Annotated in this window: 39 protein-coding genes and 18 pseudogenes (2 of these 57 only partly in view); 24 read left to right on the top strand and 33 right to left on the bottom strand. The window is 71.0% G+C overall.

The genetic code is table 11. The annotated features are described in order from the left end of the window. A pseudogene (locus tag MTP03_RS09720) lies at positions 1-774 on the top strand (RNA polymerase sigma factor) (it extends 683 nt beyond the left edge of the window). 61 nt (positions 775-835) lie between these two features. On the opposite strand, the pseudogene MTP03_RS09715 reads toward MTP03_RS09720, so the two are convergent. Beyond that, positions 836-1390, bottom strand: a pseudogene (locus MTP03_RS09715) (hypothetical protein). 107 nt (positions 1391-1497) lie between these two features. On the opposite strand from MTP03_RS09715, the gene MTP03_RS09710 reads away from it, so the two are divergent. The 3 genes and pseudogenes from MTP03_RS09710 (at position 1498) to MTP03_RS09700 (ending at position 3249) form a co-directional block, all read left to right on the top strand. After that, complete coding sequence (locus MTP03_RS09710) at positions 1498-1713, top strand: hypothetical protein (RefSeq protein ID WP_248491752.1); 216 nt, start codon at positions 1498-1500, stop codon at positions 1711-1713. Next, positions 1713-2615 carry a sensor histidine kinase gene (locus MTP03_RS09705; RefSeq protein ID WP_248491751.1) on the top strand — a complete coding sequence of 301 codons (903 nt, stop codon included), beginning with the start codon at positions 1713-1715 and terminating at the stop codon, positions 2613-2615. The genes MTP03_RS09710 and MTP03_RS09705 overlap by 1 nt, the downstream gene beginning before the upstream one ends. Continuing rightward, positions 2612-3249, top strand: a pseudogene (locus MTP03_RS09700) (response regulator). Before MTP03_RS09705 ends, MTP03_RS09700 begins: the two are co-directional and overlap by 4 nt. Before the next feature lie 61 nt (positions 3250-3310). On the opposite strand, the gene MTP03_RS09695 reads toward MTP03_RS09700, so the two are convergent. Beyond that, positions 3311-4477: a cation:proton antiporter gene (locus MTP03_RS09695; protein WP_248491750.1), complete on the bottom strand. Its 1167-nt coding sequence runs from the start codon at positions 4475-4477 to the stop codon at positions 3311-3313. A gap of 11 nt (positions 4478-4488) precedes the next feature. After that, the gene (locus tag MTP03_RS09690) at positions 4489-4971 is read right to left on the bottom strand and encodes a cation:proton antiporter regulatory subunit (RefSeq protein ID WP_248491749.1); all 483 of its coding nucleotides are present in this window, start codon (positions 4969-4971) and stop codon (positions 4489-4491) included. 149 nt (positions 4972-5120) lie between these two features. Here MTP03_RS09690 and MTP03_RS09685 point away from each other — a divergent pair, with 149 nt between their 5' ends. Further along, positions 5121-5549 carry a DUF6069 family protein gene (locus MTP03_RS09685; RefSeq protein WP_248491748.1) on the top strand — a complete coding sequence of 143 codons (429 nt, stop codon included), beginning with the start codon at positions 5121-5123 and terminating at the stop codon, positions 5547-5549. A 29-nt stretch (positions 5550-5578) separates the two neighbouring features. Here the strand turns inward: MTP03_RS09685 and MTP03_RS09680 are convergent, their stop codons facing one another. From MTP03_RS09680 to MTP03_RS09665, 4 genes are read right to left on the bottom strand one after another with little or no spacing between them, the layout of a single operon-like run. After that, on the bottom strand, positions 5579-8755 hold the full coding sequence (locus tag MTP03_RS09680; RefSeq protein ID WP_248491747.1) for a carboxyl transferase domain-containing protein: 3177 nt from the start codon (positions 8753-8755) through the stop codon (positions 5579-5581). Beyond that, the gene (locus MTP03_RS09675) at positions 8752-10470 is read right to left on the bottom strand and encodes an AMP-binding protein (RefSeq protein ID WP_248491746.1); all 1719 of its coding nucleotides are present in this window, start codon (positions 10468-10470) and stop codon (positions 8752-8754) included. Before MTP03_RS09675 ends, MTP03_RS09680 begins: the two co-directional genes overlap by 4 nt. A gap of 21 nt (positions 10471-10491) precedes the next feature. Continuing rightward, a complete protein-coding gene (locus tag MTP03_RS09670; protein WP_248491745.1) occupies positions 10492-11115 on the bottom strand; it encodes a TetR/AcrR family transcriptional regulator in 624 nt (207 codons plus the stop codon). A gap of 52 nt (positions 11116-11167) precedes the next feature. Beyond that, the gene (locus tag MTP03_RS09665; RefSeq protein ID WP_248491744.1) at positions 11168-12547 is read right to left on the bottom strand and encodes an MFS transporter; all 1380 of its coding nucleotides are present in this window, start codon (positions 12545-12547) and stop codon (positions 11168-11170) included. Positions 12548-12811: 264 nt separating this feature from the next. Between MTP03_RS09665 and MTP03_RS09660 the strand changes: the two genes are divergently transcribed. Further along, positions 12812-13654, top strand: coding sequence for an alpha/beta fold hydrolase (locus MTP03_RS09660; protein ID WP_305852791.1), 843 nt, complete (start codon positions 12812-12814; stop codon positions 13652-13654). Here MTP03_RS09660 and MTP03_RS09655 read toward each other — a convergent pair. The 13 genes and pseudogenes from MTP03_RS09655 to MTP03_RS09595 form a co-directional block, all read right to left on the bottom strand. Beyond that, positions 13651-15165 carry a long-chain fatty acid--CoA ligase gene (locus MTP03_RS09655; RefSeq protein ID WP_248491743.1) on the bottom strand — a complete coding sequence of 505 codons (1515 nt, stop codon included), beginning with the start codon at positions 15163-15165 and terminating at the stop codon, positions 13651-13653. The genes MTP03_RS09660 and MTP03_RS09655 overlap by 4 nt on opposite strands. Before the next feature lie 16 nt (positions 15166-15181). Next, positions 15182-16145: pseudogene (locus MTP03_RS09650) on the bottom strand (phosphotriesterase); the annotation flags it as partial. A 22-nt stretch (positions 16146-16167) separates the two neighbouring features. After that, positions 16168-17271, bottom strand: a complete 1104-nt coding sequence (locus MTP03_RS09645) for an acyl-CoA dehydrogenase family protein (RefSeq protein WP_248491742.1) — start codon at positions 17269-17271, stop codon at positions 16168-16170. Continuing rightward, positions 17268-18455 (bottom strand): acyl-CoA dehydrogenase family protein, encoded by a 1188-nt coding sequence (locus MTP03_RS09640; RefSeq protein ID WP_248491741.1) that lies wholly within the window; start codon positions 18453-18455, stop codon positions 17268-17270. The genes MTP03_RS09645 and MTP03_RS09640 overlap by 4 nt, the downstream gene beginning before the upstream one ends. Further along, the gene (locus MTP03_RS09635; RefSeq protein WP_248491740.1) at positions 18452-19681 is read right to left on the bottom strand and encodes an acyl-CoA dehydrogenase family protein; all 1230 of its coding nucleotides are present in this window, start codon (positions 19679-19681) and stop codon (positions 18452-18454) included. Before MTP03_RS09635 ends, MTP03_RS09640 begins: the two co-directional genes overlap by 4 nt. A 1-nt stretch (position 19682) precedes the next feature. Beyond that, positions 19683-20699: a phosphotransferase family protein gene (locus MTP03_RS09630; protein ID WP_248491739.1), complete on the bottom strand. Its 1017-nt coding sequence runs from the start codon at positions 20697-20699 to the stop codon at positions 19683-19685. Next, positions 20699-21151, bottom strand: coding sequence for a MaoC family dehydratase (locus MTP03_RS09625; protein WP_248491738.1), 453 nt, complete (start codon positions 21149-21151; stop codon positions 20699-20701). Before MTP03_RS09625 ends, MTP03_RS09630 begins: the two co-directional genes overlap by 1 nt. Positions 21152-21162: 11 nt before the next feature. Continuing rightward, positions 21163-21914, bottom strand: a pseudogene (locus tag MTP03_RS09620) (SDR family oxidoreductase). 26 nt (positions 21915-21940) lie between these two features. After that, positions 21941-22603 (bottom strand): HAD family phosphatase, encoded by a 663-nt coding sequence (locus MTP03_RS09615; RefSeq protein ID WP_248491737.1) that lies wholly within the window; start codon positions 22601-22603, stop codon positions 21941-21943. Beyond that, complete coding sequence (locus tag MTP03_RS09610) at positions 22600-23589, bottom strand: NADPH:quinone oxidoreductase family protein (RefSeq protein WP_248491736.1); 990 nt, start codon at positions 23587-23589, stop codon at positions 22600-22602. The genes MTP03_RS09615 and MTP03_RS09610 overlap by 4 nt, the downstream gene beginning before the upstream one ends. Next, positions 23586-24392 (bottom strand): SDR family oxidoreductase, encoded by an 807-nt coding sequence (locus MTP03_RS09605; RefSeq protein ID WP_248491735.1) that lies wholly within the window; start codon positions 24390-24392, stop codon positions 23586-23588. The genes MTP03_RS09610 and MTP03_RS09605 overlap by 4 nt, the downstream gene beginning before the upstream one ends. 4 nt (positions 24393-24396) lie before the next feature. Continuing rightward, positions 24397-25152, bottom strand: a complete 756-nt coding sequence (locus MTP03_RS09600) for an SDR family oxidoreductase (protein WP_248491734.1) — start codon at positions 25150-25152, stop codon at positions 24397-24399. Further along, the gene (locus MTP03_RS09595) at positions 25152-26369 is read right to left on the bottom strand and encodes an acetyl-CoA C-acetyltransferase (RefSeq protein ID WP_248491733.1); all 1218 of its coding nucleotides are present in this window, start codon (positions 26367-26369) and stop codon (positions 25152-25154) included. The genes MTP03_RS09600 and MTP03_RS09595 overlap by 1 nt, the downstream gene beginning before the upstream one ends. Before the next feature lie 173 nt (positions 26370-26542). Here MTP03_RS09595 and MTP03_RS09590 point away from each other — a divergent pair, with 173 nt between their 5' ends. Both MTP03_RS09590 and MTP03_RS09585 read left to right on the top strand, forming a co-directional pair. Next, entirely contained in the window at positions 26543-27148 is a 606-nt protein-coding gene (locus MTP03_RS09590; protein WP_248491732.1) for a TetR/AcrR family transcriptional regulator, read from the top strand. Between the two features lie 30 nt (positions 27149-27178). Continuing rightward, positions 27179-28335 (top strand): annotated as a pseudogene (locus tag MTP03_RS09585) (acyl-CoA dehydrogenase family protein). On the opposite strand, the gene MTP03_RS09580 reads toward MTP03_RS09585, so the two are convergent. The 3 genes from MTP03_RS09580 to MTP03_RS23590 are packed head-to-tail and all read right to left on the bottom strand — an operon-like array spanning position 28336 to position 31485. After that, positions 28336-30561: a M13 family metallopeptidase gene (locus tag MTP03_RS09580; RefSeq protein ID WP_248491731.1), complete on the bottom strand. Its 2226-nt coding sequence runs from the start codon at positions 30559-30561 to the stop codon at positions 28336-28338. It lies immediately after the preceding pseudogene. 43 nt (positions 30562-30604) lie between these two features. Next, a complete protein-coding gene (locus MTP03_RS23595; protein WP_371820935.1) occupies positions 30605-30997 on the bottom strand; it encodes an EamA family transporter in 393 nt (130 codons plus the stop codon). Continuing rightward, positions 30901-31485, bottom strand: a complete 585-nt coding sequence (locus MTP03_RS23590; protein WP_371820934.1) for a DMT family transporter — start codon at positions 31483-31485, stop codon at positions 30901-30903. Before MTP03_RS23590 ends, MTP03_RS23595 begins: the two co-directional genes overlap by 97 nt. A 163-nt stretch (positions 31486-31648) precedes the next feature. Here MTP03_RS23590 and MTP03_RS09570 point away from each other — a divergent pair, with 163 nt between their 5' ends. Next, positions 31649-31864, top strand: a complete 216-nt coding sequence (locus tag MTP03_RS09570) for a hypothetical protein (protein ID WP_248491730.1) — start codon at positions 31649-31651, stop codon at positions 31862-31864. Positions 31865-31923: 59 nt separating this feature from the next. On the opposite strand, the pseudogene MTP03_RS09565 reads toward MTP03_RS09570, so the two are convergent. Beyond that, positions 31924-33613: pseudogene (locus tag MTP03_RS09565) on the bottom strand (DEAD/DEAH box helicase). Between the two features lie 299 nt (positions 33614-33912). Between MTP03_RS09565 and MTP03_RS09560 the strand changes: the two are divergent. Then, positions 33913-34976 (top strand): annotated as a pseudogene (locus MTP03_RS09560) (YihY/virulence factor BrkB family protein). 4 nt (positions 34977-34980) lie between these two features. Here MTP03_RS09560 and MTP03_RS09555 read toward each other — a convergent pair. Further along, on the bottom strand, positions 34981-35217 hold the full coding sequence (locus tag MTP03_RS09555) for a DUF3039 domain-containing protein (RefSeq protein ID WP_248491729.1): 237 nt from the start codon (positions 35215-35217) through the stop codon (positions 34981-34983). Between the two features lie 38 nt (positions 35218-35255). On the opposite strand from MTP03_RS09555, the gene MTP03_RS09550 reads away from it, so the two are divergent. The 3 genes and pseudogenes from MTP03_RS09550 (at position 35256) to MTP03_RS09535 (ending at position 38192) form a co-directional block, all read left to right on the top strand. Then, on the top strand, positions 35256-35591 hold the full coding sequence (locus tag MTP03_RS09550) for a DUF3099 domain-containing protein (RefSeq protein WP_248491728.1): 336 nt from the start codon (positions 35256-35258) through the stop codon (positions 35589-35591). Continuing rightward, positions 35592-37080, top strand: a pseudogene (locus MTP03_RS09540) (methyltransferase). Positions 37081-37190: 110 nt separating this feature from the next. Continuing rightward, the gene (locus tag MTP03_RS09535; RefSeq protein ID WP_248491725.1) at positions 37191-38192 is read left to right on the top strand and encodes a sigma-70 family RNA polymerase sigma factor; all 1002 of its coding nucleotides are present in this window, start codon (positions 37191-37193) and stop codon (positions 38190-38192) included. 35 nt (positions 38193-38227) lie between these two features. On the opposite strand, the pseudogene MTP03_RS09530 reads toward MTP03_RS09535, so the two are convergent. Together MTP03_RS09530 and MTP03_RS09525 are read right to left on the bottom strand one after the other, a co-directional pair. Then, positions 38228-40824 (bottom strand): annotated as a pseudogene (locus MTP03_RS09530) (GNAT family N-acetyltransferase). A gap of 108 nt (positions 40825-40932) precedes the next feature. Continuing rightward, a pseudogene (locus MTP03_RS09525) lies at positions 40933-42152 on the bottom strand (acetoin utilization protein AcuC); the annotation flags it as partial. 115 nt (positions 42153-42267) lie between these two features. Between MTP03_RS09525 and MTP03_RS09520 the strand changes: the two are divergent. Next, a pseudogene (locus MTP03_RS09520) lies at positions 42268-42949 on the top strand (iron dependent repressor, metal binding and dimerization domain protein). A 5-nt stretch (positions 42950-42954) separates the two neighbouring features. After that, positions 42955-43940 (top strand): annotated as a pseudogene (gene galE / locus MTP03_RS09515) (UDP-glucose 4-epimerase GalE). A 21-nt stretch (positions 43941-43961) separates the two neighbouring features. Here galE and MTP03_RS09510 read toward each other — a convergent pair. Beyond that, positions 43962-45014, bottom strand: a pseudogene (locus tag MTP03_RS09510) (DUF4192 domain-containing protein). Between the two features lie 226 nt (positions 45015-45240). On the opposite strand from MTP03_RS09510, the gene MTP03_RS09505 reads away from it, so the two are divergent. Next, a complete protein-coding gene (locus MTP03_RS09505; RefSeq protein ID WP_248492112.1) occupies positions 45241-47130 on the top strand; it encodes an amino acid transporter in 1890 nt (629 codons plus the stop codon). A gap of 10 nt (positions 47131-47140) precedes the next feature. Here MTP03_RS09505 and MTP03_RS09500 read toward each other — a convergent pair whose 3' ends face one another. Further along, positions 47141-47455, bottom strand: coding sequence for a hypothetical protein (locus tag MTP03_RS09500; protein ID WP_248491724.1), 315 nt, complete (start codon positions 47453-47455; stop codon positions 47141-47143). A gap of 268 nt (positions 47456-47723) precedes the next feature. Here MTP03_RS09500 and MTP03_RS09495 point away from each other — a divergent pair, with 268 nt between their 5' ends. From MTP03_RS09495 to MTP03_RS09475, 5 genes and pseudogenes are all read left to right on the top strand, one after another. Continuing rightward, on the top strand, positions 47724-48659 hold the full coding sequence (locus MTP03_RS09495) for a proteasome assembly chaperone family protein (protein WP_248491723.1): 936 nt from the start codon (positions 47724-47726) through the stop codon (positions 48657-48659). After that, the gene (locus tag MTP03_RS09490) at positions 48656-49285 is read left to right on the top strand and encodes an alpha/beta fold hydrolase (RefSeq protein WP_248491722.1); all 630 of its coding nucleotides are present in this window, start codon (positions 48656-48658) and stop codon (positions 49283-49285) included. Before MTP03_RS09495 ends, MTP03_RS09490 begins: the two co-directional genes overlap by 4 nt. Continuing rightward, a complete protein-coding gene (locus MTP03_RS09485; RefSeq protein WP_248491721.1) occupies positions 49258-49590 on the top strand; it encodes an alpha/beta fold hydrolase in 333 nt (110 codons plus the stop codon). The genes MTP03_RS09490 and MTP03_RS09485 overlap by 28 nt, the downstream gene beginning before the upstream one ends. A gap of 69 nt (positions 49591-49659) precedes the next feature. Then, entirely contained in the window at positions 49660-50628 is a 969-nt protein-coding gene (locus tag MTP03_RS09480) for an alpha/beta fold hydrolase (RefSeq protein ID WP_248491720.1), read from the top strand. A 33-nt stretch (positions 50629-50661) separates the two neighbouring features. Continuing rightward, positions 50662-53154: pseudogene (locus MTP03_RS09475) on the top strand (DEAD/DEAH box helicase). 1 nt (position 53155) lies between these two features. On the opposite strand, the pseudogene MTP03_RS09470 reads toward MTP03_RS09475, so the two are convergent. Then, a pseudogene (locus MTP03_RS09470) lies at positions 53156-53622 on the bottom strand (SRPBCC family protein). A gap of 112 nt (positions 53623-53734) precedes the next feature. Then, complete coding sequence (locus MTP03_RS09465) at positions 53735-54127, bottom strand: DUF5997 family protein (protein WP_248491719.1); 393 nt, start codon at positions 54125-54127, stop codon at positions 53735-53737. Between the two features lie 29 nt (positions 54128-54156). Between MTP03_RS09465 and MTP03_RS09460 the strand changes: the two are divergent. Continuing rightward, a pseudogene (locus MTP03_RS09460) lies at positions 54157-54884 on the top strand (LysR family transcriptional regulator substrate-binding protein). A 147-nt stretch (positions 54885-55031) separates the two neighbouring features. Here MTP03_RS09460 and MTP03_RS09455 read toward each other — a convergent pair. Further along, positions 55032-55952, bottom strand: a complete 921-nt coding sequence (locus MTP03_RS09455; protein ID WP_248492111.1) for a hydrogen peroxide-inducible genes activator — start codon at positions 55950-55952, stop codon at positions 55032-55034. A 121-nt stretch (positions 55953-56073) separates the two neighbouring features. On the opposite strand from MTP03_RS09455, the gene MTP03_RS09450 reads away from it, so the two are divergent. Together MTP03_RS09450 and MTP03_RS09445 are read left to right on the top strand one after the other, a co-directional pair. Then, complete coding sequence (locus MTP03_RS09450; RefSeq protein WP_248491718.1) at positions 56074-56661, top strand: peroxiredoxin; 588 nt, start codon at positions 56074-56076, stop codon at positions 56659-56661. 3 nt (positions 56662-56664) lie between these two features. After that, positions 56665-57203, top strand: a pseudogene (locus MTP03_RS09445) (carboxymuconolactone decarboxylase family protein). Between the two features lie 63 nt (positions 57204-57266). Here MTP03_RS09445 and MTP03_RS09440 read toward each other — a convergent pair. After that, positions 57267-57671 carry the 3' portion of a carboxymuconolactone decarboxylase family protein gene (locus MTP03_RS09440; protein WP_248491717.1) on the bottom strand. Its footprint extends 54 nt past the window's final position, so 405 of the gene's 459 nt are visible here — the last part of the coding sequence; its start codon lies off the right edge, out of view — the gene reads right to left on this strand; its stop codon occupies positions 57267-57269.

The raw sequence follows: 57671 nt of genomic DNA, 5'->3' as shown, positions 1-57671 counted from the left end.
AGAAGCCCGCCATCGGCATCCGGCGCGACATGAACTGGATCGCCCGCGACGGCAACCGTGCCAAGAACCACCTGCTGGAGGCCAACCTGCGCCTCGTGGTCTCGCTGGCCAAGCGCTACACCGGCCGCGGCATGGCGTTCCTGGACTTGATCCAGGAGGGCAACCTCGGCCTGATCCGCGCGGTCGAGAAGTTCGACTACACCAAGGGCTACAAGTTCTCCACGTACGCCACCTGGTGGATCCGGCAGGCCATCACCCGCGCCATGGCCGACCAGGCCCGCACGATCCGCATCCCGGTGCACATGGTCGAGGTCATCAACAAGCTCGGCCGCATCCAGCGCGAGCTGCTCGAGGACCTGGGCCGCGAGCCCACGCCGGAGGAGCTCGCCAAGGAGATGGACATAACGCCGGAGAAGGTGCTGGAGATCCAGCAGTACGCGCGTGAACCGATCTCCCTCGACCAGACCATCGGTGACGAGGGCGATTCGCAGCTCGGCGACTTCATCGAGGACTCCGAGGCCGTGGTGGCCGTGGACGCGGTGTCGTTCACGCTGCTGCAGGACCAGCTCCAGTCCGTGCTCGACACGCTGTCCGAGCGCGAGGCCGGCGTGGTCCGCCTGCGGTTCGGTCTCACCGACGGTCAGCCGCGCACGCTCGACGAGATCGGCCAGGTCTACGGCGTCACGCGCGAGCGCATCCGCCAGATCGAGTCGAAGACGATGTCCAAGCTGCGCCACCTCGCGCAGCCAGGTCCTCCGCGACTACCTGGACTAGCAACCAGCTCGATGGCCCACGGCGCTCGTGATCGCACGCGATCACGGGAGCGTCGTGGTTGTCATGCGGATTTCTCCTCGCCCCGCCCCGCGACCCACAGCGGGCCGGTGACCAGCCAGATCACGGTGATCACGCCCAGGGTGCCGAACGTGCCCATGAGCGCCTCGCGCTGCGCGTCGTCCGCCACCGTGTAACCGAGCCCGAGCGACACGGCGCCGGCGATCGCGACGGCGCCCAGCCACCGGTAGAAGTCCGACCACTCCTTGCTGGTGCGCTCCGGCCCCAGCTTCGGCACCCGGCGCGGCGCGGGCGCCGGCGAAGCGGTGGGCGAAGCGCTCGTCGGCCCAGGTGATCATCCGGTGCCCGAACATGACGGTGCAGCCCAGGTAGATGCCCGCCAGCCGGTGCGCGAATCCACCTCGCCGCCGCGGAACAGGTCCAGCGCCACGGCGACGATGAGCACCAGGTCGAGCACCGGTACCAGCGCGAGCGCCACCATCCCGGCCCGGCGGGCCCGCAGGACGTAGCGCAGCGTCAGACCGCCCAGCACCAGCACCCAGAATCCGATCTCGCAGCCGGCGATGGTCCACACCACGGGGTTGTTCAGTTCGTCCATGCGGTCCAGCCTGACGGGGCCGGGGCGCACCGTCGTCCCACCAACGGCGCGCCGCGCGTCCCCGTTCGGCGGACCCGCGGCCACCCGGACTGTGTTGGAATGGGCGCATGGATTCGCCCCGGCGCTCGTGGACCTCGGAGTACGCCGCGGTCCCCGCGGTGGGGATCACCGTGGTGGGCGTCCTGCTCTGGATCGCGGACGGCTGGACGATCCGTAGTGAGACCGAGCACTTCTACCCGTGGGAGGTGAAATTCGCCCTGCTCTGCGGGGCGCTGGCGATCCAGTTGCTCGCCGGAACCGGCCCGCGGCGGCCTTCGGCCTGATGCTGGCGCTGGTGGCCTGGGACTTCGCATTCGGCCCGTCGGTGGTGCTGTGGATCGCGTTGTCGGACGTGATCTACCTCGCGGTCGCGACCGGCTCGGACCGGCTGCGGGACGTGGTCGCGTGGTCCGTCGCCGCCCTCACGCTCGTGCTGTGCCTCGGGGCGGCGGTCGTCGGGGGACTCAAGGGCGGGATCTACACGACGCTCGTCCTCACGGCGGTCCTGTGGTCCCCCATCGGGTACGGCCGCGCGGTGCTCGCCTACCGCAAGCTCGCGGAGGCCGAGCGGGCGGAGGGCGAGGCGCGTCGCGCGAACGCCCTCGCCGACGAGCGCCGGCGGCTGGCGCGCGAGCTCCACGACACGGTGGCCGGGCACCTGTCGGCGGTCGCGATCCTCTCCGACGCCGCGCAGCGCGCCCCGGGCGATCCCGCTGTCCTGCAGTCGATCCGGTCGGGCAGCCTCGCGGCGCTCGAGGAGATGCGGGCCACGATCAACCTGCTCACCTCCCCCGGCGACGCCGCGGTGCGCACCACGCTGGAGTCGCTCGAGCCGCTGTTGGAGAGCGCGGAGGCGGCGGGCGGGTCCGTCGCGCTGCGCCTGCCCGACGGGCCGCTGCCCACTGCGGTCGAGGCCGTGCTCACCCGCATCCTGGGCGAGGTGATCGCCAACGCCACCAAGCACGCGCCGGGCGCGCCGCTGGAGGTCGCCGTCGACGTCGATTCCGAGGAGCTCACCATGACGGCCAGTAATCCCCTGCCCGGTGTCCCGTGGACCGAGGGCTCCGGGAACGGATTGAGCAACATCGCCTTCCGCGCGGAGTCGGTCGGCGGGTCGGCGGTGTCCGGTCCGCACGACGGCCTCTGGGTGGTCCGGGCGACGGTGCCGATGCGGGTCGCGCCGTGACGGTCACCGTCGTCCTGGCGGACGACCACGCGGCCATCCGGGCCGGGCTGCGTCTGCTCCTCGAGTCGTCCGGGGAGGTGCGTGTCATCGGGGAGGCGGCCGACGGTGCCGCCGCCCTACGGCAGGCCCGGGCCCTGCGGCCCGACGTGGTGGTCATGGACGTGCGCATGCCGCGAGTGGACGGCCTCGCGGCCACCGCGTCGGTGGTGGCAGAGACCGACAGCGCGGTCCTCGTGCTCACCACGTTCGACCTGGACGAGTACGTGCTCGGCGCGCTCGCGGCGGGGGCCAGCGGGTTCCTCCTGAAGTCGGCGGGGGGCGACGAGCTGATCCGCGCGGTGCGGGCGGTCGCCGAGGGCGACGCGGTGCTCGATCCCAAGGTCACGCGCGCGGTGATCGCCGCGCTCCCCGCGCGGCGGCGCCGTCGACCCCGGACCTGTCGGGTCTCACCGATCGCGAGCGGGACGTGCTGGCGGGGCTCGGCGGCGGCCTGTCGAACCAGCAGATCGCGCGCCGCCTGGACATCGGCGAGGCGACGGTGAAGACCCACGTCTCGCGGGTGCTGATGAAGCTGGGCGTGCAATCGCGGGTCCAGGCCGCGGTGATCGCCGTCCAGGCGGGCCTGGACTCATGATGCCGTCCAGGCGGGCCTGGACACATGAAGCCGTCCAGGCGGGCCTGGAGCAGCCACGCGCTCAGGCGAGGCGAGCCTGGACGAGCCGGACGCTGGGCTCCACTGCGCGGGCGGCGACGGGGCCGATCACTGCCATGAGCAGCACATAGGCGGTGGCGAGTGCGGCCAGTTCGCCCTCGACGGCACCCGAGGCGACGGTCAGCCCGGCGATCACGATGGAGAACTCGCCGCGGGCCACGAGCCCGGCTCCGGCGCGGGCGCGGCCCATCCGCCGGATACCCTCGCGCCGGGCGGCCCACCACCCGGTCGCGACCTTGGTGCCGGTGGTGACCACTGCGAGCACGACCGCCCAGCCGAGGACGGGTGGGATGGAGCGCGGGTCGGTGTTGAGACCGAACACCACGAAGAACATCGCCGCGAACAGGTCCCGCAGAGGCTCGAGCAGTTTCGTGGCGGAGTTCGCGGTGGTCCCGGAGATCGCGATGCCCAGCATGAACGCGCCCACGGCCGCGGACACCTGCAGCGCGGCGGCGATGCCGGCCACCAGCAGCGCGGAGCCCAGCAGCATCAGGAGGAACACTTCGCGGTCCTCGCTGTGCACCACGCCGGACACGATCCGGCCGTGCCGCAGCGCCACCCACAACACCAGGGTGATCACGACGAGCGCGATCACCAGCGCCTGGAGGCCGCCCCAGAACCCGACGCCCGCGAGCAGGGCGGTGAGGATCGGCAGGTAGGCCGCCATCGTCAGGTCCTCGAACACGAGCACCGACAGGATGACCGGGGTCTCCCGGTTGCCGAGCCGCCCCAGGTCGGTGAGCAGTTTCGCGGCGATCCCGGAGGACGAGATGTAGGTGACGCCGGCCAGCGCGAGGGCTCCGACGGGCCCCCACCCGAGCAGTAGCGCCACGATCGCGCCCGGGATCGCGTTGAGCGCGATGTCCATCAGGCCGGCGGGCCACGAGCGGCGCAAGCCGGAGACGAGTTCCGGTGCGGTGTACTCCAATCCCAACAGCAGGAGCAGGAGTACCACGCCGATCTCGCTCGCGATGTGGCTGAATTCGGACGCCTCGCCGAGGTCCACGAAGCCACCGGTGCCGAACGCCAGCCCGCCCAGCAGGTACAGCGGGATCGGCGACATGCCGAACTTGCCCGCTACGCGCCCCAGCACGCCGAGCGCGAAGAAGACGCCGCCGAGCTCGATCAGCGGCAGCGCGGTGCTGTTCACCCCGCGCAGCCTCAGCCGTGGGCGAGGATCTTGGCGGCCTCGTCGAGCCCCTCCGACGTGCCGACCACCACCAGCACGTCGCCGGCGGTGAACGTGAACGAGGGGCCGGGCGACGGGTGGACCTGGCCGGCCCGCATGACAGCGACGATCGAGACCTTGGTGCGGGTGCGCATCTGGGTGGACCCCAGAGTGCGGCCGTCGTACGGCGCGCCCTCATCGATGGGGATCTGCCGGGTGTGCACGCCGGGCACGTCGCGGTGCTCCTCCTGCAGCTGTGCGACCAGTTGCGGCGCCCCCAGCAGGCTGCCCAGGACCGCAGCCTCCTCGTTGCTGAGGAGTACCTGGTCACGACACGCGTCGGGGTCACCCTCCTCCGAGACTATGAGGTCCACGGAGCCGTCCCGCCGGGTGATCACCCCGATCCTGCGGCCGTCCGGCAGCCCGAAGTCCTTCCGGACCCCGATACCCGGCAGAGGAGTCACCTCGACGTTCACGTCCGCCACAGTAGACCTCGGAATCGGTTCCGCGGCCGGGCGTCCGGTATGTCGGTTTCGCGCCGCCCGGTATCAAAGAGGGTTGACCTAGACCTTAGTTCAGGTTGTGTACTGGATCCGTTCCAGAAACCTGAAGGAGAGAAGCAATCATGACCGTCCTCGACACCCCCGCCCGGCGTACGATCGGGCTCTCCCGCACGACTGCGGTGCTCGGCACCGTCGTCCTGGCGCTGGCCGCCAACCTGCTGCTGTGGCTCGTCGGTCTCGCCGCCGGCGGCGGCTTCCTGATGACCGACGCGAACGGCGTCCGCGCCTCCGTCGCCCCCGGCGGCGTCGTCCTCATGACCGTGGTGCCGCTCGCCGTCGGCATGACCGCCGCGGTGCTGCTGTCGAAACCGTGGGCACCGGTCCTGCGGGTGGCCGCCGTGATCGGCGCGGCCGCCTCGCTCGGCACGATCGCCGGCACGCTGGCCGCGGACTTCGACGGTGCCTCGACCGTCACGCTCTCGCTGATGCACGTCGTGATCGCCGTGCTGCTCGTCGCGGCGCTGGAGGCCCTGTACCGCCGCATCCGGTGATCCGGCGGAGGATCCGCGCCCTCGCCCCCTCACCGGGCGAGGTGCGGATCCAGTCTGGTGGACGCCGGATCGATCACGTCGTCCAGCTCGAAGGTGGTGGCCGCGTGCAGGGCCCGCCCGCGCTGGTACGCCAGCGAGAGCAACTGATCGAACAGCACCTGCCGGGCCGCCTCGTCGGGGGCCGCGGCGAGTTCCTTGCTGAACCCGAGCCGCACGGCGCCCTCCAGGCCCATGCCGCCGATCTCACCCGTGGGCCAGGCGACCGTGAACTGGGGCGCGTGGAACGAGCCCCCGGTCATCGCCATCGCCCCGAGTCCGTAGCCCTTGCGCAGCACGATCGCGCCGATCGGCACCGTCAGGCGCGCGCCGAGCACGAACAGCCGGGAGAACCTCCGCACCGTCGCCTGCTCCTCCGCCTCCGGGCCCACCATGAACCCGGGGGTGTCGCACAGCGAGATCACCGGGAGCCCGTGCGCCTGCGCCAGTTCCAGGAAGTCGGCGAGCTTGTCGGCGGCCTCCGCGTCGATCGCGCCACCCAGGTGCCGGGTGCTGTTGGCGATCAGCGCGTACGGCACGCCCTCGATCCGCACCAGCGCGTTCACGACGCCGACGCCGTAGTCGCGGCGCAGCTCCAGGGTCGAATCGACGTCCACGATCGCGGCGATCGCCGCGCGCACGTCGTAGGCCCGCAGCCGGTTCTCCGGGACCACGTGCCGCGCCTCCCGGGGATCGGGCGCCGACCATCCCTCGACGGGGCCGGCAAAGTACCCCAGGCAGGTCCGCGCCAGGCCCACGGCGTGCGCCTCGTCGGTGGCCACCACATGCACCACGCCGTTGCGGCGCTGCACGTCGATCGGGCCGACCGCCTCGGGCGGGAACTCGCCCAGCCCGCCTCCCGAGATCATGGCGGGGCCGCCCATGCCGATGTTGGCGTCCGGTGTCGCGATGATCACGTCGCACACCCCGGCGAGCGCGGCGTTGCCCGCGAAGCAGCGGCCGGAGACGACCGCGATCAGCGGCACCTGCCCGCGCAGCGCACCGAGCGACCGGAACGTCGGCACGTCCAGCCCCGCCACGATGTCGAAGTCGGTGTCGCCGGGGCGGCCGCCGCCGCCCTCGGCGAACAGCACGACGGGCATGCGACGCCGGGTCGCGATGTCGAGCAGCCGGTCGGTCTTGGCGTGGTTGCGCCAGCCCTGCGTCCCCGCCATCACGCTGTAGTCGTACGAGATCACCATGACCTCGACGCCGTCGATCCGGGCCGGACCCCCAATCAGGCCGTCGGCCGGACCGGTCGCGATCAGGTCCTCCTCGGAACGGCGGGCTCGCTGCGCCGGGAGCACGAGCGCCCCGTACTCCGCGAAGCTGCCCTCGTCGACGAGATCGGCGATGTTCTCCCGCGCCGTGCGCCGGCCGATCCGGTGCCGCTTGGCCACGGCCGCCTCGCGCCCCTCGTCCAGGGTCGCGCGGTGCCGCTCCCGCACCTCGTCGAGATCGGCCCTGGGCCGGTCGGGATCGAGGGCCGCGGCCCCGTCATCGCCGACGGCGCCCTCGCCGGACGGCCGATAGGTGAGGAGCGTGGCGCCGGCGGACACCGTCCGACCCGGTCGCACGAGCACCTCCTCGACGACCACGGGCATGGTCAGTGCCTGCTCGTGCTCCATCTTCATCGCCTCGAGCACCACGAGGGCGGTGCCGGGCGCGCAGTCGGCGCCCGGCTCGGCCACGGCGACGACGGTGCCCGTCAGGGTCGCGGTGAGCACGTCACCGTCGAGATCGCCGAGCTCGGGGGCCGGTTCCGGTGCCGCGGCGGCGGGCACCAGGTCCGCGAGCCGGCGCGCGAGGTACCCGGTGTCGACGGGGCCGGACCGGAACTCGGCGTCGGTGAGCACGGCGCGCAGGAGCGCGAGATTGGTGCCCGGGCCGTCGACCACGAACTCGTCCAGCGCCGCGTCGGCCTTGGCGTACGCCCGCGCCGGAGTCGCCGCGCGCACGATCACCTTGGCCAGCAGCGAGTCGTACCGCGCGGAGGTGTTCAGGCCGGGGCGCCCGTAGCCGTCGACGCGCACGCCGGGCCCGGTGGGCGGCGTGTAGCCGGTGAGGGTCCCGGCGGTCGGGACGACGGTGCCGTCGGCGGTTGGGGTCTCGAGGTTCACGCGGGCCTGGATCGCAGTGCCCGTCGCCGCGGCGGGAGCGCCGATGACGACGCCGTCGCGGCACCCGATCGCCGCGGGCAGCCCCAGGTCGTCGAGCGATGCTCCCTCGGCCAGCGCGAGCTGCGCGGCCACCAGGTCAACTCCCGTCACCTCCTCGGTCACGGTGTGCTCCACCTGGATCCGCGGATTCACCTCGAGGAAGACCGCGGCGTCGTCGCGCACCAGGAACTCGACGGTGGCGAGGCCGCGGTAGCCCGCGGCGGCCGCGAGCCGGGCGGCGTCGCCGTGCAGCCGTGCGCGCAGGGCATCGCTCAGAGCCGGCGCCGGGGCGACCTCGATCAGTTTCTGGTTGCGCCGCTGCACGCTGCAGTCACGGTCGCCGAGCGCGAGCGCGGCGGTACCGTCGCCCACGACCTGTACTTCGATGTGGCGGGCCCCGGTCAGCAGCTCCTCCGCGAACACCCGCCCGTCTCCGAACCCCAGTTCGGCCTCGGAAACGCAGGAACGGTATGCGGATTCGAGTTCGGTGTCGAAACCGGGGCCCGGGCGCACGGCGCGCATGCCGCGCCCACCGCCGCCGGCGACCGCCTTGATCATCACGCCGGTCGGATGGTCCGCGGCGAACGCGCGGACGGCGTCGAGGTCCACGCCGCCGGGCGTCGCGGCGGGCACGGGGACGTCCGCGGCAACGGCGGCGGCCCGCGCGGCCGCCTTGTCGCCGAAGGTGCGCAGCGCCGCCGGATCGGGCCCGACGAACGTCAGTCCCGCCGTCGCGCACGCGGTGGCGAAGTCGGCGTTCTCGGCGAGGAACCCGTAGCCCGGGTGCACCGCGTCGGCGCCGGATTCGGCGGCGGCCGCGAGGACGGCGGCCTGGTCGAGGTAGGCGGCGGGGCCGCTTCCGGGCAGCGCCACCGCGGTGTCGGCGGCGCTCACGTGCGGGGTGTCCGCGTCGTCGGCGGCGTACACGGCCACCGTCGGGACACCCGACTCGCGGGCCGTGCGGATGACTCTCAGCGCGATCTCGCCCCGGTTGGCGATGAGCAGTTTCACTTCGTCTCCCCCAGTTCCGCGGCGAGCGCGTTCGCGCGCTCGAACAGATCTCCCTTGCGCACCTTGCCCGTCGCGGTCATCGGCAGGCCGTCCACCACGACGAAGTCCGGGACCTTGTACCCGGCCATGTTGCCCCGCGCCCACGCCGTGAGCTCGGCCGCGGCCACCGGTGCGGCGGCCACGACGAACGCGAGCGGCACCTGACCGCGCCGCGCGTCCGGCCGCGGCACCACCGAGACCTGCGCCACCGCCGGGTGGTGCCGCAGCAGCGCCTCCACTTCGGACGGGAACACCGACATCCCGTTGACCTTGATCATCTCCTTGGTGCGGGCGAGGTAGTGCACGGCGCCCCACTCGTCGATCTTCCCCACGTCGCCCGTGTGCAGCCAGCCGTCGCGGATCGCCTCGGCGGTCGCGTCGGGCCGGCGGTGGTACGCCGTGAGGATCGACTGGCTGCGCACCACGATCTCCCCGCTCTCCCCGATCGGGACCGGCGCACCGTCGGCATCGACGATCAGGATGTCCGTGCCGGGCACGGGAAGCCCGCAGAACACCGGGTCGGCGGTGAGGTCCCGGTCTCCGTCCTGGAAGCCCAGCGTGAAGGTGTCGGCGGTGTGCGTCTCGGTCATGCCGTACGACGCCTCCCGCAGCACGCTGCCCGTCGCGGCGCGCCAGCGCTCCCGCACCTCGGGCGTCAGCTTGAGCACGAACGAGACGGCCAGCGGGTTGACGACGCTGCGCAGCGCGGCACCGTCGAATCCCGGAAGGTCCAGCAGCTCGACGTAGTTGTCCACGGTGGCCACGGTGTCGGTCACCCCGTGCCGAGCGATGAGCGCAGCCGCGCAGGCCGGGTCCCAGCGGGACATGAGCACCACGGTCTGGCCGTTGATGAGCGGCTTGAGGATGCCGAAATCCTCACCGGCGATCCAGAACACGGGGAGGAAGTTCAGGCTGACGGGGCCGGGGTCGCCGATGCGGCTGCCGCCGGCGAGGGTGGCGGTCGCGGCGGTGTACGCCATGTGCCGTTGCGTGTGCTCGCACCCCTTGGGCAGGCCGGTGGTGCCGCCGGTGTAGTTGAGGGCGGCCAGCGCGTCGGGGTCCGCGGCCCGCCCCGGCGCGCGCTCGGCCGCGGCGACGCGGTGCCAGTCGCTGCGCGGGTCGGCCGCGGTGTCGAACGGGACGGGCAGGTCGGTGGGCGCGGTCAGCATGTCGCCGAGGGCCGTGGCGAGGACTGTGTGCACGTCCGTCTCGGCCCGGACCGATTCGACCAGATCGAGCAGATCCGTCTGCGCGAGCAGCACTCCCACGCGGGCGTCCTCCAGCTCGTGCTGCAGTTCGCGCCCCTTGAGCAGCGGATTGACGGGCACGTGGACCGCGCCGAGCTTGAGGATGCCGAGCATGGCGATCGAGAACTGCGGGCAGTTGCCCAGGTACACGCCCACCGCGTCGCCGGGCCGCACGCCGAGGGCGGCGAGGAGACCGGCGAACCGGTCCGCGAGCTCGTCGAACTCCGCGTAGGTGACCTCCCGGCCGTAGAACGCGATGGCGACCGCCCCGGGTCGCTGCTCGGCCCAGTGCCGCAGGTGCGCCGTCATACTCGGCGCGCCCGCCGGATACTCGACGGTGCGCGGCACCTGCGCCGGCCAGTTGGCCTCGCGCAGCGCGCGGACCTCGGCTGCGGCGACATCGAGTGCGGCGGCGGTGCTGGCGGTCATGACGGTGGTCTCCTTCTTCGGTCAGCTGGGTGCGAAGCCGACCAGTCGTTCAGTGATGCGGATCTGATCCGCGATGAAGCGCTCGCGTTCGGCCGCGCTGCCGCGGGCCACGCGCTTCGCGCCGTGGTGGATGGTGTCGTTGAGGATCCGCACCAGTTCCGCGGGGGGCAGGCACAGGTCGACGGTGCCCGGGTCCAGCGCGGCCAGGTAGTTGGTGTACCGGCGGTGCGTGCGCCGCATCGTCCGGTCCCAGATCTCCGCGACGTCCTCGCGGACGGGAGCCATGGCGTCGAACAACGACACCAGGCTCCCGTTCGCGAAGACCGCGTCGGCGTACGCGTGGATGGTCGCGGCGATGACCTCACGCGGATCGCCGGTGTCCATGCCCTCGAGGGACTGCGCCGCTTCGAGCTCGGCCCCCACGCGGTCGACCAGCGCCAGCAGGATCTCGTCCTTCGAGCGGAAGTACGCGTAGAACGTGGGGCGCGAGGTCTGGGCGCGCGCCGCGATGAGTTCCACGGTGGTGGCCGAGTACCCGAGGTCGTCGAAGCATTCGGCCGCCGCCTGCACCAGTTCCTCCCGCCGGGCACCGCCGGCGTCCTTGCGGCTGGCGCGGGCCCGCTCCTGCGATTCGCTGATCGTCACGCTCACGAGTCTGCTCGGCTCCGCTCACACCTTCAAGGACGCCGGCAGCGGGTCACGCGGCGACCGGGACGCCGGGTACTGCCTCCGGATCCTCCCGCACCGCCTTGCCGTTCGTCTCCTTGAGGAAGTAGGCGCTGGCGAAGGTCACGAGGCCCATGGCCGCGAGGTACACCGAGACGAACGTGCTGGACTGGGTCTCGGCGATGATCGCGGTCATGATGAGCGGCGCGACGCCCGAGACCGCGACCGCCGCGAGCTGGTAGGCCATCGAGGCACCCGAGTAGCGGATGCGCGGCTCGAACAGTTCGGCCATGAACGCCGCCAGCGGGCCGTACGTGAGCGACTGACCGATGCTCGAGACGAACATCGCGACCAGCAGGAGCGCCGTGTTGGTGGTCTCCGCGAGCCAGAAGAACGGGAACGCCCAGGCGATCAGGACCACTGCGCCGATCAGGATGAGCGGCCGGCGACCGACGCGGTCGGAGATCCCGCCCGTGGCCATGATGACCAGCGGCATGACGACCGAGGTGGCCAGGACGCACATCAGAATCGTGTTACTGCTCATCCCGAGCCCACCCGCGGAGGGCTTCTTGCTGCCGTAGCTCACGAATCCGGCGATGGACACGTAGAAGGCGGAGTTCGTGCCCGCGAGCAGGCCGGCGCCCAGCACGATCTTGCGCCAGTGTCCGCGGATCGCCTCGGACAGCGGAGCCGCGGCCACGGCCTGCTTCTCGGCGTTGCGGGCGGCGACCTCCTTCTGCAGCGCCAGGAACTCGGGCGAGTCCTCGACCTTGCGGTGGATGTACATCACCACGGGCACCAGCACGGCGCTGGCCCAGAACGGCACGCGCCAGCCCCAGCTGAGGAAGGCCGCGTCGTCCAGGACGCCGTTCATCGCGATCATCATCACGTTGCCCATCAGCAGGCCGAGCGGCACACCCATCTGGCCGAAGGTCCCGGCGAACCCGCGCTTCTTCGGGCCGGCCGACTCGGTGAGCAGCAGGACGACGCCGCCCCACTGGCCGCCGCAGGCGAGGCCCTGCACGAAGCGCAGGCTCACCAGCAGAATCGGCGCCAACGAGCCGATCGCGGAGGCGGTCGGGAGGCAGCCGATCAGGAAGGTGGCGGCCCCCATCGCCGTGAGGCACCAGATGAGCATCGGCTTGCGACCGATCTTGTCGCCGTAGTGGCCCGCCAGGATGCCGCCGAGCGGGCGAGCGACGAAGCCGACGGCGAAGGTGGCGAACGCCATCAGCGTGCCCATGAGCGGCGACAGGTCCGGGAAGAACACCTTGTCGAACACCAGGGCCGCGGCGGTGCCGTAGATGAAGAAGTCGTACCACTCGATCGAGCTGCCGATCAGCCCGGCGGCGAGCAGCTTGCCGTGCTTCGTACGCGTCTCGACCGCACCGGTCGCACTGGTCTGTGTCATGGATAACCCTTCGGCCTCGTCTGTGATCCCCGACACAGAATGCTTGACGTTGACGTTGGTGTCAAGAGATTTCAGAAAATTTCTAAGCGCTTGCTTACGCAGGTGGTCGGGGTTTCCGGCCGGCCCAGCCGGTTCCGCGCCCCGCGCACCGTCGATCCCGTACAAAGAGGACATGGCACTGAACGAACCCGATTTCCCGTCCGCGAACGGCCGCGACACCGTCCACGCCTGGATCTACGCGCCGGTGCGGCCACCCGCGCGATCGTGCAGGTGATCCACGGGCTCGGCGAGCACTCCCGCCGCTACCTCCGCCTGATCACGACCCTGCTCGACGCGGGGTTCGTCGTTGCGGCGCACGACCATGCGGGCCACGGCGCGACCGCGATGAACTCGGGCGTGTGGGGCGACGCGGGCGACGGCGCGGACCGCGTGCTGGTGGCCGACGCCGCCGCGCTGCGCGCCACGGCCCGCGAGATGTATCCGGACCTGCCGTACATGGTCTTCGGGCACTCGATGGGATCGATGATCGCGCGCGGGCTCGTCGCTCAGGAGCCCGAGGGCGTCGACGGCCTGATCATGTGCGGCATCGCCGCCCAGATCTCCGGGATCGACGGCGTGGTGGATCGGACCGCTCTCGCCGCGGAGCCCGACCAGGCCGGGCCGGCGCCGGCGCACTACGTGGTGGACCTGTTCGACGGCTTCGTGTCCCGATTCGGCGCGGACGCCGGCCCGACCGACTGGGTAGCACGCGACGCGGACGTGGTGCGCGACCATGCCGTCGACCCGTTCAACAACTTCGGCGCCCCGATGTCGGTCCGCTTCCTCCGCGGCTTCATCGACCTCTACGACACCGCGAACGGCGAGTCGTTCTACGCCGCACTGCGGCCGCAGACCCCGGTCCTGATTCTCGCGGGCGACCAGGATCCGGTGACCAACTACGGCGAGGGCGCCTACCACGTGGCGAACGCCCTCGTCGCATCCGGCCACCCGGATGTCCGCACGCGCGTCTATCCCGGCGTGCGCCACGAGGTGCACAACGAGCCCGAGACCCGCGACGACGTGGCCGCCGAGGTCGTCGGGTTCGTCGAGCGGGTGCTCGGCGGCTAGCCGCGCAGCTCCCGCTTGAGGATCTTCCCGGTGCCGCCCTTGGGCAGCTCGTCCAGGATGTGGACATCCCGGGGGTACTTGTAGGCGGCGAGCCGGTCCCGGCTGAACGCGATGATCGCCTCGGCGTCCGCGGTCGAGCCCGGGCGCAGCACGACGAACGCCACGACCTCCTCACCGAGCCGCTCGTCGGGGCGGCCCACGACCGCGGCCTCGACGACGTCGGGGTGGGCGTAGAGCACCTCCTCGACCTCGCGCGGGTACACGTTGTAGCCGCCGCGGATGACGAGGTCCTTGAGCCGGTCGACGATGAAGAAGTAGCCGTCCTCGTCGCGGTAGCCGAGGTCGCCCGTGTGCAGCCAGCCGCGGCGCAGGGCTTCGGCGGTCGCCTCGGGCCGCTTGTAGTAGCCCTTCATCACATTGTGCCCGCGGACCACGATCTCGCCGATGTTGTCCTCCCCGGGCGGGAGTTCGGCACCGTCGGGATCGACGGCCCGCATCTGCACGCCCCAGATCGGCTTGCCGATCGAGAGCACCTTGCGCTGCTCGGCGCTGATGTTGAAGGTCGCGGTCGACGCGGTCTCGGAGAGGCCGTAGCCCTCCAGGATCGCCAGGCCGGGGAACTTCTCCTCGAATGCCCGGATCACCTCACCGGGGATCGACGCGCCGCCCGAAACCGCGGCGCGCAGGCTGGAGACGTCGCGGCCGGCGAGCTCGACACCGAGGAGCGCCACGTACATCGTGGGCACGCCGGAGAGAACGGTGACACGCCGGCGCGCGATGACGTCGACGACGGCCTCGGCCTCGAAGCGCGGCACCAGTGCCACGGACCCGCCGTAGCGGACCGCGGCGTTGAGCACGCTCGAGAGCCCGAAGACGTGGAACAGCGGCAGCGCGCCGAGCGCCACGTCGTCGTCCCGCATCCCGAACAGCTGCGGCGCGATGGTGCAGTTCATGTACAGCTCGAAGTGGGTGAGCTCGGCGCCCTTCGGCCGGCCCGTCGTCCCCGAGGTGTACAGCAGGACCGCGGTGTCGTCGGAAGCCGTCGGATGGATCTCGCCGGTGTCCGGCTCGGCGAGCAGGTCGGAGAACGGTGCGGCGCCCTCGGGCGTCGGCGCGCCCAGCGGTACCACCAGCACGTCCCGCACCCCGGCCTCGGACGCACCCGCGAGCGCGGCGGCCGCCGAGAAATCGGAGGCGACGAGCACCTTCGCGTCGCTGTCCTCGAGGTGGTACGCCACCTCCCTCGCGGTGAACAGCGGGTTCAGCGGCACCATCGCCAGTCCCGCCTTGAGGATGCCGAAGTACAGCAGGACGAACTCGGGCAGGTTGGGCAGTTGCACCGCCACCTTGTCGCCCGGCTCCAGCCCGCGCGCGAGCAGTGACGCCGCGACGCGGCCCGACTGCTCGTCGACGTCGCGGTAGGCGATCTCCCGGTCGCCGGCGAACAGCAGCGGCGCCGCGGGGGCGGCCAGCGCCGACTCCCGCAGCATGATCGCGAGATTGAAGGACATGCCTACTCCCCGCCAGGACGCGCCGGGGCACGGAGACCAGCATGGTGTCGATCTGATCCTGAGTGACGCCGCGCTCGAGGACGTACGGGAACACGTCCTCGAAGACGTGCGTGTAGTGCCACTGGAGCATGCCCGCCTTGACGTTCGGGTCGATCCAGTCGATGTAGCACGAGGCGTCCTGCGACAGCACGATCTTCTCCGTGTAGCCGCGGCGCACCATCTCGATGAGCGTCTCGTTGCGCGCCTCGAAGGTGGTCTCCAGGTTGATGCCGAAACGGTCGAAGCCCAGCGTGAAGCCGGCGTCGGCCAGCGCCGAGAGGTGAGCGACATCGGTGGAATCCCCACTGTGCCCCAGCACGATCCGGCTCGGGTCCACCCTCCTCGTCGCACATGACCTGCTTCACCAGCAGACCCGTCTCGGAGCCCGGGTGGGTGTGCACGGTGATCGGCACGCCGGTGGCGTTGTGCGCCTTGGCGACCGCGCGCATCACCCGCTCGACTCCCTCGGTCAGGCCGTGATGGTCGATGGCGCACTTGAGCATGCCGGCCTTCACGCCGGTGTCGGCGATGCCCTGCTCGATGTCGCGAACGAACATGTCCACCATGGGATCCGGGAAGTCGATACCCGTCATGGCGGTGAGCGCGGGGCCGCGGTACATGAAGTACCGCGGCACGTCGCGGTACGTGTAGACGCCCGTCGCCGCGACGATCCGCACCGGCGTGCGCTCGGCGACCCGCTGGATCCGCGGGATGTAGCGGCCGAGGCCCACCACCGTCGGGTCGACGATGGTCCGCACGCCGGCGTCGTAGGCCTTCTGCAGTTGCGCGACGGCGTCGTCCACCCGGGCGTCCTCGTCGCCGAAGTCCTCCGGATAGTTCTGCTGGATGTCCGGGGTGAGCACGAAAACGTGTTCGTGCATGAGGGTGACGCCGAGGTCGGCGGCATCGACGTCTCCGGTGACGGTGTGGACGACTCCCATGATTCCTACTTTCCGACGGTGTCTACTTCTCGGGCGGGCGGTTTCGCTCAGGCGGGAGGTCGATCAGGCCCGCGAGCGCGGCGCGGTGCCGCCCCGCGGTTCCGAGTCCGATCTGGTCCGCCTTGGCGCGCTTGAGGTACAGGTGCACCGGCGCCTCCCAGGTCATGCCGATGCCGCCGTGCAGCTGCACCGCCTCCTCAGCGGCGCGCACGGCCAGGTCGGAGCAGTACGCGGCGGCCACGGCCACGGCGATCGCCGTCTCCGGGTCCTCCGGCCCCAGCTCGGCCAGCGTGACGGTCGCCGACCGCGCCGCCGCGGCAGCCGATTCCGCGTCCGCGTACAGCTCGGCCAGGCGGTGCTTGATGGCCTGGAATCCGCCGACGACACGCCCGAACTGCTTGCGCTGCTTCAGATACTCGACCGTGGCGGCAACGCACCAGCGGGCGACGCCGGCCTGCTCCGCGGCGAGGAGCGCGGCGCCGGTGAGCAGTCCCGCGCGGACGGCGGCGGCACCGTCGGCGGACAGCAGCGTGCCTTCGGCACCGTCGAAGGTCACGTCCGCGACCTGCCGCGTCATGTCCAGCGACGACACCGGCGTGATCCGGACCTGTACGGCGTCGAACGAGTACAGGGCCCCGTCGTCCCCCAGAGCGAGCAGCAGGTCCGCACCGATCGCGCCCGCCACCGATCGAACGGTGGTCGTGCGGCCCGCCACCGGGAACCCCGCGAGCATCCCGTGCGGGTCCACGGAGAACGGGACGAGCAGCGCGGCCGTCCGTTCGCCGGACGCGAGAGTCGCCGCGAGATCGTTCGCGCCGGCGGCCACGACGACAGTCGCCGCGATACCGGCGGAGGTGAGGAACGACGAAGCCGCGCAGGCGGATCCGAGTTCCTCCGCGACCCCGCCCGCAACCGCGGCTCCGGCGTCCGCTCCGCCGTGTTCCTCGGGGACCAGCAGGCCGGCGACGCCCATCTCGGCGAGATCCACGTCGATCCCGGGCGCCCGAGATCCGTCGTACGCCGCGATCAGGTCCAACGGTGCCGTCCGCTTCGCCAGCAGATCGGCGACCGCGGCGCGGAGGTCGTCCTCCACGTCGGTCGGTAGCAGGTGCGGGGTGAAGCTCATTTGGGCACGTCCTTCCACGGCAGGTCCTTGTCGACCCGGTGCTCCGGCGGCAGGCCTAGTACGCGCTCCGCCACGATGTTCTTGAGGATCTCCGAGGTACCGCCCTCGATGGAGTTGCCCTTGGCGCGCAGGTACCGGTACCCGGCGTCGCGGCCGTAGAAGTCGACCCGGTCGGGGCGGACCATCGTCCAATCGCCGTACCGCAGGCCGTCCGCGCCGAGCAGCTCCAGCTCGAGGCCGGAGAGCTTCTGGTTGAGCCGCGCGAAGGAGAGCTTCATCGCCGCGCCCTCGGGACCGGGCTGGCCCGACGCCAGCTTCTGCCCCAGCCGGGTGGCAGTGACGCGAGCGACCTCGCTGTCCACCCACAGGCGCAGCAGGTCGTCGTGCAGGTCCGGCGTGCGCAGCTCGGGCCGCTCGCGCCAGGTCTTCGCGACGACGCCGATCATGCCGTCCTCGCGCTGCGCCGCGCGGCCGCCGATGGCGACGCGCTCGTTGTTGAGCGTGGCGTTCGCGACCTGCCAACCCTGCCCCACCGCACCGAGGCGGTGCGCGTCCGGGATGCGGACACCTTCGAGGAAGACCTCGTTGAACTCCGCCTCGCCGGTGATCTGCCGCAGCGGCCGCACGTCGATGCCCGGGTCGGACATGTCGCACAGGAAGTACGTGAGGCCCTTGTGCTTCGGCTGATCCGGGTCGGTGCGAGCCACCAGGATCGCCCACTGCGCGTTGTGCGCTCCGGACGTCCAGACCTTCTGGCCGGTCACTATCCAGTCGTCACCGTCGCGCACGGCCCGCGTCGCCAGCCCCGCCAGGTCGGAGCCGGCGCCGGGCTCGCTGAACAGCTGGCACCAGATCTCCTCACCCGTCCAGAGCGGACGCAGGAAGCGGTCGATCTGTTCGGTGGTGCCGAAGGAGAGGATCGTCGGCGCGGCCATGCCGAGGCCGATCCCGTTCACGTGGCTGCGGTTGTCCGGCGCACCGGCCGCGGCGAACCGTTCGTCGACGGCCCGCTGCAGCGACCGGGACAGGCCGAGGCCGCCGCGCCCCTCGGGGTAGGCGACCCAGGCCAGGCCCGCGTCGTACCGGGCGCGCAGGAACTCCAGCGGATCTGTTGCGGCCGGCGGGTGGGCGGCGAGGAACTCGTCGACCCGCCGCTCCAGCTCCGCGGCGCCCGGCGCCGTCACCGCGCGTGCCTCGCGGCCTGCTTCTTCAGCTCGGCGCGCGCCAGGCTGTTCTTGTGCACCTCGTCGGGGCCGTCGGCGAAGCGCAGCGTGCGGATGCCCGCGTAGGCCTCGGCGAGCGAGAAGTCCTGCGACAGACCGCCCGCGCCGTGTGACTGGATCGCCTTGTCGAGGATCCACTGCACCGTCTGCGGGGTGGCGATCTTGATCGCCTGGATCTCGGTGTGCGCGCCGCGGTTGCCCACGGTGTCCATCAGCCAGGCGGTCTTGAGCACCAGCAGTCGCAGTTGCTCGATCCGCACTCGGGACTCCGCGATCCAGTCCCGGATCACCCCCTGCTCGGACAGCGGCTTGCCGAACGCCGTGCGGCCGGAGACCCGGTCGCACATCATCTCGACGGCCCGCTCGGCGACGCCGATCGACCGCATGCAGTGGTGGATCCGGCCCGGCCCGAGGCGGGCCTGCGCGATGGCGAAACCGTCGCCCTCCTCGGCGATCAGGTTGCTCGCGGGAACGCGGACGTCGGTGAAGCGGAGCTCGGCGTGGCCGCCGTGACTGTGGTCGTCGTAGCCGAAGACCTCCATGCCGCGCAGCACCTCGAGGCCGGGGGTGTCCCGCGGCACCAGGATCTGCGACTGCTGGCGGTGCCGCTCGGCGTCGGGCGCGGTCTTACCCATGACGATGAAGATCGCGCAGTTCGGGTTCATGGCGCCCGTGATCCACCACTTGCGCCCGTTGATCACGTACTCGTCGCCGTCGCGGACGATCGACAAGCCGATGTTGGTGGCGTCCGAGCTGGCCACGTCGGGCTCGGTCATCGCGAAGGCCGAGCGGATCTCGCCGTTCAGCAGCGGCGTGAGCCACTTCTCCTTCTGCTCCGCGGTGCCGAACTCGTTGAGTACCTCCATGTTCCCTGTGTCCGGGGCGGCGCAGTTGAACACGGCCGGCGCGAGATGCAGGCTGCGGCCCGTGATCTCGGCGAGCGGTGCGTACTGCAGGTTGGTCAGCCCGGCACCGTTCTCCCCGGGCAGGAAGAAGTTCCAGAATCCGCGGCTGCGGGCCTCCGTCCGAAGCTCCTGCAGCACGGGGACACTGTCCCAGGCCCAACGGTCGTCCAGCTCGGTCAGCTGGCGATGGAAGGTCTCCTCCGCCGGGTACACGTGGCTGTCCATGAAGTCGTTGACCTGCCCGATCAACTCCTGTGTCTTGGCGTCGTACGCGAATTCCATGTCAGTTCTCCTTGAGTGCCGAAAGCCCGGCGTCGAGCAGCGGATCCACGGCGGCGCCGGCCTCCGCGAAGCCCTCGCCCACGGTCTGGCCGTTGACGTAGCGGTAGTGGATGCCCTCGACGATGCCGGCGAGCTTGAAGCTGGCGAGGGCGATGTAGAAGCCGAAGTCCCCGAGGTCGCGGCTGGACGCCGCGGCGTAGCGGTCGATGATCTGCTGCTCGCTGAGGAAGCCGGGGGCTTCCGTCACATCGCTCACCGTGGTTGCGGAGAGCTTCGCGAGGCGGCCGTAGACCACCATCAGCGCGAGATCGGTCAGCGAGTCGCCGATGGTCGCGAGCTCCCAGTCGATGACGGCGGCGGGCAGGTCGGCGGGCGACACGAGCACGTTGTCCAGCCGGTAGTCGCCGTGGACGATGCCCGGCGCGGAGTCGGCCGGGACCCGCGCGGAGAGCGCGCGATACAGCTCGTCCACCTTCGGTAGGTCGCGGGTCTTCGCCGCCTGGAACTGCTTGTTCCACCGCCCCACCTGCCGGCCGAGGAAGCCCTCGGGCCTGCCGTAGTCAGCGAGGCCCACGCTCGCCGGATCCACGTGGTGCAGGTCGACGAGGGTGTCGACGAGGCGTTCCGAGATGGCCCGGGTGCGCGCCTCGCCGAGGGCGACGAGCTCGCTCGCACGCCGGTAGGGCACACCGTCGATCTCGCTCATGACGTAGAACGGAGCGCCCAGCACCTCGGGGTCGTCGCAGAACGCGTACATGACCGGCACGGGCACACCCGTGCCGCCGAGGGCCGACATCATGCGGTACTCGCGGCTCATGTCGTGGGCCGTCGCCAGGAGCTTGCCGACCGGCGGGCGGCGCAGGATCCAGGACGAGGCACCGTCGGAGATGCGGTACGTGAGGTTGGACTTGCCGCCCGCCACGAGGACGGCGGAGAGGTCGGACCCCGCGCCCTCGACGTGCTGCGGGAGCCAGCGGCCGAGGACGTCGAGGTCGAGCCCCGGGTGCTGCTCGCTCATCAGAACACCACCACCGAGACGGTCTCGGCGACGCAGGCGGGGCGATCGCCGCCCTCGCGCTCGATCGTCACCCGGGCCACGACCTGCTGCCCGCCGCCACCGGGGGTCACCGAGACCAGCTCGACCCCCGCCCGGACGCGCGAGCCCACCGGCACCGGCGAGGGGAAGCGGATCTTGTTGGCGCCGTAATTCACTCCCATCTTCGTGCCCTCGACGGTGTAGATCTGCCACACCAGCATCGGGATGAGCGAGAGCGTGAGGTAGCCGTGCGCGATGGTCGCGCCGAACGGACCGTCCTTCGCGCGCTCCGGATCGACGTGGATCCATTGGTGATCGCCCGTCGCCTCGGCGAACAGGTCGATCCGCTGCTGGTCGATCTCGAGCCAGTCGCTGTAGCCGAGGTGCTCGCCGACGGCCGCCTGCAGCTCCTCGAGTCCGTTGAGTACCCGCATGTCCGCGCCGCCTACGCCTTGGGCCCGCCGGCCACGTACATGACCTGGCCGGAGACGTAGCCGGCGCCCTCGCTGGCGAAGAAGCTGACGGCGTGGGCGATGTCGGCGGGCGCGCCGACCCGCTGAACGGGGTCTCCTTGGCGACGGCCGCCTTGAAGTCCTCGAAGGTGACGCCCATCCGCTCGGCGGTGGCCTGGGTCATCTCGGTGGCGATGAAGCCCGGTGCCACGGCGTTGGCGGTCACGCCGAACCGGCCGAGCTCGAACGCCAGGGTCTTGGTGAACCCCTGCATGCCGGCCTTGGCGGCGGAGTAGTTGGCCTGGCCGCGGTTGCCGAGCGCCGACGTCGACGACAGGTTGACGATGCGGCCCCAGCCCTCCTTAGTCTGGTGCTTCTGCACCTCGCGGGACATGAGGAAGGCGCCGCGCAGGTGCACGTTCATCACCGAATCCCAGTCCCCCGTGGTCATCTTGAACAGCAGGTTGTCGCGGATGATGCCGGCGTTGTTCACCAGGATGGTCGGCGCACCGAGCTCGTTCGCGACGCGCTCCACGGCGGCGACCACCTTCTCCTCGTCGGCCACGTCGGCGCCGACGCCGATGGCCTTGCCGCCGGTGGCGTTGATCCCGTCCGCGACCTCCCGGCAGGCGGCCTCGTCGAGATCGAGGACCGCGACGGCGTGACCGTCGGAGGCGAGGCGGCGGGCCACCTCGGCGCCGATGCCGCGGGCGGCTCCGGTGACGATGGCGATGCGCTGGGTCATGTGAACTCCTTGTATGTGAATAGGTTTCAGGCGAGCGCGGGGACGAGGTCCCGCAGCGCCGCCCGGGTGGTACCGGGGTCGACGTGGTGCACGCCGTGGATGCCGAGGCGCGCGGCCCCGTCGAGGTTGGGGACGGCGTCGTCGATGAACGCCGCGCGCTCGGGCGACACGCCGATCCGGTCGAGGGCGAGGTGGAAGATCGCGGGATCGGGCTTGCGCAGCCCGACTTCCTCGGAGATCACGACCGCGGCGAACAGGGCCGCGAGACGATCCTTCGGGTACGCCGTGCCGCCGCCCCAGCTGTTGGAGACGAGGGCGACGGTGACGCCCGCCGAACGCAGGTCGGCGGCGAGCTCCCACATGGCCGGGTCGTCCTCGACGCGGGCGAACATCCTGCGCAGCACGCCGTTCGGGTCGACCGGGGCGCCGCTGCGGGTACGCAGCGCCGCCGCGAACGCGGCGTCGAACTCGGCCTCCGGCAGGTCGCCGGTCTCGAGCCGGTGGATCGGGCTGCCCGCCTCGGCGTCGCGGCCGAGCCACGCTTTGAGGGTGGCGGTGAAGAACTCGGGCACGATGTCCTCGTCGGCGATCCAGGCCCTGATGCTGTGCCGCATCGGCACCGTGAGGACGCCTCCGTAGTCGAAGAGCACGGCGTCCACCTCGCGGCCCTCCGCGGGGTTCTCGGTCATGCGTCCGCCTGGTAGACGACGCGACCCACGGTCGTCCCGTCCGCGAGGCGCTGCAGGCCGTCGGGGACGGCGTCGAACGGGAGCCGCTCGGACACCAGCGGATTCACCAGGCCCCGATCGGCGAGAGCGGTGAGCTCGGCGTGACACTGCCGCACGGCCGCCGGGTCGAACCGGTTGTACAGGCCCCAGTGCAGGCCCACGATCGAGTAGTTCTTGATGAGCGCGTGGTTGAGCGCGGCCTCCTGGATGGCGCCGCCGGCGAAGCCGATCACGAGGATCCGGCCCTCGAACGCGATGCACTTGGTGGAGCGCTTGTAGGTGTCGCCGCCCACCGGGTCGTAGATCACGTCGGCGCCACGGCCGCCGGTCTCCGCCTTGACGACCTCGACGAAGTCCTGGGTGTGCCGGTCGATCACCACGTCGGCGCCCAATGCGCGGGCCACCTCGGCCTTCGCCTCGCCGCCGACGACGCCGATGACCTTCGCGCCGGCGGCCTTGCCGAGCTGGATGGCGGCGCTGCCCACACCGCCCGCCGCCGCGTGCACGAGCAGGGTCTCGCCGGCCGCGAGGTTCGCGCGGCGGTGCAGGCCGAACCAGCCGGTCTGGTAGCCGATGAAGAGCGACGAGGCCTGCGCGTCGTCGAGCGAGGCCGGCGCCGCGAACGTCTCGGCGGCGTTCATCACGGCGTACTCCGCGAACCCGCCGAAGGGCAGCGCGGCGCCGCCGAGCACGCGGTCGCCGGGAGCGATGCCGTCGACGCCCTCGCCGACGGTCACCACCTCGCCGCACAGCTCCACGCCCGGCGTGAACGGCAGCTCCGGCTTGACCTGGTACAGGCCGCGGCACATGAGCACGTCGGGGAAGTTCGCGGCGGTCGCCAGCGTGCGGACCACCACCTGGCCGGGGCCCGGTGTGGGCACGTCCGACGCCGCCTCCCCCAGTACCGCGAGCGGCTCACCGAGTTCGGATACCTGCCAGGCCCTCATGCGCTGTGCTCCTTCGCGTCCAGCCGCTGCTGCAGCTTGTTCATGCCGCCGATCCACCGGTCGGTGCCGGTGGCGCGGGCGGCGTAGTAACCCGCGACCTCGGGGTGCGGGAGAATCAGGAAATCGTCTCCGGCCAGGGCGTCGACGGCCTGCTCAGCCACCTGCTCGGCGGTGAGCGCGGTGTCGTGACTGAGCAGGTCCTTGAGCGGGCCGGACTCGTCGAGCATCCGCGTCTGCACGCCCTGCGGGCAGATCGCCTGCACGACGATGCCGCGGTGCCGGTAGGTGACCGACAGCCACTCCGCGAACGCGACGGCCGCGTGCTTGGTCACCGAGTACGCGGGGGCGCCGAGCATCGTCAGCAGCCCCGCGGCCGAGGCGGTGACCACGAACCGGCCACCGCCCGCGGCCGACCACTCGGGCACCAACAGGCGGGCAGCCCGCACGTGCGCCATCACGTTGACCTGCAGGGACAGGTCCCAGTCGGCCTCGGTCGCGTCGAGGCCGCGACCGCGGTCGACCCCCGCGTTCGCGTACCACGCGTCGATCGCGCCGAGCTCGGCGCGCGCCGCGGCGACGAGCGCGGCGACGCCGTCCTCGGACGCGGCGTCGCCGGGGACGGCGAACGCCGTCCCGCCGGCCGCGGTGATCGCGGCGACGGTGCGCGCGGCACCGTCGGCATCGATGTCGGAGACCACGACGCGGGCGCCCCTGGACGCGAGCGCGCGGGCCAGCGCCGCCCCGATTCCGTTGCCGGCGCCGGTGACGACGACGCCCTTGTCGCGAGGGTCGAATGCCGCCATCCGACTAGACCCCGCCGGTGAGCAGGACGCCACCGTCGACGGTGAGCGTCTGGCCGGTCATCCAGGCCGCGTCGTCGGACAGAAGGAACGCGACGACCGAGCCGATGTCGTCCGGAACGCCGAGCCGCTTGAGCGGGTAGGCCGCCGAGACCTGCTCCTCGCGGCCCTCGTACAGGGCCGTGGCGAACCGGGTCTTGACGACCGCCGGGGCGACGGCGTTGATGCGGATGTCCGGGCCGAGCTCGACGGCGAGCTCCTCGGTCAGGTGGATGACGGCGGCCTTGGAGACCCCGTAGAAGGCGATACCGGGCGCGGGACGCAGGCCGGCGACGGAGCCGACGTTGACGATGGCGCCGCCGTGCTCCTTCTGCCACGCCGCGTAGACTTTCTTGGTCCAGGACAGCGTGGAGAGCACGTTGACCTCGAAGATCTTGCGCGCGGCCGCGACGTCGAGATCCATCAGTGGGCCGAAGACCGGGTTGATACCGGTGTTGTTGACGAAGAAGTCGGCGCTGCCGAAACGGTCGATCGCGGTCGCGATCGTCTCGTCCTGGTGGGCCGCGTCGTCACCGGATCCGGCGACCGCGACGGCGACGTCGGGCCCGCCGAGCTCGGCCACCGCGGCGTCGAGCGCGTCCTGCTTCCGGGCGGTGATCACGACCTTGGCGCCGTCCGCGACCAGCCGCCGCGCGATCGCGAGCCCGATGCCCCGGCTGGCGCCGGTGACGATCGCGGTCTTGTTCTCGAACCGGGCGCTCATCAGCTGAGCCGCTCGATGATCATGGCCATGCCCTGACCGCCGCCGACGCACATCGTCTCCAGGCCGAACTGCTTGTCGTGCCAGGCCAGAGAGTTGATCAGCGTGCTGGTGATGCGCGCCCCGGTCATGCCGAACGGGTGGCCGACGGCGATGGCGCCGCCGTTGACGTTGACCTTGTCCTCATCGATCCCGAGGTCGCGCACGGACGGGATGACCTGCGCGGCGAAGGCCTCATTGACCTCCATGAGGTCGATGTCGCCGATGGACATCCCGGCGCGAGCGAGCGCCTGCTTCGACGCCTCGACCGGGCCGAGGCCCATGATCTCGGGCGACAGGCCGGTGACACCGGTGGAGACGATGCGGGCGAGCGGGGTCAGGCCGAGTGCCTTGGCCTTCTCGTCCGACATGATCACCACGGCCGCCGCGCCGTCGTTGAGCGGGCAGCAGTTGCCCGCCGTGACGGTGCCGTCCGGGCGGAAGACGGGCTTGAGCCCGGCGATGCCCTCGTAGGTGACGCCGGCGCGCGGACCGTCGTCCTTGGCGACGACGGTGCCGTCGGCGAGCGTGACCGGGGTGATGTCCTTCTCCCAGAAGCCCGAGGCGATCGCGGCCTCGGCGCGGTTCTGGCTGCGCACGCCCCACTCGTCCTGGTCGCGCCGGCTGACGTTCTTGAACTGCGCGACGTTCTCGGCGGTCTGCCCCATCGCGATGTACACGTCGGGCAGGAGGCCGGACTCGCGCGGGTCGACCCAGGTCCTACCGCCCTGGGCGAACTCCGCGGTGCGCGCCTCGGCGTCGCCGAAGAGCGGGTTCTTGGTGTCCGGCAGACCGTCGGCGTTGCCCTTGACGTAACGGCTCACGGTCTCGACGCCGCCCGAGAGGAACACGTCACCCTCGCCGGCCTTGATCGCGTGGAACGCCATCCGGGTGGTCTGCAGGCTGGAACTGCAGTAGCGGTTGACGGTGACGCCGGGCAGGTGGTCGAGGCCGGCCTCGACGGCGACGGCGCGCGCGATGTTGAAACCCGACTCGCCCGCGGGCTGGCCGCAGCCGAACATGAGATCGTCGATGTCGCGTGGGTCGAGCTGCGGCACCTTGGCGAGCGCCGCGCGCACCATCTGGACCGACAGGTCGTCGGGCCGCACGTCCTTGAGCGAGCCCTTGGCGGCGCGCCCGATCGGGGACCGCGCGGTGGCGACGATGACGGCTTCTGGCATGAGGACCTCCGAGTTCGACTGACTTCCGAGCAACCTGACTAAGCGCTCGCTTAGCGGTGTAGCATCTACTCTGCACCAATGAGAGCCAGTCGTCAATCGACGGACCGGCGTGGCTCACTTCACACTAGGTGAGCGCCACCGCGCCGGTGCGCGAAAGCAGAACAGGAGCGGCGATGCCGGAGCCCGACCCCCAGTCCCGCGCTGACGCCACCCGGGCACGACTTCTGTCGGCTGCCGCGGAGGCCTTCGCCGAGCGCGGCTTCCACGGCACCACGACCCGGGACATCGCCGGTGCCGCCGGCATGAGCCCCGCCGCCGTTTACGTGCACTACAAGTCGAAAGAGCAACTACTGCACCAACTCTCGGTCGTAGGGCATCAGCGGATCCTGGACGTGCTCCGTGAGGTCGACGACGCCGAACGCTCCCCCGCCGAGCGGCTCTCGGCCGCGCTGCGCGCCTTCGCCACCCACCACGCCTCCGCGCACACCAGTGTGCGCGTGGTGAACTACGAGCTCGAAGCACTGACCGAGGAACACCGTGCCGAGGTCGTCGCGCTGCGGCGGGAGATCACGCGGCGCATCCGCACCATCGTCGACGCGGGCGTCGAGGACGGTTCGTTCGACACCCCCGATCCGGGCATGGCGACCATCGCGGTGCTCTCGAGCGGCATCGACATCGGCCGCTGGTACCACGACGGCGGCCCGATCACCCCCGAGCGGATCGGGGACTTCTACGCAGACCTGGCCCTGCGCACCGTCGGTGCGCGCAGACTGGCCTGACACCGGACCGGACAACGAAGGAGAACCACCATGCGCCGTACCGTCTACACCGAGGACCACGAAGCCTTCCGCGACACGCTCCGCTCGTTCATCGAGGCGGAGGTCGTGCCGCACTACGACGAGTGGTACGAGGCGGGGATCGTGCCGAAGGACTTCTACCGCAAGCTCGGCGAACTGGGCGTGTTCGGGATCGAGGTGCCCGAGGAGTACGGCGGCGCCGGCATCGAATCGTTCAAGTATCAGGCCGTGATCAGCGAGGAACTCGCCCGCGCCGGGGTCTCGTTCGGCGGTTCCTCGGTCCACATCGCGCTGTGCCTGCCGTACCTCACCGGCCTCGCGACCGACGAGCAGAAGAAGCGCTGGCTGCCCGGGATGGCCGCGGGTGAGATGATGTTCGCCATCGCCATGACCGAGCCCGGCACCGGTTCCGACCTCGCGGGTATGAAGACCACCGCCAAGCTGTCCGACGACGGCACGCACTACGTGCTCAACGGCGCGAAGACGTTCATCACCGGCGGCGTCAACGCCGACCGGGTGATCGTGTGCGCCCGTACCGCTCCCCGAAGGACGACGACCGCCGCTTCGGCATCTCCCTGTTCGTGGTCGACACCGCTCTGGACGGCTACGCCGTGGGCCGCAAGCTCAGCAAGATCGGACTGAAGACCTCGGACACCGCCGAGCTGTCGTTCACCGACGTCAAGGTCCCCGTGGAGGATCTGCTCGGCGAGGAGAACAAGGGCTTCTCGTACCTCGGCCAGAACCTGCCGCAGGAGCGCCTGTCGATCGCCGTGGGCGCCTACGCCCAGGCGTCCGCCGCCGTCCGCTTCGCGCAGGCCTACACCCAGGACCGCAACATCTTCGGCAAGTCCGTCGCATCGTTCCAGAACACCAAGTTCGAGCTCGCCGCGTGCAAGGCGAAGGTCGACGCGATGGAGTCCAGCGTGGACCGCGGCCTCGAGCTGCACGACGCCGGCGAACTCACCGCGGCCGACGCCGCCTCGCTCAAGCTGTTCTGCACCGAGGCGGCCTCGGACGTGATCGATCGCTGCCTGCAGCTGCACGGCGGATACGGGTACATCAACGAGTACCCGATCGCCCGCCTCTACGCCGACAACCGCGTGAACCGCATCTACGGCGGCACGTCCGAGGTGATGCGCTCGATCATCGCCAAGGACATGGGTTTGTAGTCACCAGACCCGTACGCGGTCCTTCGGGTCCAGCCACTCCCGGTCTCCGGGGCGCACGCCGAAGGTGTCGGCGAAGGCGCCCACGTTCTTGACCACCTGATTGGCGCGGAACTCGTTGGGCGCGTGCGGGTCCGTGGCCAACGATTGGATCGCGGACGCCTCGCGCGCCTTGTTCCGCCAGATCCGGCCCCAGCTCAGGAACAGCGCCGTCAGGTCCGGGCCGGCGGCGGGCGCGGCACTCGCGCTCGCCCCGCCCGACGGTGCCGCGCTCGCCGACGGTGCGCCGCTCGCCCGGGCCGCCCCCTCGGTCCCCGGATCGTGGTTCGCGACCGCGATCCGGTACGCCGCGACGGCGATCGACAGCCCACCGAGGTCCGCGAGGTTCTCGCCCACGGTGAGTCCGCCGTTGACCGTGTTCTCGGGCGGCAGCCCGGCCGGTACCAGCGCGTCGTACTGGGCGATCAGCGCCTTCGTGCGCTTGTCGAACTCGGCCCTGTCGGCCGGCTCCCACCAGTCCTCGAGGTTGCCGTCACCGTCGTACTTCGCACCCTGATCGTCGAACGCGTGGCCGATCTCGTGCCCGATCACGGCGCCGATACCACCGTAGTTCACGGCCGCCTGCGCGTCGGGCGAGAAAAACGGCGGCTGCAGGATCGCCGCGGGGAACACGATCTCGTTCATCCCGGGGTTGTAGTAGGCGTTCACCGTCTGCGGGGTCATCAGCCACTCGCCCCGGTCCACCGGCTTCGTGAGTTTGCCCAGCATATGGGCGTTCTCGAACTCGCCGGACGCGCGGACGTTGGCGACGATCGACTTCCCGTCGGTCTTGAGGTCGCCGTAGTCGCGCCACTGGTCGGGGTAGCCGATCTTGGTGCGGATCTTCTCGAGCTTGGCGGCCGCGGCCCGGCGGGTCGCCGGTGTCATCCAGTCGAGCTCGGCGAAGCTCGCGCGATAGGCGCTCCGCAGGTTGTTGACGAGCTGCTCGGCCTGCTGCTTGGCGTCGGCCGGAAAGTGTCTCTTGACGTACAGCTCGCCCAGGGCCTCGCCGAGCGCCGCCTCGACCGCGCCGACCCCGCGCTTCCAGCGCTCGGTCTGCTTCTCGGTGCCGCGCAACGTCTTCGAGTAGAAGTCGAAGTTCGTGGTGACGAAGGGCTCGGACAGGTACGCCGCGTACGCGCGGACCACCTGGATGCGCGCGTGGTCCTTGAGCGTGTTCAGGTCGGTGTCCGCCCAGAGCTTCGCGGCGGCGGTGAGGAAGCTCGGCTGCGCCACGACCACGGTCTTCGCATCCTCGGTCTTGATCCCCACGGCCCGAGCCCAGCGGTCCCAGTCGTACCCGGGCGCGAGCTTCGTCAGCTCCGCCCACGGGTACGGGTTGTAGGTCGCGGTCGCATCGCGCGAACGCACCCGGTCCCAGTGCCCCTTCGCCACCGACGTTTCGAAGGCCAGCACCCGCGCCGCCACCCCGGGCGCGTCGGCGAGCCCCGCCAGCGCGGCCACCTTCTCCAGGTAGGCGCGGTACTTGTCGCGCGCCTCGGCGTACTTGGCGTCGCGGTAGTACGCCTCGTCCGGCAGGCCGATGCCCGATTGGACGAAGTTGAGCACGTACTTCGACGAGTCCTTCTGATCCGTGTCCACGTAGTACCCCACGAGGCCGGAGACGCCCTGCTTCTGGTGGCCGCCGGCCGCGTCAAGGAGCGCGGCCTTGTCGCCCGCCTGGTCGATCGCGTCGAGGTCGGGTTTGATCGGGTCCGCACCGGCCGCGTCGATCCGCGTGGTGTCCATGAACGAGTCGTAGACGTCGCGGATCTTCGCCTCGTTGCTCCGGGTGCGCGGGTCCTTGATCGACTCGATGATCGCCTTGAGCTGGGCCAGCGCCCGATCCGAGAGGTCGGTGAAGGTGTTGAACGACGCCTTGTCGGCGGGGATCGTGAAGCCGTCGTACCACGCACCGTTCACGTGCCGGAACAGGTCGTCCTGCACCCGCACGCCCGGCGCGGCGCCCGACAGATCGGGTCCGGTCAGCGGCTTCGGCGGCGCACTTGAGGCCGACGGTGCGCCACCGCCCGGCGCGCTGACGCCGCACGCGGCGAGCACGCCGGTCCCGGCCAGGACACCGAAACCCGCGAGGAACCGTCGGCGGTTGAAGCCACCCGTGGGCAACCCGAACGGGTCGCGATCGGGGCGCGGGGGGTGGACGGACGAGTGATCGGCACCGGGGTTCATGGTCGAGAATCTAACCCGATTTCGCGCCGGGAGGTGTGAATGACTAACTACCCGCGTCCGGCTCGTCGCGGCCGCGGGACGCATCGCGCGAGGTCGCGGCGATCGCGATCACCACGAGTGCGATCCCCACCGCCTCGAGCCATCCCGGCCGCTGGCCGAGCATCACGGCACCGACGGCGGTGGCGGTCACCGGAAGCAGCGCGAGCAGCAGAGCGAACCGCGCCCGCCCGACGCGGGTCAGGACCACCTGGTCCAGCGCGTACGGCACCACCGAGCTGAGCAGGCCCAGGCCGAGGCCGAGGACCCACACCTCCCAGCTCGCGAACGCCTCCGGGCGAGTCACGACGTCGAACCCGAGACCGGGTACCGCGAGTACGAGCGCGCCCGCGGCCAGGCCCACGCCGAGGCCCTCGATCCCGCCGCCGGCGTCCGCCACGCGCTTGCCCAGTACGATGTAGCCCGCCCACAGGGCCGCGGCGAGGAGCGCGCGACGCCGAGGGCACCGTCGGCCCCGGAGACGCCGCCGACGTTGACCCCCGCCACGGACACGACCCCGATCAGAGCACCGGCCGCGGCAAGCAGGTCGAGGTGGCGGCGCGAGCCCACCACCGCGACGGCGATGGGCCCGAGGAACTCGATCGCGACGGCCGTGCCGAGGTCGATGTGGGCGATGGCCGTGTAGAAGGCCATGTTCATCAGCACGGTGACGGTGCCGAACAGCGCGGCGGCGCGCAGGCGGGCGGCCGACCAGTTCGCGCGCCGGGGACGCAGCGCGACGAGCAGGATGATGCCGGCCCCGGCGCCGCGCAGCCACGCCACGGCGACGGGCGAGAGATGCTCGAAGAGTCCGACGCCCAAAGACGCGCCCACATACTGGCTGATCGCCCCGATCACGAACATCGCGGGGATCAGGAGTGCGGTCACCCCGACCACCCTAGGCACCGCACCGCACAGGGCGCCCGCCGATATTCGCGGCGGTGTTCACCCTCGGAGAACATGCGGGTCACCTCCCGGGTTCGGTGGAACAAATGGGTACCCTCGAACGTATAAAGAGATGTAAGAACGGTTCGCAAGGAACGGAGGAGTCATGACCAACACAGTCACTTCAGAAGCCCCCGCAGGCGAGGCTTTCGCTCCGCTCACCGCGTCCGACCGTTGCGATCGTTGCTCGGCGGCCGCCCAGGTTCGCGCGGTGCTGCCGTCGGGGTTCGAGCTGTTGTTCTGCAGCCACCACTACACCGAGCACAGCGCGAAGCTGGAGGCGCAGGGCGCCACGATCGTGCAGGCCCCGGCAGCCGTCTGACGGCTGCCTGTTCGACGGCGCGGCGCACCCGCCCTACTTCCGGGTGCGCCGCGCCGTCGTCATTTCCAGGTGCGCAGGGCGGCGATCCGTTCGCGGAGTTGATCGGCGGTGGCCATCGCGGTCACCGGCCCGCCCAGCTTGCTGCGCAGTTCGTTGTGCACCACGCCGTGCGGCTTCCTGTCCGGTGATGGTGCATCGCCACCAGTGAGTTGAGCTCTCGACGCAGGGCCGACAACTGCGCGCCCGCGGTGGCCCGCTCCTCGACCTGCGGCGGCGGAGTCGGCTTCTCCTCGACCGCCGAGCGCGCGCCGACCTGCTCCTTCTGCCGCTGCTGCAGCAGCGCCCGCATCTGCTCCGCGTCGAGCAGCCCGGGCAGTCCGAGGTAGTCCGCCTCCTCCTCGCTCCCCGAGAACGTCGCGGTGCCGTACGAGGAACCGTCGTAGATCAGTTGGTCCAGCTCGGCGTCGGCGTGGAGGGAGACGAACGCCTTCTCCTCCTCGCCGGGCTCGTCCTTCTGTTTGTTGGCGTCGATGAGCAGCGCGTCGTCGAGGCCGTCGGATTCCCGGTGCGGCTTGCCCAACACGTGATCGCGCTGCTCCTCGAGCTTCGAGGCCAGGTCAAGCAGCACGGGGACCGACGGCAGGAATACGCTGGCAGTCTCCCCCGGCACCCGGTTCCGCACGAACCGGCCGATCGCCTGCGCGAAGAACAGCGGCGTCGACGCACTGGTGGCGTAGACACCCACCGCGAGGCGCGGGACGTCCACGCCCTCCGACACCATGCGGACGGCGACCATCCACTTGTCGGTGCTCTCGGAGAACGCGCTGATCCGCTTCGACGCGGTCGGGTCGTCCGACAGCACCACCGTGACCTTCTCGCCGCTGATCTCCTCGAGGAGTTCCGCGTAGTCGCGGGCCGTGGACTGATCGGTGGCGATCACGAGGCCCCCCGCATCGGGCATGGCCCGGCGCAGTTGGTCCAGACGAGTGTTCGCGGCCTGCAGCACCGCGGGGATCCAGTCGCCGTGCGGGTCGAGCGCCGTGCGCCAGGCCCGCGCCGTCTGCTCCTTGCTCAGCGGCTCGCCGAGCCGGGCCGTGAACTCCTCGCCCGCGCTGGTGCGCCAGCTGGCCTGGCCGGAGTAGGCGAGGAACACCACGGGCCGCACCACGCCGTCGGCGAGCGCATCCGAATAGCCGTAGACGTGGTCCGCCTTGGAACGCTGCCCTCCGCCGGCCTCCGGCTCGTAGGTGACGAACGGGATCGGATTGTCGTCGCTGCGGAACGGGGTACCCGTGAGCGCGAGCCGCCGGGTGGCGCCCTCGAAGGCCTCCCGGACGCCCTCGCCCCAACTCTTCGCGTCGCCCGCGTGGTGGATCTCATCCAGGATCACCAGCGTCTTGTAGGCGGTGGTGCGCGCATGGTGCTTGTACGGGTGCATGCCGACCTGTGCGTACGTGATCACGACGCCGTCGAAGTCCGACGAGGTGGCCCCCGACGAGTTGCTGAAGTTGGGATCGAGGTTGATGCCGTTGCGCGCCGCCGATTCCGCCCACTGGTACTTCAGGTGCTCGGTCGGCGCGACCACGGTCACCCGCTCGACGGTGCGGTCCGCCAGCAGCTCAGCGGCGACGCGCAGCGCGAACGTGGTCTTGCCGGCCCCGGCGTGGCCACAGCGAGGAAGTCCTGGGGCTTGGCTGTCAGGTACTTCGTGAGCGCACGGCGCTGCCAGACACGAAGTGAAGCCGCCATCAGAAAAGCACCCCTAAACGCGAAGAGAAGCCCGCCCGGCGCGGTGTACCTCGGCGCGAGCAGGTCGATCGTGAACCCTGGAGGAGTCTACTCGCAACACGCGGCGGTCCCGGTCCCGGCGCGATCGGCGCTGGTGGGGAAGACTGGACCTCGATGGACGACGCGCACCCGACGCCGGGCAGCCGGCGCCCCGGCCCCGAGGGGCTCCGGGACCGGACGATCCAGGGCCGCACACCCGCGACCTGGATCGACCTCGGCGCGCCCCGCTCCCGGCCCGCGTGTGGGCGGTGGTCCGGGGAATGCCGCACGTCCTGTGGCGCACGATCGTCAAGTCCTGGGACGACTCGATCGTCGGTCAGAGCGCCCAGGCCGCGTTCTGGCAGACCCTCTCTCCCCGCCGCTGCTGCTGGGCCTGCTGGGCCTCACCGGCTACGTCGCCGGCTGGTTCGGCCCGGACACGATCGACGTCATCCACGACAAGATCCTCGCGGGCAGTTCGTCGGTGTTCACGCCGAGCGTCGTCGAGGAGATCATCAAGCCCACGGTCGAGGGCGTGCTGCAGCAGGGCCGCGGCGACGTGGTGTCGGTGGGCTTCATCATCGCGCTGTGGGCGGGCTCCTCGGCGTTGTCGTCGTTCGTGGACTCGATCTCCAAGGCGCACGACCAGCACACCGTGCGCAATCCCGTGCACCAGCGACTTTTCGCCCTGCTCCTGTACGTGGAGTTCCTGATCATCGCCGTGTTCACGCTCCCGCTCGTGGCGCTCGGCCCCACGCTGATCGTCAAGTACATCCCGGCCTCCTGGCACCCCGCCGTGGGCCGGCTGATCGACCTCGGGTACCTGCCGTTCGTCGTGCTCATGTTGGTCGGCGGGCTCGCCCTGCTGTACCGGCAGTCGCTGCCCCGGCCGCTGCCCTGGTACCGGCACGTGCCCGGCGCCGCGCTCGCCGCGCTGATCTTCCTCGTCGCATCGACGGGGCTGCGCGTGTACCTGTCCTGGATCTCGACGGGCCGCGGCTACTCCTACGGCGCGCTCGCCACCCCGATCGCGTTCCTGCTGTTCACGTTCTTCCTGGGGTTCGCGGTGATGGTGGGGGCCGAGTTCAACGCGGCGATGCAGACCCGCTGGCCCGCGCGGGAGATCCGCACCGATCAACTGCGCGGCTGGGTCGTCGAGCAGATGAAGGAGGCCGGGATCGACAATCCCGGCCAGTTGGCCGCGGAGGGACTGCGCCGCGCCACCGACCCCATCCGCCGGCGGCAGCGCTCCGAACAGGACGAGCCGGGCACCGTCGAACCCGCGGTACCGCGGCCCGCGCCGACCCCGCGCGCCGCACCGCCGCGCGGGGTGGAACAGCGGTGAGCCGCTACTTCTTCATCCGGTCGTAGATCTTCTTGCAGTCCGGGCACACGGGCGAGCCGGGCTTCGCCGACTTGGTGACGGGGAAGGTCTCGCCGCAGAGGGCGACGACGTAATTGCCCATCACCGCGGACTCGGCGATCTTGTTCTTCCGCACGTAGTGGAAGAACTTGGGACTGTCGTCGTCATTGCCTATGTCGGCGTCGGAATCGACGTCCGGCTTCTCCAAGGTCTTCGTGCTCATGACTTTCATTCTGCCAGGCGCGGTGGGACGATCGAAGAGTGGGAAACGATCAGGACGGCACGTACGTCATCACAGATGCGGAGGAGTCGTACGAGGAGCAGTACCGGCGCCGCGTGCGCCGCTACCTGATGATCATGGCCATCCGGATTCCCGCTCTCGTCATCTCGGCCTGGATCTATTCGGCCACCGGCAATTGGGTGATCGCGCTGGCGGTGCTCGGCGGGTCGATCCCGATCCCGTGGATCGCGGTGATCCGCGCCAACGACCGGCCGAAGAAGCGGCGTGGTGCCCCCGATCGGTTCACCCAGCGCAAGATGGACCGCCTCGCCCTGCAGGGCCACCCGATCACCACCGTCCCGGGGCACGGCGAGTAGGTGCTCCTCTCCCCCGCTCTGGTCCCGTTGTGTCGCAGGCTGGGGCCGGCGCTCGCCGCCGCCCGGTTCTTCGAGTCCGCCGTCGCCGACCGCACGGGCGACGCCTACGGCTGCCTGTCGCGCGGTGAGCCCGGCCCCGTCGAGGCGGCGGCCGCCGGGCCGGCGCCGCTCGACGTGTTGATCCGCTTGTTCCTCGCCGCCGCGCCCGTCGCGCGCCCAGGCCGACGGTGCGCTCGCCCCGGTCACCGTCGACGAGGCGATCGCGGCGGGGCTGCTCGAACCCGACCCCGACGCCCCTGAGCAGGTGCGGGCCGCGTTGAGCCTGCGGCCGCTGGACCTCCCGGGCGCACCGGGCGCGGGCACGCAGTGGTTCCTCTCCGACCTCGACGGGCTGATGCGCCCGCATTCGCAGCACCGCGAGCACGTGCTCGGCGTGGGCCACGCGTCCCAGTCGCTGCTGCGCGCCACGCCGCGCGAACGCGTGGGCACCGTGCTCGACCTGGGCACCGGCTGCGGCGTCCACGCGTGCGCCGCGACCCGCTTCGCGGACGCGGTGACGGCCACCGACGTCAGCGTGCGCGCCGCCGGATTCGCCGCAGCCTCCGCCGCACTCAACGGCGCCGGCGTCGAAGTGCTGACCGGGGACTGGTTCGCTCCGGTGGCGGGGCGCCGGTTCGACCTCGTGCTGGCGAACCCGCCGTTCGTGGTCGGCGAAGGCCGGGTCGAGCACACCTATCGCGACTCGGGGCTCGACCTGGACGGGGCGTCGGAGCTCGTGGTGCGCGGGGCGCCGGAACACCTGACCCCGGGCGGAACGGCGGCGTTGCTCGCATCGTGGGTGCACCGCGAGGGCGAGTCCTGGCAGTCGCGGGTGGCCTCGTGGCTGCCGGACGAGGGGGTCGCGGCGTGGGTGCTGCAGCGCGACGTGGCCGACCCCGCTCTCTACGTGGGGACCTGGCTGCGCGACGAGGGCCTCGATCCCCGCGTCGGTGCGGGCCGGGCCAAATCGGACCGCTGGCTGCGGCACCTCGCGGACGCGGGCGTGACGGGGATCGGCTTCGGATTCGTGTTCCTGCGCGCCGTGGACGGCCCGTCCGAGGTGGTCTGCGAGGAACTGGCCCACGCCTTCGAGGACCCGCTGGGCACGGAGGTGCCGGCGCACTTCGCGCGGATGGACCGGCTCCGGGACATCGACCTCGACGGTGCTCGCCCCGTCCTGGGCGACGACGTGGCGCTCGAGCGCGTCTCGGTGCCGGGCGTCGAGGGGTGGGACGAGGTCGCCGTCCGCGTGACTCGGATGTCCGGGCCGCGCTGGACCCACGACATCGACGAGGCCGGGGCACGGCTCCTCGCCGGCTGCACCGGCGCGCTCACCGTCGAGGACCTCGTCGTGCTGCTCGAGGTCGCCACCGGCGACGAAGGCCTTGCCGAGCCCGCGCACCGTCTGCTCGCCGACCTGCACCGTCACGGAGTCGTAACCTTCCTCTAAGCAACTTCTCAGAGCCGGTCCGCATTCACGCAGGTCAGGATCCGGGCTCGGGAACTCTGCGTGCCTGTCGTCCGTTGAACAGATGTACCGGCGAACAGGAGGCAGCCCACATGGCACACCGCGTCAACACCGCTAGCACCGCAGCCCGCCCCGCTGATCGGGTGCGGCCCCCGCTGACCGAGGCCGATCTCGACGCACAGAGTCCCGCCGCGGATCTGGTGCGCGTGTACCTGAACGGCATCGGCCGCACCGCCCTGCTGACGGCGGAGGACGAGGTGGAACTGGCCAAGCGGATCGAGGCCGGGCTCTACGCCCAGCACCTGCTCGAGACCAAGAAGCGGATGGCCGCGGCCAAGAAGCGCGACCTGGCGTTCATCGTGCGCGATGGCCAGGCCGCCCGGCAGCACCTACTGGAGGCGAACCTGCGGCTCGTGGTCTCGCTGGCCAAGCGCTACACCGGGCGCGGAATGCCGCTGCTGGACCTCATCCAGGAGGGCAACCTCGGCCTGATCCGCGCGATGGAGAAGTTCGACTACGCCAAGGGTTTCAAGTTCTCGACGTACGCCACCTGGTGGATCCGTCAGGCCATCACCCGCGGCATGGCCGATCAGTCCCGCACCATCCGGCTCCCCGTTCACCTCGTCGAGCAGGTGAACAAGTTGGCCCGGATCCGGCGCGAGCTGCACCAACAGCTGGGCCGCGAGGCCACGGACGCCGAACTGGCGTCGGAATCGGGGATCCCGGCTGAGAAGATCGCCGACCTCATGGACCACTCGCGTGATCCGGTGAGCCTCGACATGCCCGTCGGGTCCGACGAGGAGGCGCCGCTGGGCGACTTCATCGAGGACGCGGAGGCGGCGTCGGCCGAGTCGGCCGTGATCTCCAGCCTCATGCACAGCGACGTGCGCTCGGTGCTGGCCACCCTGGACGAGCGGGAGCAGCAGGTCATCCGGCTGCGCTACGGCCTCGACGACGGTCAGCCGCGCACCCTCGACCAGATCGGCAAGCTCTTCGGGCTCTCGCGCGAGCGCGTGCGCCAGATCGAGCGCGAGGTCATGGCGAAGCTGCGCAACGGCGAGCGCGCCGACCGGCTGCGCGCGTACGCCAGCTAGGGGTAGACCACCTTTCGATGGAACCGCGTCGGCTGTCAGAGCCGGCGCGGTTCCGCTTGTTGAGTGAGGACGTCGCTGGCGTGCCCGATGGTGATCACCGTGGACAGCACTGCGGCGCCGGTGGTGGTGGCCAGGATCGGCTGGCAGTCGATCGTGCGGATCTCGGGCACCTCGAACGCGAGCGCCGCAACCCGGGTGATCACGTCCACGAGCGCGCCCCGGTCGACCCCGGCCTCGCCCGCGAAGCCGTTGAGCAACGGCGCGGACCGCGTCGCGCTCACCAGGTCGTGCGCGGCTGCGTTCGTCAGTGGCAGCAGGCGATACGCCCTGTCGCCCAGCAGCTCGGGCACCGCACCGCTCAGGCCGAACGAGAGCATCGGCCCGATCCTCGGGTCGTTCTCGTACCCGACAGCACAGCCGATCCCCTTGTGCGCCATGGCCTGCACGTGCAGGGACTCCTCCCCGGTGGTCGCGGCGAGCTCGCGGAAGGCGTCGGCGACGGCCTGGGGGCCGGTGAGGTCGAGCCGCACCGCGGCGAGGTCTGCGCGCAGGCGCCACCGCTCGCCCATCGCCTTCACCGCGACCGGGTAGCCCACGCGGTCCGCCGCGGCGACCGCCTCCTCGGCGGTCGCGACGACCTCGAACGGCACCACGTCCACGCCGTACAGAGCGAGGAGTTCGGCGCTCTGCTCGAAGGTGAGCGTGACCCGTGAATCCGCCGCCGGCAGCCATTCCCGGACGCGGGTGCGGGCCTCCTCGACGTCGGTCCCCTCGGGGCGCGCGGTGTCGGAGACGGGCCGCGCCCGCCACTGCGCGTACCGCCAGCCGTGGGCGAGGACCCGGGCGGCACGCTCGGGCTCGGGGTACGACGGGACCGAGCCCCGCACGCGCACGCCGTGCTCGTCGGTGGCGGCGAGGAGCTCGGTGACGCCGTCGAAGGCGAGGAACGTCGAGACGATCGGCTTGATCTGCTTGCGCGACGCCTCCAGCAGGACCGCGGCGTGCGCCTCGGGCAGGGCCTCGACCGGCGGCACGAACACGGCGATGATCGCGTCGACCTCATCGTCCGCGAGCGCGGTGTCGATCGCGGCGCCGAACTCCTCCGGGGTGGCCGCGGCGCCCAGGTCCACGGGCTGCGCGACGTCGAGCCCCTCCCGGATCCCGGTGTGCGTCGCGAGGATCCCGAGCGCGGTCGAGTTTCCGATCACCGCGACCCGGCGCCCCTTGGGCAGCGGCTGGTAGCTGAAGAAGGTGGCGCAGTCGAACAGCTCGGGGATCGAATCCACCTGGACCACACCGGAGTTCTCGAACAGCGCCTCCGACCCACGCCGGCGCCGGTCGGCGTCGATCCCGCCCCGGTGCACCGCCACGATCGGCTTCTGCCGCGCCAGCCGGCGGGCGATGCGGCCGAATTTGCGCGGATTGCCGAAGCTCTCGAGGTAGAGCAGGACCACCTCGGTGGCGGGGTCCGTGTCCCAGTACTGCAGCACGTCGTTGCCGGACACGTCGGCCCGGTTGCCGGCCGAGACGAACGTCGACAGGCCCACGCCGCGGGTGGCGGCGGTGTCGAGAATCGCGATGCCCAGAGCGCCGGACTGGCAGAAGAATCCGACGTTCCCCCGGCCCGGGACCACGGGGGCCAGGGTCGCGTTGAGGCGCACGCCCGCGTCGGTGTTCACCACCCCGAGCGCGTTGGGTCCGATCAGCCGCATCCCGTGCGAGCGCACCGCCGTGAGCAGCCGCCGCTCGGACTCCTTGCCCCGGCCGCCGGCGTCCGAGAACCCCGACGACACCACCAGCAGCGTGCGCACGTCCTTGGCCAGGCAGTCGTCGAGCACCTGGTCCATGTTGTCGGCGGGCACGGCGACAACGGCGAGGTCGACCTGATCGGGGATGTCCCGGACCGAGCCGTACGCGCGGATTCCGGCGATCGACCTCCGCTCCGGGTGCACCGGGAACACGGGACCGGCGAAATCGCCGGCGATGAGGTTGCGCAGGACCGCGTGCCCGACCTTGCCGGGGTCGCCGACGCGCCGATCACGGCGATCGAGGTGGGGCGCAGCGCGTTGCTGACGCTGCGCGCCTCGGACGCGAGCTCGCGCGCGTTGCGTACCGCGACCAGCGCCTCGGTTGGGTCGATGCCGAACTCGACATGGACGACGCTGCCGTCGAAACTGCGCCGCAGCTCGTACCCGGCCGCCTTGAACACGTTGACCATGTACCGGTTCTCGGCGAGCACCTCGGCCTCGAACCGGTGGAAGCCGTTCTCGGCGGCGGCGCCCGCCAGGTGCTCGAGCAGGATCGGCCCGAGACCGCGCCCCTGATGCTCGTCGGCGACGACGAACGCGACCTCCGCCGAGGTCGGCTTCCCCGCATCGGCCAGGCCCTCGTACAGGCCGACCGCGATGATCCTGCCGCCGAGGACCGCGAGCAGGCACACCCGCTGCTCGTGATCGACCGTGGTCATCCGCGCGACGTCGCGGGGCGGCATGACGGGGTACGGGCCGAAGTACCGCAGGTAGCGGGTCCGCTCCGAGAGCCCGGCATGGAACTCGACGATGGCGTCGGCATCGTCGGGCACGACGGGCCGCAGGTGGACCACGCCGCCGTCGGAGGCGAGCACGTCGGCCACCCAGTGCGCGGGGAACTCGTACGGCCCGGCCGACGCGGCCTGGACGCTGGGCGCCGGGAACGGATCCGTCGCCGGGCCGGACGGATGCAGTGGCACTTCGTCAGTCACGGGGTCCTCCGGGTCGAGTCCGTGAAGGGGAAGGACGGCCGAGCGGGCGCGGGCGATGAACCGGTCGGCGGTCGCCTCGATCGACCGCTCGGCCGGGTCGTACGTCGACGGCTCCCACGGGACGTGCCTCGTGTCGCCGCCGTCGCCCATCGTCTCCGGGGCGGGCCCGGGGACGGCGATCCGCTCGGCGGGCAGCTGCGCGACGAGGTCCTTCCACTCGCCCGGGATCGGCGTCGCCGGGTCGACGTCGACGCCGACGACGGCGCCGATCAGGTGGGTCCACGTGCGGGGCACGACGCCCACCAGCTGGTAGCCGCCGCCGCCCACGGCGAGCCACCGGCCGTCGCACACCTCGTCGGCGAGATCCCGCATCGCGAGGATCGCCGCCCGCTGCCCGTCGACCGTGAGTGACAGATCGGTGAGCGGGTCGGCACCGTGCGAATCGCACCCGCACTGGCTGACGATGAGCTGCGGCCGGAACTCCCTGATCACCGAGGGAACGACGGCGTGGAACGCGCGCAGCCAGAGACGGTCGGGGCAGAACGCCGGGACGGGGATGTTGATCGCGGTGCCGCGGGCCTCGGGGCCGCCGAGCTCGGACGGGTAGCCCGTGTTCGGCCAGAGGTGCTGCGGGTCCTCGTGGATCGACACCGTGAGCACGCGGGGGTCGTTCCAGAACTGCGCCTGCACCCCGTCCCCGTGGTGGGCGTCGACGTCGATGTAAGCGATGCGATCGAAGCCGTTGTCGAGCAGCCAGGAGATGGCGATCGCCGCGTCGTTGTAGATGCAGAACCCGGACGCGTGCGTACGCATGGCGTGATGCATCCCGCCCGCGATGTTCACCGCGCGGGTGGCGGTTCCCGCGGCGATCGCCCGGCGCCCGCGAGAGTCGAGGAAACGATGCTCGCTGCGGCCTCGTGCATGTGCAGGAACACCGGGTTGTCGTCGTTGCCCAGCCCGTACCCCGTCAGGTCGATCCGCGACCGGCCGGACCCCGCGACCCGGACCGCCGCCTGGTAGTCGTCGGTGTGCGCGCGGCCCACCTCGATGTCGTCCGCCCCGTGGGGCGCGACCACGTCGACACCGTCGAGCACGCCGAGCATCCGGGACAGTTCCATCGTCAGGTGCAGCCGGACCGGGTCCATCGGATGGGATTGGGAGAAGCGGTAGTCGAGAACGGAGGGGTCCCAGACGACCTGGGAGTCGGGGAACCGTGCCATGAGTCACGACACTAGTCGTTGCCGCCCTGCGACGCGTCCAAGTTAGGTAACCTTTAGTTCGGGGGACGGCGGTCCGTCTCGGCTAAACTGGCAGCAACGAGAAGGAGCTGGATACGTGAACGATCTGGTGGACACCACCGAGATGTACCTGCGCACCATCTACGAGCTCGAGGAGGAGGGCGTCGTGCCTCTGCGGGCGCGTATCGCTGAGCGCCGGAGCAGAGCGGTCCCACGGTGTCGCAGACCGTGCAGAGGATGGAGCGCGACGGCCTGGTCCGCGTCGCCGAGGACAGGCACCTCGAACTGAGCGACAAGGGCCGGCAGCTGGCCATCGCCGTGATGCGCAAGCACCGCCTCGCCGAGCGCCTGCTGGTGGACGTCATCGGCCTGCAGTGGGAGAACGTGCACGCCGAGGCGTGCCGCTGGGAACACGTCATGAGCGAGGACGTGGAGCGCCGCCTGCTGGAAGTGCTGGGCAACCCCACCACCTCCCCGTACGGCAACCCGATCCCGGGCCTCGGCGAGCTCGGCGTGCAGATCGGCACCGAGCCGTCGCGCCCCGCGCGCTGACCGACCTGCCGCAGGGCGGTCCGACCGCGGTCGTCATCAAGCGGCTCGCCGAGCACGTGCAGGCCGACGCCGACCTGATCGGCCGGTTCCGAGCGGCGGGTGTGGTGCCGGACGCCCGCGTGACGGTCACGGTCCAGCGCGGCGCGGTCGTCATCTCGGTCGCCGGGCACGACGACTTCGAGTTGCCCGACGAGATGGCGCACGCAGTGTTCGTCGAGGCGGTGTAGCGCCGGTGCAGTTGTTGGTGACCGGCGGCGCCGGATACGTGGGAAGCGTGTGCACGCAGGTGCTGCTCGAGCGCGGCCACGCGGTGACCGTCATCGACGACCTGAGCACCGGCAACCGCGAGGCGGTGCCCGCGGGCGCCCACTTCGTCGAGGGCGACGTGGCACAGGTCGGCCGGCCCGTGCTCGCCGACGGCGAGTTCGACGGGGTACTGCACTTCGCCGCGAAATCGCTGGTGGGCGAATCGGTCACGCATCCGCACAACTACTGGCAGGGCAACGTGGTGACCACGCTGTCGCTGCTGGACGCGATGCTGGCGGCGGGCGTGCCGCGACTCGTGTTCTCGTCGACCGCGGCCACCTACGGTGAGCCGGAGTCGGTGCCGATCACCGAGGACGCGCGCACCCGCCCCACCAACACCTACGGCGCCACGAAGCTCGCGATCGACGCGGCCATCACGTCGTACGCCACGGCGTACGACCTGGCCGCGGTTTCGCTGCGGTACTTCAATGTGGCGGGCAGCTACGGCGGGTTCGGCGAGAACCGCGTGGTGGAGACCCACCTCATCCCGCTGGTACTGCAGACCGCTCTGGGCCAGCGGCCCGACATCGCCGTCTTCGGGTCCGACTACCCCACCGCTGACGGCACAGCGGTGCGCGATTACGTGCACGTCAAGGATCTCGCCGAGGCCCACGTACTGGCGCTGGACCACGCCCGGCCCGGGGCGCACGACGTGTTCAATCTCGGCTCCGGCGAGGGCTTCTCCGTCCGCCAGGTGATCGACACGTGCCGTGAGGTCACCGGCCGGGAGATCCCGAGGTGGCGGCGAACCGGCGCGCGGGCGATCCGGCGGTGCTCGTGGCGTCGTCACGCCGGGCGATCGACGAACTCGGTTGGCGCCCGCAGCACACGGACCTGCGCGGCATCGTCGCCGACGCATGGGAGTACACGCAGGCGCTGGGCGACCGCGCCCACGCCGCCCGGCGCGCCTGACCTCCACCCTCACCTCACCCGTCAGCCGGCCAGCGGGAACTCGGCGTCCCGCGGCGGCAGGTGCACCCCGAGGCGCCGGGCCACGGCCAGGCCGGCCTCCGCGGCGGCGGACATCTCCCCCGGCGGCAAGCCCGCACCGAACGCCTGCGCCAGCAGCCGGGCGCCCCGATAGCTCCGGTCCGCGGCGAGTGCCGCGTCCAGCGCGATCCCCGTCATCGGGCCGTCTCCCCGGAGGTACCCGGCCGCGGCCACCAGCGTGGCGGCGGCGGCCGCGGCGTGCCCCGCAACCTGCGTGCGAGCTCCGCGAACAGCACCCGGGCCTCGTCGGCGACGACCGTGACGCCGAGCGCCATCGCCGCGTCCCGGACCTGAAGATCGAGCAGCGCTCCGCCGAGCAGCGCGACGTCGTCGTCGCTGAGGTCCGCCGCGCGCTCGCCCGTCACCGCCGCGACGATCGCCGCGAGCAGTTCCGCCGAGTCGCCGTCGGCTTCGAACGCGGCGGCCTCACGGCACCGGTCGGGCCCGACCCCGGTCCCTCTTCGACGAGCTGCTTGGTCAGCTCGTCCGGGATCGGTGGATGGTGCGCCCCTCGAGCACCGCCGCCAGCATCAACGGCGAGCTCTCCGGGTCCGGTACCTCGCCGCTCTCACCGTGCTTGCAGACCCAGCGCGCGCCCGACGCGATCCGGGGCACCAGCAGCAGCTCGATCACCTCGACGTCGGGTTCGGCCAGGCTCCGGGCCCGGCACGCTTCGCTCAGCGCCTCGACCAGCGCGGGCGTGGCCCGCACCAGGCCGCGCTCGTCGACGACGACGCAGAACAGGCGCTCGACGCCCTGCTGCCGGAGCAACCGGAGCGCTTCGACGAGGTGCCGGCGGCAGTCCTTGCGCAACGCACCGGCGCGGGTGAGTCCCAGGTCGATCCGGGCGGTGGCGCCGATCCGGTCGGTGACCTCGTCGTGGGCCAGCAGCACCACCGACCGGGTGGGATAGAACCCGAGCAGAGCCGGTACGGCCGCGAGCAGGTCGCCGGCGGTGTCGAGTTTCGGGAGGGCTGGAGCGTGTCGATTCGTCATGGTCGCCATGCTCTCCGAGGGTGGCGACGGATCCGGCCGCCGCGGACCGTCGATCCCCCGTTTGGTTACGAAACCTTCTCCTGCCCCGCCCGAACCCACAGGACCCGCCTTTACCGGACACCGGCGCGGACGCGCCCGACTGTGCTCGTGAGCGAGGGCTACTGTGAACCGCGTGATCGGCTTCCCGCGGTTCTCGGACCGCACCCGCAACTGGTTCCTCAGCGGCATGTCCGACCGGGCGGGCTCGCACGTGGGCCCGCACGCGACCGATGCGGAGCACCCGCAGCCGTGGTGGAAGGTCATGTGCCTGACCGGCGTCGACTACTTCTCGACCCTCGGCTACCAGCCCGCGATCGCCTTCATCGCCGCCGGTGTCGTCTCCCCCATCGCCACCCTCGTGCTCATCGCGCTCACGCTGTTCGGCGCCCTCCCCGTGTACAAGCGCGTCGCGCGGGAGAGCTTCAACGGATCCGGCTCGCTGGCGATGTTCGAGCGGCTGTTGCCGTGGTGGGGAGGCAAGCTGTTCGTGCTCGTCCTCCTCGGCTTCGCGGCCACGGACTTCATCATCACGATCACGCTCTCGTCGTCGGACGCGGCCGAACACATCGTGGAGAACCCGCTGGTGCCGGAGTTCTTCCACGGCGGGAACATCCCGATCACGCTGCTGCTGGTCTTGGCGCTCGGCCTGGTGTTCATCAAGGGCTTCCGGGAGGCGATCGGCACCGCAGTGGTCCTGGTCGGCGTCTACCTCACCCTGAACGTCGTGATCATCGCCGTCGCGCTCTTCCACGTCGCGGAGCGTCCGCAGAAGGTTCTCGACTGGCAGGCCCTGCTGTGGGCCGAGCACTCGAACCCGCTGATGGTGATCGCCGTGGCGCTCATCGTGTTTCCCAAGCTCGCGCTGGGACTCTCCGGTTTCGAGACCGGCGTCGCCGTGATGCCGCAGGTGAAGGGTGATCCGAACGATCCGCCCGAGTACCCCGCCACCCGGATCCGGGACACCGGCCGGCTGCTCACGACCGCCGCCGCGATCATGAGCGTCCTGCTCGCCACGTCGAGCTTCGCCACCACCGTGCTCATCCCGGCGAAGGAGTTCGACCCCGACGGTGCCGCCAACGGTCGCGCCCTCGCGTGGCTGGCGCACGAGTACCTCGGCAACGGGTTCGGGACCGTCTACGACGTCTCGACGGTGGCCATCCTGTGGTTCGCGGGCGCGTCCGCCATGGCCGGACTGCTCAATCTGGTGCCGCGGTACCTCCCCCGCTACGGTATGGCGCCGCGCTGGGCGTCGGCCGTGCGGCCGCTGGTCGTGGTCCTCACCGTCATCGCGCTGTGCATCGTGCTGGTCTTCGAGGCCGACGTGAACGCGCAGGGCGGCGCCTACGCGACCGGCGTGCTGGTCCTGATGACCTCCGCCGCCGTGGCGGTCACGATCTCGGCCCGCCGTAAGCGGCAGGCCGGCGCCACCTGGGCGTTCGGCCTGATCTCGGCCGTCTTCGTCTACACCACCATCGACAACATCATCGAGCGACCCGACGGCGTGCGGATCGCCGCGCTGTTCATCCTGGCGATCGCGGTCGTCTCGATCGGCTCGCGCGTCCGGCGCTCGTTCGAGCTGCGCGCCTCGTCGATCACTTTCGACGAGAAGGCGCTCGAGTTCATCCGCGACGACGCCGCGGCGCAGCACGCGATCCGGATCGTCTCGCACGAGCCCGACGTGGACACCAAGAAGGAGTACCGCGACAAGGTCCGCGCCGAGCGCAAGTTCGGCCACATCCCCGGCCGATCGCGGGTGATCCTGCTCGAGGTCTGGCCCCGCGACTCGTCGGACTTCGAGGAGGACCTGGAGGTCCGGGGCATCGAGAAGTTCGGCTACCGGCTGCTCAAGGTGCGTTCCGGCAGCATCGCGAACACCATCGCCGCCGTGCTGCTCTACATCCGCGACGAGACCGGCGTGGTGCCCGAGGTCTACTTCCAGTGGTCGGAGATGAACCCCGTACTCAACATGGGCAAGTACCTGGTGGAGGGCTCGGGCGAGATCGCCGCTGTCTGCCACGAGGTGCTGCGCCAGGCCGAGCACGACGCCAAACGCCGCCCCACCGTCCACGTCTCCTGACCCGCGCCGCTCACGGTCGGTACACGAACGGGAGCTCGTGATGCGACACGGGCAGCGTCTCGACGCGCATCCACGGGTACCGCTGCTCGACGGTGCGCGCCAGGGCCGCGCCGTCGTGGTAGCGGCTGTGCAGCGCGACGACGACGGTGACCCCTCCCGGTAGATCCCGCAGCGCGCCCAGGTCGTCGGGCCGCCGCGGCACCGCGAGACGGGACCTCGGACCGTCGGCACCGGCCTCGGCGAGCACGCCGAACTCGGGTGTCGGTGGCCAATTGCCCCGCGTCTCCCAGCTCCGGTACCCACGGATTCGGGCGGCGGACGGCACCGCGAGCACTGGAACGGCTCGAACGACCGTCCCGAGGCGGAGTCCCGCGAACACCGACGTCGGATCAAGCAGAGTAAGGGCCTCGACCCGGCCCGGGCGCCGTAGTGCGTAGTCGATGGCGATCTGTGCACCGTACGAGTGCGCGCCGTTACGCCGTGAGCGGAAACACGCGGCGCGCGGGAATCGACACGATGCACGCGCGGTTGCCTCACGTGGAAAACTGGTAGTTCCCCGCCGGCGCGGGGAACACGGCGGTTGGAGGTAGCGCATGGACGAGCAGTCCCACATGTACGAACTGGAGTTCCCCGGTCCGTCGGTCTCGGACACCGACGGCAACGGCCCCGTACTGGTGCACGCGCTCGACGGTTACGCCGACGCCGGACACGCGCTGCGGCTGCTGCGCGAGCACCTCAAGGACAACCTCACCACGGAGCTGGTCGCGTCCTTCGACGTCGACGAGCTGATCGACTACCGCTCCCGCAGGCCGCCGATGACCTTCGAGGACGGCTTCACGGGCGTCGACGAGCCGGAGCTCAATCTCTACGCGGTACGCGACTCCGACGGAAAGCCCTTCCTGCTGCTCGCGGGCGCCGAGCCCGACCTGCGGTGGAACGGCTTCGTCAGCGCCGTCGCCGGCCTCGCCGAGCGGTTCGGTGTGCGCACCGTCGTCGGCCTGCACGCCATCCCGATGGCAGTTCCGCACACCCGGCCCGTGCCGGTCACCGCGCACGGCAACAACCCGGATCTGCGCAGCGAGCTGCGGTCCTGGGACGGCGGCACGATGCGCCTGCCCGGCAGCGCGGCGGGACTGCTGGAGCTGCGGATGGCCGACAAGGGATACGACACGCTCGGCCTCTCCGTGCACGTACCGCACTACCTCGCCCAGAACGACTACCCGGAGGCCGTGCTCGGATTCCTCGGCGCGCTGCGCAACTCCGTCGGCCTGCAGGTGCCCGACGGCGATCTCGCGGTGGAGGCCGCGGAACTGCGAGAGCAGATCGACGCCCAGGTCTCGTCCAGTTCGGAGATCTCGTCGGTGGTCGAGGCGCTCGAGCAGCAGTACGACGAGGCGGCGCAGGAGCCCCGCGAACTGCTCATCGCGGAAGGCGAGGCCATCCCGTCGGGCGACGACCTCGCCAGCGAGTTCGAGGCCTTCCTCGCGGAGCAGGCCGGCGACGAGGGCGAGAACGGCTCCGCGTCGTGACGCAGGTCCGTCAGCGCGTCGCGCTGATCCACGGCCACCGCCGGGCCTACCGGATCGGCGGCAGCGGCCCCGCCCTGCTGCTCATCCACGGGATGGCCGACAACTCGTCGACGTTCGAGCCGATCCTCGAGCGCCTCGCCGAGCGGTACACGGTGATCGTGCCGGACCTGCTCGGGCACGGCCTGTCGGGGCGCCCACGCGCCGACTACTCGCTGCCCGCGTTCGCCAACGCCATGCGCGACCTGCTGCTCTACCTCGGCGTCGAGCGGGCGACGCTGGTCGGGCATTCGCTCGGCGGCGGCATCGCCGGCCAGTTCACCTACCAGTTCCCGCACATGGTCGAACGGCTGGTGTTCGTCGACACGGGCGGCGTCACCCGCTCGGTCTCCCCGTGCTCAGGGCCGTCTCGCTGCCGATGTCGGAGATCGCGATCCGCTCACTCGCCCTCCCCGGCGTACTGCCGGTCGCGAGCGCCGCACTGGAGCTGCTCGGCCGCGTGCCGCTCAAGCTCTTCGTCGACAACGCCGAGTGCGCTCGCGTGCTCGCGGGCCTGCCACACGCGGGGACGCCGCGCGCGTTCGCCCGCACCCTGCGCGCCGTGGTGGACCCACTGGGTCAGGTCGTGACGATGCTCGATCGCACCTACGTCGCCGAGTCCGTACCCGTGCTCGTGGTGTGGGGCTCGGCCGACCCGATCATCCCCGTCGAACACGCGCACCTGCTGCACGCCTCGCTGCCGTCGTCGCGCCTGGAGGTGTTCGACGGTGCCGGGCACTTCCCGTTCCGGAGCGACCCGGAACGGTTCCTCACGGTGCTGACCGCTTTCATCGACGGCACCGAACCCGCGCGGCTCACCCTGGCGGACCTGCAGACCGCACTCCGCCGGGACTCGGAACTCGACGTCGAAGCCGCGGCCGAAACGCCGGCGTAACCGGCGGAGGCCACCCGCGTAACATCGCCCGCCCACACTGACCGTCACGTCGGACGTGAGGAGGCCGCGATGAGTTCCGAGGTCCTGCCCTTCCGGGCGCGCCCGTACGTCCCGGACCTGTGCTTCGCGACGATCCACGGGCACCGCCGCGCGTACCGGATCGGGGGTACCGGCCCGGCGGTGCTCCTGCTGCACGGCATCGGCGACAACTCCCTGGTCTGGGACTCCGTCCTCGCGCCACTCACCGACCGGTTCACCGTGATCGCCCCGGACCTGTTGGGCCACGGCCTCTCCGACCGCCCGCGCGCCGACTACTCGGTGGCCGCGTTCGCCAACGGCATGCGCGACCTCTTGTGCTACCTGAACGTCGACCGGGTGTCGGTCGTCGGCCACTCGTTGGGCGGCGGCGTCGCGGGGCAGTTCGCCTACCAGTACCCGGACATGGTGGAGCGGATCGCCTTCGTGGCGCCCGGCGGCGTGGACCATGACGTCTCGCCGCTCCTGCGTCTCCTCTCGCTGCCGTTCGCCGAGCAGCTGGTCGCGCTCACGGCACTTCCCGGTGCGAGGCAGGTCCTCGCGACCGCTCTGCTCGCCGCGGCGGCCGTCCCGAACCCGGTTCGGCCCGACGCCGTGCAACTGGGCCGCGCGCTCGACCGGATGCCGAACACGGCGTCCCCGCACGCCTTCGCGCGGACGCTGCGGTCCGTGGTGGACCTGCGCGGCCAGGTGGTCACCATGCTGGACCGCTGCTACCTCACTGCCGAGGTCCCCACCCTCGTCGCATGGGGCGCCGACGACTCGATCATCCCCGCTGCGCACGCCGAAGTACTCCGCGAGGCCCTGCCCGCAGCGCGCGTGGAGATCTTCGACGGGGTCGGTCACTTCCCCATGACGGAGGCTCCGGACCGCTTCCTCACGCTGCTCACGGACTTCCTGACGACCACGTCGCCCGCACGGTTGGCGCGCACCCACCTGCGCGACGGGCTGCGGTCGGCCGCCGGCGTCACCGTCGCCGCGCCCGCCCAGGAGCTGGGCTGAGCGGCCACGATCTCGGCACGTAGAGTGCGTTGAGTGAACCTCATCGACCTGCTCCCGGCCGACCCGACGGCGGACGCGGTCTTCGAGGCCTTCCTGGAGTGGACCGACAGCCGCGGCATCACGCCGTACCCGGCCCAGGAGGAGGCGCTGATCGCGGCGTGCTCGGGCGCCAACGTGATCGTGGCGACGCCCACCGGCTCGGGAAAGTCCCTGGTCGCGATGGGGGCGCAGTTCGCCGCGCTCGCGCAAGGGCGCCGCACCTACTACACCGCGCCGATCAAGGCCCTGGTGAGCGAGAAGTTCTTCGCGCTGTGTGAGGTCTTCGGTACGGAGAACGTCGGGATGGTGACGGGCGACGCCGCCGTGAACGCCGACGCACCGATCGTCTGCGCGACCGCCGAGATCGTCGCGAACCTGGCGCTGCGCGAGGGCGCCGACTCGGACATCGAACAGGTGGTGATGGACGAGTTCCACTACTACTCCGAGCCCGACCGCGGGTGGGCCTGGCAGGTGCCGTTGATCGAGCTGCCGCACGCGCAGTTCGTGCTCATGTCCGCGACGCTCGGCGACACCTCCTTCTTCGAGGAGGACCTCACCCGGCGCACCGGGCGGGAGACCGTCCTCGTCGCCGGGGCGGAGCGCCCGGTGCCGCTCCACTTCGCCTACTCCACGATGGCGATCCAAGACCAGATCGTCGAGCTGGTCACCACCCACCAGGCGCCCGTCTACGTGGTCCACTTCACCCAGCAGGCCGCGGCGGAGCGCGCCCAGGCGCTCATGTCGCTGCCGCTGGCGAGCAAAGAGCACAAGGCTGAGATCGCCGACGCCCTCGGCGATTTCCAGTTCACCACCGGCTTCGGCAAGACGCTGTCGCGTCTCATCCGGTCCGGTATCGGCGTGCACCACGCCGGCATGCTCCCCGGTACCGGCGCCTCGTCGAGAAGCTCGCACAAGAGGGGCTGCTCAAGGTCATCTGCGGCACCGACACCCTCGGCGTCGGCATCAACGTGCCCATCCGCACCGTCTACCTCACGGGCCTGACCAAGTTCGACGGTACGCGGACCCGTCACCTCCGTGCCCGCGAGTTCCACCAGATCGCCGGACGCGCAGGGCGGGCCGGTTTCGACTCGATTGGCACCGTCGTCGTCGCGGCGCCCGAGCACGAGATCGAGAACGCCCGCCGGGAGGCGAAGGCGGGCGGGGACCCGGCCAAGCTCAAACGGGTCCAGCGCAAGAAGCCGCCCGAGGGATTCGTCTCCTGGGGCAGGGCCACGTTCGAGAAACTGGTCGCCGCCGACCCGGAGCCGCTCACCTCGCGATTCTCCGTGACCAACTCGATGCTGCTCAACGTGATCGCGCGGCCGCGCAACTGCTTCGACTCGATGCGGCACCTCCTTGAGGACAACCACGAGTCGCGGCGGAATCAGTTGCGGCACATCCGTACCGCGATCACACTGTTCCGCGGGCTGGAGCAGGGCGGGGTCGTCGAGAAGCTGGACGCCCCCGACGAGGACGGCCGGCACGTGCGGCTCACCGTCGAACTGCAGCCGGACTTCGCGCTGAACCAGCCCGGCCCCGTTCGCGCTGGCGGCGCTGGAGCTTCTGGACGCCGAGTCGCCCGATTACGCCCTCGACGTGATCTCGGTGATCGAGTCCGTGCTGGACGACCCGCGGCCCGTGCTGCGGGCCCAGCAGAACGCGGCACGCGGCGCCGCGGTGGCGGAGATGAAGGCCGACGGCATCGACTACGACGAGCGGATGACGCTCCTCGAGGACGTCACGTACCCGAAGCCGTTGGAGGACCTGCTCGTTCCCGCGTTCGCCACCTACGCCGCCGGGCACGCGTGGGTGACGCAGTTCGAGCTCTCGCCGAAATCGGTGGTGCGCGAGATGATCGAACGCGCGATGACGTTCAACGACCTGGTGTCGAAGTACCAGTTGGGCCGTTCCGAAGGCGCGGTGCTGCGGTACCTCTCGGACGCGTTCAAGACGCTGCGGCACACCGTTCCCGAGTCCGTCCGCACGCCCGAACTGGACGACTACATCGCCTGGCTCGGAGCGCTCGTGCGGTACGTCGACAGCTCGCTGGTCGACGAGTGGGAGGAGATGACCTCGCCGGACCCGGTGAAGGCCCACGCCTCCGCCCCCGAGATCGGACGATCCACCTCGCTCACGTCGGACGAGCGTGCGTTCGCGGTCATGGTGCGCAACACGATGTTCCGCCGGGTGCAACTCGTCGCCGAGGAGGAGTACGACCTGCTCGACGAGATGGACCCGGGCGTCGACTGGTACGCGGCCTTCGACGACTACTACGAGGAGTACGACGACATCGAGACGGGCGCGGACGCCCGAGGCCCGCAGCTCTTCTCGCTCGACACGTCGATGCCGCGGGCGTGGAAGGTGCGGCAGACCATCGCCGATCCCGACGGCGACCACGGCTGGGCGATCACCGCCGTCGTCGACCTTCCGGCCTCCGACGAGCGCGGCGACGTGGTGCTCGTCGACGTCGAGGTGGTCTCGGGCTGAGTCAGCCGCGGACCACCGCGTCGAGGCCCGCGAGCGACTGGTCGAGATACTCGGGCGGGAACGGCGGCATGGCGCCGACGAAGTCGCGGAAGGACTGCGGGGTGTCGGTCCAGTCGTAGGTCAGCGTGACCTGCGTGCCGTCGCCCGACGGCGCGAGGTCGTACCGCCACCACCAGCCGCCGGCCTCCCACGTGCCACCCGCGGGGTCTGGCCGGGCCACCAGCCGATGACGCGGTCCTGCTCGAAGTCGGTGACCTTGTTCTCCATCACGTAGTCGCCGCCGGCCTGCTCCAGGTACATGTTCACGGAGAACATCTGCCCGACGTGGTCGATCGGTGCGACGTCCACGGCGGCGCGGACCCAATCGGTGGGCTCGATCTCCTGGTGGTTCGCCGGATCGGCGAGGACGGCGAAGACCCGCTCGGGGCTCGCGGCGATGACGCGGGTGGTGGACATCTGTTCGGACATGGTGACTCGCTCTCTGCTGCGTCTCCACGACGCGCGTCGGCTCCGCACGCCATGTTCACAGCGTACACATGAGGGTGTGCAGCGGCACCGGATCGCGGATATCCGCCCGGGTCTACTTCCGGCGGGGTCGGTTGCGGGCCGCGCGCACCTCGGCCACCCGCTGCTCGTCCGCGCGGGCGGCCGCGAAGGTCGCGCGCTCGTCGACCAGCCACTGCGGCGGCTCGGCGTTGAGCGCCGCGATCTGCTCGGACGTCAGTGCCTCGTCCACCCCGCCGCGCGCCAGGCCCGCGATCGACACCCCCAGTTTCGCCGCGACGAGGTTCTTCGGGTGCGGCCCGTTCTTGCGGAGGTCCTGCAGCCACTGCGGCGGATCTGCCTGCAGCGCGGCGATCTCGTCGCGCGTGACGTCACCCTGCCGGAACTCGGCGGGCGTGGCCGGCAGATACACGTCCAGCTTCTTCGCCGCGGTGGCGGGTTTCATGGACTGCGAGTTCGGCCTGCTCATGGGTGCCAGCCTATCGGTAACCTCCAGGAGTGACCTCCTCACTCCCGCCGTCGCTGCGACTCGGCTACGTGCCCGGCGCCACGCCCGCCAAGTGGGCGCGGATCTGGGGCGAACGACATCCGGATGTCCGGCTCGAACTCGTCCCGGTCGCAGCCGCGGACGCCGCGGACGCGGTGCGCGGGGGCACCGTCGACCTGGCGCTCCTACGCCTGCCCGCGGACACGAGCGGACTGGCGACGATCGCGCTGTACGAGGAACAGGTCGTCGCGGTGGTCCCGAAGGAGCACCACGCGGCCGCGGCGGACGAACTGACGGCCGCAGACCTCGACGACGAGCCGACGCTGCTCCCCCACGACGACGCGCTGCACTGGTCCGGCGCGCCGGCCGGCCGGTCGCGCACCGGCCGGACACCACCGAGGCGGCGGTCGAGCTGGTCGCCGCCGGGATGGGCGTGTTGATCGTGCCGCAGTCGCTCGCCCGCCTGCACCACCGCAAGGATCTGACGTACCGGCCGGTCACCGACGCGCCCGGCTCGGCGGTCGGGCTCGCGGTTCCAGCCGGCGAACAGACGGAGGCCGTCGCGGAGTTCATCGGCATCGTGCGCGGGCGGAAGGCCGGCTCGTCTCGGGGCCGCGCGGAGCCCGCGCCGAAGCGCACGGCACGAGAGAAGACTCTCGCCAAGCAGGCGGCCCGCGCCGCGGCCGGGAAGACGCCGGGACCGTCAAAAGGCAAGTCCGCCAAGCGACCCCGGCGCTGAGCCACTCACTGCACCGTCAGCGCAACGACTCGAGGTCCACGCGCATCGGGAACGACATCCTCCCCCAGGCGTCCCACTCCTCCAACGACAGGAGGTGCGGGCGGGTCGCTGCGGTCATGGCCCGATCCCACGCCGGGCGCTGCGATCTCACACCGACGTTCCCGCCGCCTCACGGGCGATCGCCGCGAGGCGCTGAAAGCCGTCGGTCTTCGCGCTCGACGCACGGTAGGCGAGGCCGACGGTGCGGCCGGGCGCGGGCGGGGCGAACCGGGCGATCGCGAGATCCGTCCCCCGCAACTCGACGGCCACCGCCGGCTCGGGCAGCAACGTGACGCCGAGATCTCCCGAAACGCACTGCACGATGGTCGCGAGCGACGCGGCGCGGGTGTCGCCGATGACCCCCACGCCTGCCTCCGCCTGCCGGCACAGGTCCAGCGCCTGATCGCGCAGGCAGTGCCCCTCGTCGAGGAGGAGCAGCGGGAGCCCGGTCAGGTCGTCGGCGGTGAGGTCGTCCCGACCCGCGAACGGATGATCGGGCGGCACCACGAGCACGAATTCCTCGTCGTACAGCGGGATCTCGGCGATACCGGCGCTGAGCACCGGCAGCGCCACGACGGCCACGTCGATCCGGCCGGACCGGAGCGCGTCGAGCAGTCGCGCCGTCTGGTCCTCCACGACCGTGACCGCGAGGTCCTCCACTTCGGCACGCAGCCTCGGCAGCAACGCCGGAAGGCGGTACGGGGCCACCGTCGGGATCATCCCGATCCGCAGGCTGCCGCGCAGTTCCCCGGTGAGGCCGGCGGCGTTGTTGACGAGCTCCGCGGCGGAGGCGACGATGCCCGAAGCCTGTTCCAGCAGAGCCATTCCGGCCTCGGTGATGAGCACCTTGCGGGTACTGCGCTCCACCAGCTGCACCCCCAGTCCCGCCTCGAGGGACGCGAGGGCCTGGGACAGCGACGGCTGACTCACTCCGAGCGACGTCGCGGCGGTTCCGAAGTGGCGCGAGCGTGCCACTGCGACGAACGCGCGCAACTGCGCGAGGGTCGGCTGATAAACCTGATCGGACATACCTATCAGTGTAGTGCCATTGATCACCTTTGCTTTACAAGCATGTGATTCGAAAGCCAGAATCGATCCAGAAACGAACACAGCCCGCACCCATCGGGCGCTTGCACCTAGAGGAGTTACCGTGCCCCTGAAGACGATCGGCGACCAGTTCCCCGAGTTCAACCTCACCGCCGTGATCGGCGGCGACCTGTCGAAGGTCGACGCGCAGCAGCCCGACGACTACTTCACCACCATCACCAGCGACGACTACGCGGGCAAGTGGAAGATCGTGTTCTTCTGGCCGAAGGACTTCACCTTCGTGTGCCCCACCGAGATCGCGGCCTTCGGCAAGCTCAATGACGAGTTCGCCGATCGTGACGCCCAGGTGCTCGGCGCCTCGGTCGACAACGAGTTCGTGCACTTCCAGTGGCGCGCGCAGCACGAGGACCTCAAGACCCTCCCCTTCCCGATGCTCTCGGATCTCAAGCGCGAGCTGGCCGAGGCCACCGGCGTCCTCAACGCCGACGGCGTCGCGGACCGCGCCACCTTCATCGTCGACCCCAACAACGAGATCCAGTTCGTCTCCGTGACGGCCGGTTCCGTGGGTCGCAACGTCGACGAGGTGCTCCGCGTGCTCGACGCCCTGCAGTCGGACGAGCTGTGCGCCTGCAACTGGAAGAAGGGCGACCCGACGATCAACGCCGGCGAGCTGCTGAAGGAGAGCGTCTAAGCCATGTCGATCGACAACCTCAAGAACGCCGTCCCCGAGTACGCCAAGGACCTCAAGCTCAACCTGAGCTCGCTGTCCCGCTCGACCGAGTTGACCGAGCAGCAGCTCTGGGGCACCTTCCTCGCCTCGGCCGCGGCCACCAAGAACGCGACCGTGCTGCGCGAGATCGCCGAGGAGGCCGCCGACACCCTGTCGGCGGAGGCCTACCAGGCCGCCCTCGGCGCCGCCTCGGTGATGGGCATGAACAACGTGGCCTACCGGGCGAAGGGCTTCCTCGGTGACGATTACGCCCAGGTCCGAATGGGCCTGCGGATGAACATCATCGGCAACCCCGGCGTCGACAAGACCGACTTCGAGCTGTGGAGCCTCGCCGTCTCGGCCATCAACGGCTGCGAGCACTGCGTCGCCGCCCACGACGACGTGGTCCGCAAGGCCGGCCTCACCAAGGAGCAGGCCTTCGAGGCCGTCAAGGTGGCCGCGACGGTCCGGGCGTCGCCCAGGCGGTCTTCGCCGCCGAGGCCCTCGCGAGCGCCTCGGTCTAACCTCACCCGTCACCCGTTCGACGGTGCCCGTCCCTCACCCGAGGGGCGGGCACCGTCGTCGTTTCACGGCCGCCAGGCACCCGCCTCCTGGCGGGTGGCGTGATTGAGCCGGTTCCACAGGTTGATCTGGGCGATGGCCAGCACGAGAGCGGCCAGCTGATCGGCGTCGAACTCGTCGGCCGCCGCGTCCCAGAGCGCGTCGGGCAGCGCCTCCGGGTTGCCCGCCAGCGCGGTGAGCTCCTCGGTCAACTCCAGCGCGATCCGTTCCGCGTCGGAGAAGTACGGCGTGTGCCGCCACGCCCCGACGGCGAACAGCTTGTCGTCGGACACGCCGTGCTTGCGAGCCATCCGCCAGTGCCCGTCGAGGCACGTGCTGCAGCTGTTGAGCTGGCTGGCGCGCATGTTCACCAGTTCCAGCAGGTCGGGCGACAGCCCGGTCGCGGCGATCGCGCCGCTCAGCTTCATCAG

It is taken from the genome of Tsukamurella sp. PLM1, assembly GCF_023168325.1.
Classification (GTDB): domain Bacteria; phylum Actinomycetota; class Actinomycetes; order Mycobacteriales; family Mycobacteriaceae; genus Tsukamurella.
This window is presented reverse-complemented; position numbering and strand designations above follow the sequence as displayed.

Excerpts from the sequence above, each read along its gene's own strand:
- MTP03_RS09710 (WP_248491752.1), top strand. The coding sequence starts at position 1,498 with ATGGATTCGCCCCGGCGCTCGTGGACCTCGGAGTACGCCGCGGTCCCC.
- MTP03_RS09705 (WP_248491751.1), top strand. The coding sequence starts at position 1,713 with ATGCTGGCGCTGGTGGCCTGGGACTTCGCATTCGGCCCGTCGGTGGTG.
- MTP03_RS09685 (WP_248491748.1), top strand. The coding sequence starts at position 5,121 with ATGACCGTCCTCGACACCCCCGCCCGGCGTACGATCGGGCTCTCCCGC.
- MTP03_RS09675 (WP_248491746.1), bottom strand. The coding sequence starts at position 10,470 with ATGACCGCCAGCACCGCCGCCGCACTCGATGTCGCCGCAGCCGAGGTC.
- MTP03_RS09665 (WP_248491744.1), bottom strand. The coding sequence starts at position 12,547 with ATGACACAGACCAGTGCGACCGGTGCGGTCGAGACGCGTACGAAGCAC.
- MTP03_RS09655 (WP_248491743.1), bottom strand. The coding sequence starts at position 15,165 with ATGTCCTTCAATCTCGCGATCATGCTGCGGGAGTCGGCGCTGGCCGCC.
- MTP03_RS09645 (WP_248491742.1), bottom strand. The coding sequence starts at position 17,271 with ATGAGCTTCACCCCGCACCTGCTACCGACCGACGTGGAGGACGACCTC.
- MTP03_RS09635 (WP_248491740.1), bottom strand. The coding sequence starts at position 19,681 with ATGGAATTCGCGTACGACGCCAAGACACAGGAGTTGATCGGGCAGGTC.
- MTP03_RS09630 (WP_248491739.1), bottom strand. The coding sequence starts at position 20,699 with ATGAGCGAGCAGCACCCGGGGCTCGACCTCGACGTCCTCGGCCGCTGG.
- MTP03_RS09625 (WP_248491738.1), bottom strand. The coding sequence starts at position 21,151 with ATGCGGGTACTCAACGGACTCGAGGAGCTGCAGGCGGCCGTCGGCGAG.
- MTP03_RS09615 (WP_248491737.1), bottom strand. The coding sequence starts at position 22,603 with ATGACCGAGAACCCCGCGGAGGGCCGCGAGGTGGACGCCGTGCTCTTC.
- MTP03_RS09610 (WP_248491736.1), bottom strand. The coding sequence starts at position 23,589 with ATGAGGGCCTGGCAGGTATCCGAACTCGGTGAGCCGCTCGCGGTACTG.
- MTP03_RS09605 (WP_248491735.1), bottom strand. The coding sequence starts at position 24,392 with ATGGCGGCATTCGACCCTCGCGACAAGGGCGTCGTCGTCACCGGCGCC.
- MTP03_RS09600 (WP_248491734.1), bottom strand. The coding sequence starts at position 25,152 with ATGAGCGCCCGGTTCGAGAACAAGACCGCGATCGTCACCGGCGCCAGC.
- MTP03_RS09595 (WP_248491733.1), bottom strand. The coding sequence starts at position 26,369 with ATGCCAGAAGCCGTCATCGTCGCCACCGCGCGGTCCCCGATCGGGCGC.
- MTP03_RS09590 (WP_248491732.1), top strand. The coding sequence starts at position 26,543 with ATGCCGGAGCCCGACCCCCAGTCCCGCGCTGACGCCACCCGGGCACGA.
- MTP03_RS09580 (WP_248491731.1), bottom strand. The coding sequence starts at position 30,561 with ATGAACCCCGGTGCCGATCACTCGTCCGTCCACCCCCCGCGCCCCGAT.
- MTP03_RS09570 (WP_248491730.1), top strand. The coding sequence starts at position 31,649 with ATGACCAACACAGTCACTTCAGAAGCCCCCGCAGGCGAGGCTTTCGCT.
- MTP03_RS09555 (WP_248491729.1), bottom strand. The coding sequence starts at position 35,217 with ATGAGCACGAAGACCTTGGAGAAGCCGGACGTCGATTCCGACGCCGAC.
- MTP03_RS09535 (WP_248491725.1), top strand. The coding sequence starts at position 37,191 with ATGGCACACCGCGTCAACACCGCTAGCACCGCAGCCCGCCCCGCTGAT.
- MTP03_RS09505 (WP_248492112.1), top strand. The coding sequence starts at position 45,241 with ATGTCCGACCGGGCGGGCTCGCACGTGGGCCCGCACGCGACCGATGCG.
- MTP03_RS09495 (WP_248491723.1), top strand. The coding sequence starts at position 47,724 with ATGGACGAGCAGTCCCACATGTACGAACTGGAGTTCCCCGGTCCGTCG.
- MTP03_RS09480 (WP_248491720.1), top strand. The coding sequence starts at position 49,660 with ATGAGTTCCGAGGTCCTGCCCTTCCGGGCGCGCCCGTACGTCCCGGAC.
- MTP03_RS09465 (WP_248491719.1), bottom strand. The coding sequence starts at position 54,127 with ATGAGCAGGCCGAACTCGCAGTCCATGAAACCCGCCACCGCGGCGAAG.
- MTP03_RS09455 (WP_248492111.1), bottom strand. The coding sequence starts at position 55,952 with ATGTCCGATCAGGTTTATCAGCCGACCCTCGCGCAGTTGCGCGCGTTC.